Below are 57003 nucleotides of genomic sequence, written 5' to 3' on the forward strand. Positions count from 1 at the left end.
GCCAACAGCGGCAAGTGCCTCGACGTCAGCGGCAGTTCGACCGCCGACGGCGCGCAGGTCCTGCAGTGGACCTGCGGCAGCGGCAAGGCCAACCAGGAGTGGACGCTCGTTCCGCTGGCCGGCGGCGCAACGGTACGGCTGGTGTCCGCCAACAGCGGCAAGTGCCTCGACATCAGCGGCAGTTCGACCGCAGACGGGGCCCTCGCCGTCCAGTGGACCTGCACCACAGGCCGGACCAGCCAGCAGTGGACCACGACCCCGTAGTACGGCACCCGCCGTCCTGATGCCGGCCGGTCTCGTGGAGCCCTGAAGCCGCGAGACCGGCCACACCAACCCCAATCCCACCCCATTCCCACACCCCGTGCCGTCGCGGCGCAGGGCCCCAAGGAGCACTCCCATGTCCAGGATCCCCTCCGGCCGCCTGGCCGCCACCGCCGCACTGCTGGCCCTCGGCCTGGCGACCTCGGCCTGTTCCACCGGCCAGGAGTCCACCTCCGCCGAGGGGTCGGTCGCCCCGGTGTCCGGCAAGATCTCGATCACCTACCTGCAGAAGCAGGGCGACCAGGAGTACTTCGTCGGCGAGGCGGCCGGCGCCAAGGCCAAGGCCGCCGAACTCGGCATCGGCCTCAAGGTCGTGAACCTCGGCAACGACGCGAACAAGACCGTCAGCGAAGTGCAGTCCGCGATCGCCCAGAAGACCAACGGCATCATCGTCGTCGTCCCGGACCCGGCGGTCGGCCCGCAGGTCGTGCAGGCCGCCAAGGACGCCAAGATCGCCCTGCTCACCTCGGACGACCAGATCTGCGCGACCGGTCCTGACCCGGCCGCCTGCGACAAGGCCAAGCTCATCCCGCGGATCGGCTTCTCCGGCGCGCAGATGGGCGGCGAGGTCGGCAAGCGCGCCGCCGAGGACTTCAAGAAGGCGGGCTGGAACCCGGCCGACACCCGGATCATCTCCGCCTGGAAGCAGGACGTCACGGTCTGCGGAGACCGCGTCAAGGCCGCCAAGGAGACCTTCGGCGCCGCCGTTCCCGGTGTGCAGAACATCGACGTCGCCACCGACAACACCCCCACCGGTGCCCAGGACAAGATCGCCGCGACCGTCACCGCCAACCCGGGCGTGAAGCACTGGGTGGTCTGGGGCTGCAACGACGAGAACGTCCAGGGCGGCGTCACCGCCCTGGAGAACGCCGGCATCAGTGCGGACAACGTCATCGGCGTCGGCCTCGGCGCGTACCTCGCCTGCAAGGACTGGGGTGGCGACAAGCCGTCCGGCATGAAGGCCGCCCTGTTCATCAACGGCAAGGACGTCGGCGCGCTGGCCGTCCAGACCATGTACGACCGGCTGAAGAACGGCAAGGACTTCCCCGCCGAGGCCTTCGCCCCGACCAAGATGGTCGACGCCACCACGTGGAAGTCGGCCGGAGTCAGCTGCAACTGACCGTCAGCCAGCCGTAGGTCCCAGTGACACGACCCCACCCGAGGTGACCCCGCCATGAGCACAGCACGCCGCTCGACTCCCGACCCCCGCCCCCCAGGCGCCACCGACGAGGGCGCCGCCGTGCACGGCCTGACCAAGCGCTTCGGCCCGGTACAGGCCCTCGGCGGGGTCACCCTCGACTTCCCCGCCGGCCGGATCACCGCCCTGATGGGGGAGAACGGCGCCGGCAAGTCCACCCTGCTGAAGATCCTCACCGGCGACCACCAGCCGACCGAGGGCCAGGTGACCCTCGACGGCCGGCGGCTCGACCTCGCCTCGCCCGCCGACGCCCGGGCCGCCGGCATCCGGATCATCCCGCAGGAGCCGGAGATCATCCCGCACGTCTCGGTCGCCGAGAACGTCTACGCCGGCACCCTGCCCCGCCGGGCCGGCCGCCGCCTCGACCGCGCCGAACTGCGCCGCCGGATCACCGCAGACCTTGACCGGCTCGGCTTCGCCGACGTCCTCGACCCCGACCTGCTCGGCTCGGAACTGACGCCCGCGCAGCGGCAGTTGGTGGAGATCATGCGGGCGCTCACCGGCGAGGCCAAGGTGATCGCCTTCGACGAACCCACCTCCTCGCTGTCGGACCACGAGGTCGACGCCCTGTTCCGGCTGATCCGCCGTCTGCGCGACGACGGCGTCGCCGTCATCTACGTCTCCCACCGAATGCAGGAGATCTTCCAACTCGCCGACCGGATCGCGGTGCTCCGCGACGGCGAGCTGGCGGGCGTTCAGGACGCCTCGTCCACCACCGAGAGCGAAGTCGTCCGGCTGATGGTCGGCCGCGACCTGTCCGCGCTGTTCTCCCGCCGCCGCACCGCCACCGACCGGCTGGTCCTGGACGTGGACCGGGTGACCACCGACGACGTCCGCGACGTCAGCCTGCGGATCCACGCCGGGGAGGTGGTCGGGCTGGCCGGCCTGATCGGCGCCGGCCGCTCCGAACTCGCCCTCGCCCTCGCCGGCGACCTCCCCGTCCGCTCCGGCACCGTCACCCTGGACGGGCAGCCGCTGCCCTCCGGCAACCCCGGTGCGGTGATCAAGGCCGGCCTCGGCCTCGCCCCCGAGGAGCGCAAGGCCCAGGCGCTGTTCCTGCACCGCTCGATCCGCGACAACACCTCGCTGGTCAGCCTGGAACGGCTGCGCCGACTGCGCTTCGTCCGGCGCGCCGCCGAGCGCGAACTCGCCCAGGAGTACGCGGACCGGCTGCGGGTCCGCACCCCTTCGATCGAGCAGGAGGTCCGCAAGCTCTCCGGCGGCAACCAGCAGAAGGTCGTCCTCGCCCGCTGGCTCGCCCGCAAGCCCAAGGTCCTGATCCTCGACGAGCCCACCCGCGGCATCGACATCGGCGCCAAGGCCGAGATCTACCAGATCATCGCCGACCTCGCCGAACAGGGCGTCGCCCTGCTGGTCATCTCCTCCGAACTGCCCGAACTCCTCGGCCTGGCCGATCGGGTCGTGGTGATGCAGAACGGCCGGGTCACCGGCGAGCTGAGCCACCAGAACGCCACCGAGGAGGCCATCCTCGCCCTCGCCATGGCCGACGACATCGTCGGCGCGACTTCTGCTGGAGCACCGTCATGAGCACCACCACCAAGCCGCCGACGACCGCGCAGGAACCCGCCCGGCGCACCGTCGTGTCCCCCTCCACGGCCCTCGCCACCATCGGCGGCCAGAACCTCAGCCTGATCGGCGCACTCGTCCTGGTTCTCACGCTCTTCGGCGTGCTGAACGACAACTACCTCAGCCTGAACAACATGCAGGTCATCGCCGAGGCCGCCACCATCACCGGCCTGCTCGCCGTCGTCCAGACCGTCGTCATCATCTGCGGCGGCCTCGACATCTCCGTCGGCTCCCAGGCCGGCGTCGCCTCCGTGGTCTCCGCGATGGCCTTCACCTCGACCGGCTCCAACGCCTTCGCCGGCATGGCCGCCGCGATCGGCCTCGGCCTGCTGATCGGCCTGCTCAACGGCGCGATCATCGTCTACGGCCGGGTCAACCCCACCATCGCCACCCTGGCCGGGCTCGCCGCGTACAAGGGCCTCGCCCAGCTCATCTCCGACGGCCGCGCCCAGGGCTACGTCCTCAACAACGACGTGTTCGTCTTCCTCGGCCGCGGCAAGATCGCCGGACTGCCGGTCATGGTCTGGATCCTCATCGTCGTCGCGGTCGCCGTGCACGTGCTGCTCACCCGGACCGACATCGGCCGCAACGTCTACGCGATCGGCGGCAACGACACCGCCGCCCGACTCGCCGGCATCAACATCAACAAATACCTGGTCGCCGTCTACGGCCTGATCGGCATCGTCGCCGCCGTCGCCGGAATCCTGCTCACCGCCCGCACCGGCTCCGGCCAGCCCACCTCCGGCAGCGAAGGCCTCGAACTCAAGGCCATCACTGCCGCCGCCCTCGGCGGCTGCGCCCTCAAGGGCGGCAAGGGCACCATCGGCGGCACCCTCCTCGCCGTCGCCCTGCTCGGCTGCCTGGAGAACGGACTGACCGTCGAAGGCATCAACTCCTTCTGGCAGAACGTCGCCCAGGGCACCCTGCTGGTCGTCGCCGTCGTCGTCCAGCAGCGCCGCAGCGGCGAACGCGCCGTCGGCCTCCCCGCCTGACCCGCCGCCCTCGGGCCCCGAGCCGCGCCGCCCCGATGGCCCGCACCGCGCCGTACGAAAACGCGCCGGCTGCGACCGCACACACCCACGACCCTCGGACGGTCCGTCCGAGCCGCACGGATCCCCCACCCACGAGGAGCTGGAATGACCTGGCGATCACGCCCACCCACCACCCTGCTCGCCGCCCTCACCCTGACGGTCGCCACACTCACCGGCGCGGCGGCGACCACCCCCGCGCAGGCCGCCGCCTCGACGACGATCACCATCGACGGTACCAAGCCGGGGCGGGTCTTCGACGGCGTCGGAGCGATCTCCGGCGGCGGCGGCAACTCCCGACTGCTGGCGGACTACCCCGAACCGCAGCGCAGCCAGGTGCTGGACTACCTGTTCAAGCCGGGTTACGGCGCGTCACTCCAGATCCTCAAGGTGGAGATCGGCGGAGACACCAACTCCACCGACGGCGCCGAGGCCAGCCACATGCACACCGCCGACGCCGTGGACTGCAACCAGGGCTACGAGTGGACCATGATGGAGCAGGCCAAGGCCCGCAACCCCGACATCAAGCTGGCCGCACTGTCCTGGGGCGCACCCGGCTGGGTCAACGACAACAGCACCATCAGCAACACCGTCTACACCCCGAAGATGCACGACTACCTGCTCTCGTGGCTCGGCTGCGCCCGGCAGCACAACCTCACCATCGACTACCTCGGCGGCTGGAACGAGCACGACGCCGACCCCCAGTGGTACGTGGGCCTGAAGAACAAGCTCGTCGCCGGCGGCTACGGCTCGGTGAAGGTCGTCGCCCCCGACCAGTTCGGCTACCGGGTCGTCGACCAGATGACCAACGACGCCGCCTTCCGCAACGCCGTCGACGTCGTCGGGGTGCACTACCCCTGCGGCTACAACAGCGACTTCAGCAACTGCAAGCCTGCCGCGGACTCCGCCTCGATCGACAAGGCCCAAACCCTCGGCAAGCCCATCTGGGCGAGCGAGAACGGCTCCGAGGACTACCAGAACGGAGCGAGCTCGGTGGCCCGCGGCATCAACCGCGGGTACATCGACTCCCGGTTCACCGCCTTCGTCAACTGGCCGGTCGTCGCCGCGCTCTACGGCAACCTCGAGTTCTCCACCGACGGCATGGCGCTCGCCAACCAGCCGTGGTCCGGCAACTACACCATCGGCAAGACCGCCTGGGTCACCGCACAGACCACCCAGTTCACCAAGCCCGGCTGGCACTACATCGACACCGCCAGCAACTACCTCGGCAACAAGCGCACCAACGGCAGCTACGCGACCCTGAAGTCGGCCGACAACAAGGCGTACTCCACCGTCATCGAGACCATGGACGCCACCGCGGCGCAGACGGTGAACTTCAGCGTCACCGGCGGCCTGCCCACCGGCCGGGTCCACGTGTGGGCGACCAACGTGCGCTCCAACAGCAGCAGTGACTGGTTCGTCCAGCAGGCGGACCCGGCCGTCACCGGTGGCGGCCGCTACTCCCTGACGCTGCAACCCGGTTACGTCTACACCGTGACCACCACCACCGGGCAGGGCAAGGGCACCGCGGTCTCCCCGCCGGCCGGCTCGCTGTCGCTCCCGTACGCGGACACCTTCGAGACGCCCGCGGCGACCACCTCGCCGAAGTACTTCGCCGACATGAACGGCGCCTTCAAGACGGTGGCCTGCGGCGGCGGCCGGACCGGGACCTGCCTGCGGCAGATGGCCCCCACCGTGCCGATGCGCTGGACCGACGAGCCGTTCAACTCCCCGTACACGATCATGGGTGAGCGCGGCTGGCAGAACTACACCGTGGCCTCGGACGTCCTGTTCGAGCAGCCCGGGACGGTCGAACTGCTCGGCCGGATCGGCCAGCAGGGCCACAACAACAACGGCCTCAACGCCTACCACCTGCGGCTCTCCGACACCGGCACGTGGTCCATCCTCAAGAGCGACACCAGCTGGAACTTCACCACCCTTGCCACCGGGACCATCACGGCCCCCGGCCTGAACAACTGGACCGGCCTCTCCTTCACCCTGCAGGGCTCGACCCTGATCGCGAGCGTCGGCGGCCAGGAGGTCGGCCGGGCCACCGATGCCTCGTTCTCCACCGGCCTGGCGGGCCTCGGGCTGGGCACCGGAGGCTACCGGACCCAGCAGTTCGACAACTTCGCCCTCACCCCGGGCACCGCCACCCCCCTGCCCACCGGCCCCATCACCTCGGGGGCTGCCGCCGGCACGTGCGTGGACGTCGACCAGGACTCCAGCCTGAACGGCGCCCGGGTCCAGATGTGGGACTGCACCGGCGGCTCCTCCCAGGTCTGGACCCTCGACGGCGGCAACCTCACGCACAACGGCAAGTGCCTGGACGTCACCGGCCAGGCCACGGCCAACGGCTCACCCGTCGAGCTCTGGGACTGCAACGGCGGCGCCAACCAGCAGTGGTCGCCCCAGCCGGACGGCACCCTGAAGGGCCTCCAGTCCGGACGCTGCCTGGACGACCCGGCCCTCAACACCGCCAACGGCACCCAGCTCGACATCTGGGACTGCGACGGCGGCGCCAACCAGAAGTGGAACCTGCCCGCCTGACGCACCACCTCCAGCGGCCCCGGCCGGCCGCACCTCCCCGCGGTCGACCGGGGCCGGTCCTGCGCATCACCACTTCCGAGCAAGAGAAAGCGAGAACCTGCGGTGACGACGATACGAACCGTCCCGGCCCGCCGCCGACGGCCCCTGACTCGCGTGCTGGCGGCCCTTCCCCTGCTGCTCGCCGCGGTCACCGCGGCGCCGCCGGCCTTGGCCGCGACCCCGGCCGCGACCGCGGCGGCGGTTCCGGTCACTCCGGTGCTGACCCCGCCGATGGGCTGGAACAGCTGGAACAAGTTCGGCTGCAACATCAACGAGACCCTGATCCGCGAGACCGCCGACGCCTTGGTCGCCAACGGGCTGGACCGGGCCGGCTACCAGTACGTCAACCTCGACGACTGCTGGCTCGCCACCACCCGGGACGCCAACGGCGACCTCCAGGGCGACCCGGTGCGCTTCCCGTCCGGCATCAAGGCGCTCGCCGACTACGTCCACGCCAAGGGCCTGAAGATCGGCATCTACGAGTCGGCCGGCACCGCCACCTGCATGGGCGCCTACCCGGGCAGCCTCGACCACGAGGCGGCCGACGCACGGCAGTTCGCCGGCTGGGGCATCGACCTGCTGAAGTACGACAACTGCAACAGCGGCAACCGGCCCTACCTGGACCGCTTCAAGGCGATGGGCGACGCGCTGAAGGCGACCGGCCGACCGATCGTCTACATGCTGTGCAGCTGGGGCAAGGACGCCCCGTGGTCGACGTACGGCCCGGCCTCCGGCGGGACGTCCTGGCGCACCACCGAGGACATCGGCAACTTCTGGTCCAACGGCTCGCAGTCCACGCCGATGGGCGTCGTCGACATCCTGGACGCCCAGGCCGGGCTGGAGCCGTACTCCGGGCCGAACGCCTGGAACGACATGGACATGCTGGAGGTCGGCAACGGCGGTCTGACCGACACTGAGTCCCGGGCCCACTTCAGCCTCTGGTCACTGCTGAACAGCCCGCTGATCCTCGGCAACGACCTGCGCACCCTGGACCCGGCCAGCAAGGCGATCCTCAGCAACCCCGAGGTCCTCGCGGTCGACCAGGACTGGGGCGGCTCCCAGGGCCGCCGGATGCGCGACCTCGGCGGCGGCCTCCAGGTGTGGGCGAAGCCGATGTCCGACGGCTCGGTGACGGCCGTCCTGTTCAACCGTTCCACCGCCCCCGCGACCATCACCACCAGCGCCGCCGAACTCGGCCTCGGCGGCTCCGACACCTACACTCTGCGCGACCTGTGGGCCGGCACCGACTCGACCAGCACCGGCACCGTCTCGGCGAGCGTGCCCGGCCACGGTGTGGTGATGTACCGGATCCACCGGGCCGGCACGACCGCCGCCGTCCGCCCGGCCGGCACCTACCAGGTGAGCGACCTCGCCTGGCTCGCGTCCGGCAACGGCTGGGGTCCGGTCGAGCGCGACCGCTCCAACGGAGAACAGGCCGCCGGGGACGGGCGCGCCCTGAAGATCGGCTCCACCACGTACGCCAAGGGCCTCGGCACCCACGCCGACTCCGCCGTCCACCTGTGGCTCGGTGGCACCTGCAGCCAGTTCTCGGCCGATGTCGGCATCGACTCCGAGGTGCACGCCAACCATGGCAGCGTGCGGTTCGCCGTGTACGGCGACGGCCGGCTGCTCGGCTACAGCGCACTCAAGACCTACGGCACCGCGACCCGCCTGACGGTCGCGACCGGCGGCGCCCTGACACTCGAGCTGCGGGTCACCGACGGCCGCGACGGCAACGCCTACGACCACGCCGACTGGGCGAACGCCCAGCTCACCTGCTGAGCGACGGCCCCCGACAGTCCGTCACCACGCACGGACGCACGGCCCGCCCGGTGGCGGGTCTGTCGTGGCGACGTGCCCGTTGAGGACGACCGTGCCCACCAGCCCGACCGGCGTCACCGAGAACGCCTCGTCCAGCGCTCGCAGGGCCAACCTCGCCAGCAGCCGCCGGTACGTCTCCTGCAGGTCGGCCTCCTTGGCCAGCTGCGGGACGACCTCCCAGCGCTGGGCGACGAACCGATACCCGGACACGGCGGGCAACGGGATCGTGACGATCAGGACGCAGCAGATGATCCGCCCCCGGGGGCGCATCTGGGGGATCGCGCCGGGTGGGGGCGGGCCCGTGCCCCGGGCCGGACAGGGGTTGGTCCGGGGCACGGGAGTCGGGGGGTCAGGCCGGGCGGGGGAGGTACGCGAGGCCGTGGGCGCCGGGCTCGGCGAGCTTGGGGATGGTGAGGCGGGAGACCGGGGCGAGGGTGTCGAGGTCGACGATGTCGACGGTGGAGGAGACGACCGAGGAGACGTAGGCGAGGCGGCCGTCGGGGGACGAGGTGATGGTCAGGGGGAAGAGGCCGATCTCGACGGAGCCGAGGCACTGGTGGTCGTCGGCGGAGAAGGCGGTGAGGCGGCCGGGGAGTTGGCGGCCGAGCTTGGAGTCGGAGTCGGGGATCGAGCGGACCTCGCCGGCCAGGAGCTTGCCGGTGGAGGTCAGGTGGACCGGGAGTGCGGCGGATCCGGTCGGGAGGGTGGCGACGACCGAGGCCGACTGGGTGTCGATGACCCGGATGCCGGGGGTCGCCTCGGGCAGCTGGGCGTAGCCGAGGTAGGGCCCGGCGACGTAGGCCAGGGTGCCGTCGGGGGAGACGGCGAGGCCCTCGCTGCCGGGGATGTCGACCTTGGCGGTCAGGGTGCCCTTCTCCAGGCCCACGATCGAGACGAACGCGGCCTCCTTGTTGGTGGCGACGCCGGTGCGGCCGTCCGGGGAGATGGCGAACCAGTGCGGGCCGGGGGCGTCGGTGTCGATCCGGCCGATCGGGCGGCGGGTCTCGGTGTCGATGACCACGACGCCGCCGGGGCGGTCCGGGCCGCCCTCGACGCTGACGTAGAGGCGGTTGCGGTCGGTGTCCAACGCGAGCCCGTGCGGGCCGTGTTCGGGGGCCAGGTCGATCACCTCGACGATGCGGCGGGTGTCGGCGTCGATGACGGACAGTTCGGTGCGGCGGCCGCCGTTGGCGTGGTAGTAGCCGGAGTTGTAGGCGGTGGTGCACCAGAGCAGGCGACGGGTCGGGTCGAAGCACAACTCGTGGGGCTCGGCGAGGATTTCGAGGGTGTCCAGGAGCCGGTCGGTGGCGGCGTCGAAGAACGAGATGGTCGGGCCGCTCTGGCTGACGACGGCGAGGACGTCACCGGCGAGGTGGGCGCGGGAGGTGGTGGGCACTGCTGCTCCTTGGTGCGGGTTTCCGTGCTGACGGTTCCCACTCTGCGCACCCGGGGGCGGCTACACCATGCAAGGATTGGCACGCGATAGTTGACTCGGGTGCAAAACTGCAGCTCAGGAGCCACCGATGGACCTCAACCTGCTACGGGCCCTGGAGGCCCTGCTCCAGGAGAACAGTGTGACCCGGGCCGCCGAGCGGCTCGGCACCTCGCCGGCGGCGATGAGCCGGACGCTGTCCCGGCTGCGCCGTGCGGTGGGCGATCCACTGCTGGTGCGGGCCGGGCAGGGGATGGTGCCGACCCCGCGGGCGCTCGAACTCCGGGAGGAGGTGGGCGCGTTGCTGCGCGGCTGCGAGAACGTGCTGCGTCCCGGGGCGGGCTTCGCGCCGGTGCACCTGGAGCGGACCTTCACCGTGCAGACCAGTGACGTGGTGCTGGTCCGGGTGGCCGGTCCGCTGACCGAGCGGATCCGTGCGGAGGCGCCGAAGGTCGACGTGGTGTTCCTGCCGGAGGCGCTGGAGGGCGGGCCGGCGCTGCGGCAGGGGCTGGTGGACGTCGAGGTGGGCGTGCTCGGGCAGTTGGACCCGGAGATCCGCACCCGGCCGCTGGTCCGGGCGCCGCTGGTGGGCGTGGCCCGCAGCGGTCATCCGCTGTTCGAGGGACGGATCACCGCCCGGCGCTTCGCCGCCGTCGACCACATCGGCATCTCGCGGCGCGGCAAGCGGCTCGGACCGATCGACGCCGCGCTGGCCGAGCGCGGGCTGCGGCGCCGGGTGGCGGTGGTGGTACCCAGCCACACCAGCGCGATGCTGCTGGCCCGGGACAGCGACCTGGTCGCGCTCGGGCTGGCGGACTGGCTGCCGGAGACGGTCTCCGCGCTGGGGCTGCGCACCTTCCCGATCCCGCTCGAACTCGCCCAGCTGGAACTGGGGATGGCCTGGCACCCGCGCAACTCGGCCGACCCGGGCCATCGTTGGTTCCGCGACCACCTGGCGGCGGCCGTCGAGCAGGCCCGGAAGGACTGAGCCGGGCGCGGTGCGGATAGCACACGATCCGTACCGCGCCCGGCAGTCGGCCGGAACGGAGGGGTTACCGGCGCAGCGGCCCCTCGCAGGTGTAGTCGGCGGTGCCGGCCTTGCCGCCCGTCCAGACGTCGACCTTGCCGAAGCTGCAGTTCATGTCGTTGAGGTTGTTCGCGTCCTCGACCCCCTTGGTGCGGCTGAGGATGAAGTAGTCCACGGTGTCGGACATGTCCTTGAAGACCTTGTCCGGGTTGGTGGAGTCGGAGAGGTTGGCGGTGATGCGGCCGGTGCAGACGAAGCGCATCGGCTTGTTGGCCCAGTCGCCGTTGTCCTTGCAGTCGGGCGTGGAGCCGGTGGCGGCGGCGAACTCCTCCTGGACGTCGTCGGCCCAGGCGAGGTCGAGGGAGCCGTTGGGGACGAAGGAGGTGGACGGGACGTACAGCTTGTCGACGTTCTTGATCTGCGCGTCGAGGAAGGCGGAGTACTCCTTCTGCAGCGCGGCGTCGGCGCCCAGGCGGTTGCGCCAGGCGTCGAAGCCTGCCGGGTCGTCGGCGCGCTCGTAGCCGTACATCTCGCGCAGCAGCGAGGGGTGCTGCTGCCAGAGGAACTCGAAGAAGGTGCCGGCGTAGTTGTAGAAGTGGAAGGCCGGGGTGTCGTCGTAACTGGCGTGCAGGACCTGGGCGATGGTCATCCGGGGGATGCCGGCGGCCTCGTCGGCGGCGAGCTTGCGCACCAGCGACTTGCGGACCAGGATGCCCCGGTCGCGGGTGGAGCCGTCGAAGAACTCGGCCGTGCCCTCGTCCATCGCGGTCGTCTTGTCGCCCGCGTACCAGCGCGGGTCGCCGAAGTAACCCGGCACCGCCCAGCGGCCGTTGAGGTAGTGCGTGTACTCGTGGCGGAACAGCTCCTCGAGGGTGAGCTGGGAGTCCTGGGGGACGCGCCGCTGGTAGGTGTAGAAGGTGGCGCCGCGCTCGATGTAGATGCCGCCGTTCTTGGTGGTGTAGCCGGTGAGGATCGGGTGGTAGACCTCGTAGTCTGCGCGCGAGGCGTACAGGTGGATGTGCAGCGTGGAGTTGACGTCCCCGGCGAGCGGCTGGTCGGTGCCGAGGACGCGGAAGAACTGCGTCTTGACCTGCTTGCTCGCGTAGTACATCTGGTCGACGGTGGCCTTGTCGAGGGCGGTGCGGACCTCGATGGCGCCGTTGTCGTAGGTGTACGTCTTGGGGAAGAGCCTGGCCTCCAGGTCGGATATGCAGACCCCGTACTGCTGGCAGACGCCGTAGGTCGCGGCCCAGCCGATGGCCTTGGCCCACGGGTCGGACCACTCGCCGAAGGAGGCCTTGGTGGCGTTGATCAGCGCGCCGAGGTCGGCGACGGTGGCGTCGTGCAGGCCGGGGACCTGCCCGAAGCGGCCGGTCTCGGCGACGGCGTCGCGCGCCGTCCAGGCGTTCTTGGTGCCCTTGAGGTGGCCCCAGGAGGCGTACGCGCGGAACGCGGCGCGGTAGTCGGCGTTGGCGGCGACGGCGGCGAGGAAGGCCGGGTCCTGGTTGTAGATGCCCAGGTAGTTGAGGTTGAGCGCCTGGAGGACGGCTTTGCCCCAGGCGGTGCTGTCGGCCAGCGTGGTGCCGGGGGCGAGCATGCCGAGGATGCGCTGGGCGAGGGCCAGGTTGTTCTGGCGCAGGCCGTCGGCGCCGGCGGTGATGGCCGCCTCGCGCAGGACGTTGGCGGCGAGGTCGGTGCGGTCGAAGGCGTGCGCGCTGCCCGCGTACGCCGTGATCGCCTGCTGGATCGAAGCGAGCGTCGCCGGGTCGGAGACGTTCACCTCGTGGTGGGTGAAGGCGTGGTAGACGGTGGCGTGCAGGTACGTCCACAGCTCGTAGACGTGCGAGGAGCCGGTGCCGTCGTCGGTGGCGGACAGCTGGGTGATCCGCTTGGCGACCGCCCGGACGTGGGCGTTGTCCATGGTGGTGGTGAAGCGGGCGTCCCAGGTCCAGAGGACGGAGTTCAGACAGCCGTCGGCGGTGACCGCCGGATCGGTGAGGAAGGCGACCAGCTGGTCGGTGCCGAGGCCGGTGAGCCCGTCGACGGTGCAGGGCACGCCGGCGGCGGTAGTGGGCGCGGCGGTGGAGGCGGTGGCGCTGAACTGGTCGGCGGTGGGTGCGGGTGCGCCGACGTGGTCGGGCAGCAGGCCGGGGATGAGCGAGTTGCCGAGCGAGCCGCCGCCGGGGGCCGGGGCGGGGGCGCCGGGCTTGGCGGTGTCGGCGCCGAGGTGGTCGACGTCGTCGTAGGCGGTGCGCTGGTCGGTGGCGGTGGCGGTGGCGGTGGGGGTGGGGGTGGGGGTGGAGGCGGTGGGGGCGGGCTTGGCGGTGGAGGCGGCGGGAGCCGGGGGCGTCGGGGTGAGGGCCTGGGCGGTCTGCAGGGTGGGCAGCGTGAGGGTGACGGCCATCGCGGAGGCGAGCAGGACTCGCCTGGCAACGCGGGAAGTTGACACCGAATCTCCTGGAGGGGGAAGTGGCAGGGCGGTGCGAGGCGGCAGTGCCATGGGTTGCGGCCCGGGACTGCCGGGACTGCCGGGGGAGGCGGGGGCGGGCAGTGCGGGGTTGGGGCCGCCCTCGAGTGAGCCGTAACATAGCAATGTGAAATTGCACCTGCCAAGGGGGTGAACGAGGTTGACCCCGGCTCGGCTCGCCGTCGCAGTTCGGGATACCCTGCGGGGGTACGGGATGGGCGAGACCGGTGGGGAGGCGAACATGACGCAGCCGCCGCGACCGTTCGGGCCCCCCGTCCCGTGGGGGCTGCGCCTGCTGCTCCTCGCCGCGCTCCTGCTGGGTATCGTGACGATGCACACCCTCGGACACCCGACCGGGGCGCGCGGCGGGCAGGGAGGATCCGGGGCGCACGGAGGGCATGACCGGCACTCCGTGGCACAGCCCATGGCGGGAGCCGAGCACCAGCCGGAGCTTCGGTCCGAGCTTCAGCCCGAGCTTCAGCTGATGAACGACGAGCGGCACACGCCGGGCGTCGACCCCGCCTCCGCCGCCGGCATGGACCCGATGGCGGTCTGCCTCGCCGTCCTCGCCGGCTGGACCCTGGTGCTCCTCGTCGGCCCGCTGCTGCGCCGCAGCGGCGACGCCGCCGCCGAGGTGCGGGCCCGCCTGCTGCGTGCCGTCCGGGCGCTGCCCCCGCCCGGGGGCGGGCGGACACTCCTCACCCGGCTCTCGGTGCTGCGTCAGTAGGCGCGCGCCCGCCGTCCCGTGCCTGCGTGCCCCGACGGGCCTGCGCGCGGAACGGCCGACGCGACGTCCTGCACGCCCACACCACACCGCACGAGGTGCACTCCGCCATGCGCACACCCACCCGCCGTACCGTCCTCGGCGCCGCGCTCGCCGCCGCCGGGACCGGCCTGCTGGCCGCCTGCTCGTCCGACTCGATGAAGGGCATGGACCACTCCTCCATGAACCACGGCGCCACGGGCGCCACGGGCGGCGCGAGCAGCCCGGCCGCCGGACCCGCCGGCTTCGTCGCCCCGAACGGCCCCGAGGTCGCCGCCGCCGAGGCCGGGCGCAACCCCGGCCCGGAACGGAAGGTCGCGCTCACCGCGACCGAGACCACCCTGGACCTCGGCGGCCGCACCGTCCGTAGCTGGGCGTACGGCGACCGCCTGCCCGGCCAGGAGGTCCGCGCCACCGCCGGCGACACGCTCGCCCTCACCCTCGCCAACCACCTGCCGCAGCCCACCTCGCTGCACTGGCACGGACTCGCCCTGCGCAACGACATGGACGGCGTGCCGGGCGTGACCCAGGCCGCCGTCAAGGCCGGCGCCTCCTTCGACCACCGCTTCGCGCTCAGCCGCCCGGGCACCTACTGGTTCCACCCGCACTCCGGCGTGCAGCAGGACCGAGGCCTGTACGCGCCGCTGATCGTCGAGGACCCGAAGGAGCCGCTGCGCTACGACAAGGAGTGGGTCGTCGTCCTGGACGACTGGGTGGACGGCATCGACGGCAGCACCCCGGACGCCGTCCTCGCCGAACTCGCCAAGGGTATGGGCGGGATGGACCACTCCGGCCAGTCCGGCCAGTCCGGCCAAACCGGTCAGTCCGGCCACTCCGGACACGACATGTCGGGCATGCCGGGGATGCCCGGGACGGGCACGGGCGGCACGGCGAGTGCGGCCGCCGGCCCCTCCCGGATGCTGATGGGCGCGCGGAGCCCCCTGCTCGGCGGCGACGCGGGCGACGTCGCCCACCCCTGCCACCTGGTCAACGGCCGCCTCGCCGCCGCACCCGAGACCTTCACCGCCAAGCCCGGCGACCGGATCCGGATCCGGCTGATCAACGCGGGCGGCGACACCGCCTACCGGGTCGCCCTCGGCGGCCACGAGCTGACGATCACCCACACCGACGGCTTCCCGGTCGAGCCGGCCACCACCCAGGCGCTGCTGCTCGGCATGGGCGAGCGCTACGACGTGCTGGTCACCGCCAAGGACGGCGTCTTCCCGCTGACCGCGCTCGCCGAGGGCAAGAACGCCACCGCGCTGGCCGTGCTGCGCACCGGCGGCGGCGCGGCGCCCGACGCCTCGGTGCGCCCGGCCGAGCTGGACGGAAAGCTGGTCACCGCCGGGCAGCTCAAGGCCGACCCGAGTGTCCGCCTGCCCGCCAAGTCTCCTGACCGTACGGTGCAGTTGGAGCTCACCGGCGGCATGGCGAAGGCCGACTGGGCGTTCAACGGGCGCCCGTACGACCCGGCGCAGCGCTACCCGGTGGCGGCGGGCGAGCGGGTGCGACTGGAGTTCCGCAACAGCACGAGCATGTGGCACCCCGTCCACCTGCACGGGCACAGCTTCGCGCTGCCGGGCGACGGCCCGCGCAAGGACACCGCGATCGTGCTGCCGGGCGCGACCCTGGCCGTCGACTTCGACGCAGACAACCCAGGGCTGTGGATGGTGCACTGCCACAACGTGTACCACGCGGAGACGGGCATGATGACCGTCCTCGGTTACCGGGCGTAACCCCGGTCCACGGACCGAGACGCCGGGGCGGGGGACGCTCGCTCCCCGCCCCGGCACCCGGCACGGCGCGCCCCGGCACTCGACCCGCCGCACCGTGCCACCCATTCCGACCTGCGCGGTCATGACGTTTTCTTAACGCGGCCCGATGACACCTCCTTGATGCCCGTCGCATAGCCTGGCGCACTGCCGTCGCCCGACGGCGCTTTCACGGGGTCTTCAATCAAGAGGTGCAAGGTGGTTTCGTCGGGTTCGACGGATACGGCGACGGAGGGTTCGCCGTCGGTGCGAATACGGCTCCGCAGCTGGCTGCTGGAGGACGTGTCCGCTTCCAAGACCGCGCCGGACGCGGACACGCAGAGCGACCAGGGCGCGGTGCACGGGGGCACCGCGCACGGGGGCACGGCGCAGGAGGGCGCGGCGGCGGGGGACTCCGCCGCGCACGGTGCGCACGCCGGCCAGCGCTGGTGGCGGGTGATGTGCCTGACCGGCCTGGACTACTTCTCGACGCTCGGCTACCAGCCGGGCATCGCCGCCCTCGCGGCGGGCGTGCTGTCGCCGATCGCCACCATCGTGCTGGTGATCGTCACCCTGCTGGGCGCGCTGCCGGTCTACCGCCGCGTCGCCAAGGAGAGCCCGCGCGGTGAGGGCTCGATCGCGATGCTGGAGCGGCTGCTGTCGTTCTGGAAGGGCAAGCTGTTCGTCCTCGCCCTGCTCGGCTTCGCGGCGACGGACTTCCTGATCACCATCACGCTGTCCGCCGCCGACGCGAGCGCCCACCTGGTGGAGAACCCGCACCTGACCGGCATGCTCGGCGACAAGCAGGTGCTGATCACGCTGATCCTGGTGGCCCTGCTCGGCGCGGTCTTCCTCAAGGGCTTCAGCGAGGCGATCGGCCTGGCCGTCGTGCTGGTGGGCGTCTACCTGGCGCTGAACGTGGTCGTGGTGGCCGTCGGCCTCTGGAAGATCATCGAGGCGCCGCACGTCGTCACCGACTGGACGGACGCGCTGACCGCCCAGCACGGCAACCCGATCATCATGGTCGGCGTCGCCCTGGTGACCTTCCCGAAGCTGGCGCTCGGCCTGTCCGGCTTCGAGACCGGCGTCGCCGTGATGCCGCACATCCAGGGCGACCCGGGCGACACCGAGGCGAACCCGGCCGGCCGGATCCGCGGCACCCGCAAGCTGCTCACCACCTCCGCCGTGATCATGAGCTGCTTCCTGATCGCCACCAGCTTCATCACCACGCTGCTCATCCCGGCCGACCAGTTCAAGCCCGGCGGCGACGCCAACGGCCGCGCCCTGGCCTTCCTGGCGCACGAGTACCTGGGCGGTGCCTTCGGCAGCGTCTACGACCTCTCCACCATCGCGATCCTCTGGTTCGCCGGCGCCTCCGCGATGGCGGGCATGCTCAACCTGCTGCCCCGCTACCTGCCGCGCTACGGCATGGCTCCGCACTGGGCGCGCGCGGTGCGGCCGATGGTGATCGTGCTGACCCTGATCGGCTTCCTGGTCACCTGGATCTTCGACGCCGACGTGGACGCCCAGGGCGGCGCGTACGCGACCGGCGTGCTGGTGCTGATCAGCTCGGCGGCCATCGCGGTGACCATCGCCGCGTACCGCAAGCGCGAGCGGGGCTGGACCGTCGGGTTCGCGGTGATCTCGGCGATCTTCCTCTACACCACCGTGCTGAACTGCATGGAGCGGCCGGACGGCCTGAAGATCGGTGCCTGCTTCATCGCCGGCATCATCCTGGTCTCGCTGCTCTCCCGGCTGCGCCGGGCCTTCGAGCTGCGCGTCACGAACGTCGAGCTGGACGCTGTGGCGGAACGTTTCATCAGGGACTACGCGCACCGTCCGCTGCGGCTGATCGCCAACGAGCCCAGCAACCGCGACAACGCCGAGTACCGCGACAAGATCCGCCAGATCCGCGCCGACAACGACATCCCCGGCGAGGACGACCTGGTCTTCGTCGAGGTCACCGTCCGCGACGCCTCCGACTTCGAGGCCGAGCTGACCGTCCGTGGCGAGGTCCTGCACGGGCGCTACCGCGTCCTCACCCTGGAGAGCTCCAGCATCCCCAACGCGATCGCCGCGCTGGCGCTCACCGTCCGGGACCGCACCGGGCAGCGGCCGCACCTCTACTTCGAGTGGACCGAGGGCAACCCCTTCGCCCAGTTCCTGCGGTTCTTCCTGTTCGGGCAGGGAGAGGTCGCGCCGGTCACCCGTGAAGTGCTGCGCGAGGCCGAGCCGGACCGCTCGCGCCGCCCGCGCGTGCACGTCGGCTGAGCCCCGGCCGCCGATCCGCCGGCCGATGCCGTACGGCCCGTCCGCTCCTGGTGAGCGGGCGGGCCGTCGGCGTTACCGGAAGGCGGGTCGGGAGGGGGGTGGGTCAGGCGGGGAGGTCGAGGACGGTGCCGGGCTGGATGAGGTCCGGGTCCTCCCCGATGACGGTGCGGTTGAGGGCGTAGAGGGCGGGCCAGCCGCCGGGGACGCGCAGGCGCTCGGCGAGGTCGGTGAGGGTGTCGCCCTCGCGGACGGTCCAGGTGCCGTCCTGCGGGGCGGCGGGCTCCGGGGCGGCGGCCGGGGGCGGGAGGGCGCCGCCCCGGTCGTGGGTGTGGGTGTGGGCGCGGGCGCTGTCGCGGTCGTGGGCGCCGTCGTGGTCATGGGCGCGGGCACGGTTGGCGCGGGCGCCGCAGACCGGCCAGGGGGAGAGCCCGCGGCGGCCGGCGAGGTGCTGGGCGACGGCGATCTGCTGGTCGCGGGTGGCGAGGTCGGCGCGCGGGGCGTAGGCGAGGCCGCCGTTCTCCCGCCAGGTGGACTGGTCGAACTGGAGGCCGCCGTAGTAGCCGTTGCCGCTGTTGATGCGCCAGTTGCCGCTGCTCTCGCAGGCCGCCACGCTGTCCCAGTCGTACCGGTCGTCGTCGTGCCGGGCGCCGTCCGTCCGGCCGGGGTCGGAGCCGGTGTCGCGGCCCGGGGGCGCGGCATGGGCCGCGGGGGCGGCGAGGACCACGGCGAGGGCGCAGAGCGCCGTGGGGACGAGGCTGCGGAGACGGGCGGTGGAAGGCATCGGCGGCTCTCATGTTCGGGGACAGGACACGCGCCGTCCGGAGGCGGCGCCCTCCCACCGACGCACGACCGGTGGGGCGCGCCACCGCCGACACGACCGGCAAGTCACCCGCCCGGCCGCCCCGGTTCAGCCCGTCGGCCCGCGGCCATCCGGCCGTACCGTCTCCTACAGTGGCCGGGACGTTCCTCGAAGAAGGGTACGAACGATGACGATCGATCAGGGCACCGTGAGGGCCGAGTTGGGCGTGATCGGCGGCTCGGGGCTGTACGCGCTGCTGGACGAGGTGACCGAGGTGCGCGTCGACACGCCGTACGGGGCGCCGAGCGACGCGCTGTTCGTGGGGGAGGTGGCCGGGCGCCGGGTCGCGTTCCTGCCCCGGCACGGGCGAGGCCACGGGCTGCCGCCGCACCGGATCAACTACCGGGCGAACCTGTGGGCGCTGCACTCGCTGGGCGTGCGGCAGGTGCTCGGGCCGTGCGCGGTGGGCGGGCTGCGGCCGGAGTACGGGCCGGGCACGCTGCTGGTGCCGGACCAGTTCGTCGACCGGACCTCCGGGCGGGTGCAGACCTACTACGACGGGCTGCCGCTGCCCGACGGCTCCGTCCCCGAGGTGGTGCACGTGTCGATGGCCGACCCGTACTGCCCGGCGGGGCGGCGGGCGGCCCTGGACGGGGCGCGCGACGCGGCCTGGGAGCCGGTGGACGGCGGCACCCTGGTGGTGATCGAGGGGCCGCGCTTCTCCACCCGCGCCGAGTCCCGCTGGTACTCCGCCAACGGCTGGTCGGTGGTCGGCATGACCGGCCACCCGGAGGCCGTGCTGGCGCGTGAACTCGGTCTCTGCTACACGTCGTTCGCGCTGGTCACCGATCTCGACGCGGGGGTGGAGAGCGGTGAGGGCGTCACCCATGCCGAGGTGCTGAAGGTGTTCGCGGGGAACGTCGACCGGCTGCGCACGGTGCTGTTCAAGGCGCTGGAGAGCCTGCCCGCCGCGCGGGACTGCGTCTGCTCGCACGCCCTGGACGGGGTCGCCACCGGGCTGCCGGGCGTGGCCGCGGGCTGAGCCCTCCGAGGTGCCGGAGGGTGCCGGCGGCGGAAGCGGCGCGGCGGCCCGGTGGGCGCTCGGCGATCTCGTGCCGCAGGGCCGGCGGGCTGCCCGGGAATGTCCGAGGAATATCGTGGAGGGCAGGAGTCGCCGCGCCCGGGTGGGGCAAGGGTTGCCGCCCGGGTACCGGCCGCACCGTCGTCACAGGAGGGCCGCGATGGGCTTCGCCGACGAACACCTGACGCCGCTGGTCGACGAGGGTCTGGGCAACAGCGCCTACCTGCTCGACCTGGGAGACGGCCGCGCGCTCGCCGTCGACACCAGCCGGGACCTGCGCGCCCTGCGGGCCGCCGCCGGGCGGCGCGGCCTGACCGTCGCCTTCGCCGCCGACACCCACCTGCACGCCGACTTCCTCTCCGGCTCCGTCCAGCTCCGCCACGACGACGGGGCCACCGTCCTCGCCTCCGCCGCCGGGCGCCGCACCCACCCGCACACCCCGCTCGCCGACGGCGACGAGACGGACCTCGGCGGGCTGACCCTGCGCGCGCTGGCCACCCCCGGCCACACCGACGAGCACCTCTCCTTCCTGCTCCTGGACGGCGCCACCGAGCTGGGCGTCTTCACCGGCGGCTCGCTGATCGTGAACTCCGCCGCCCGCCCCGACCTGCTCGGCCCCGAGCGCACCGAGGAGCTGGCCCGCGCCCAGTACCGCTCGCTGCGCCGCCTCGCCACCCTGCCCGACCACCTCCCGGTCTGGCCCACCCACGGCGCCGGCTCGTTCTGCTCCGCCCCGTCCGGCGTCGACCGCACCACCACCGTCGGCGCGCAGAAGCAGGCGAACCGGCTGCTCGCCGCGCCCACCGAGGACGCCTTCGTCACCGAGCTGCTCGCGAGCCTCGGCAGCCACCCCGCGTACTTCGCCCGCCTCGCGGCCCGTAACCGCACCGGGCCGCGAGTGCTCGACGGCACCCCCGCGCTGCCGCCGCTGGACCCCGCCGAGGTCGGGCGGCTGCTCGCCGACGGCGCCCGGGCCGTGGACGTCCGCCCGACCGCCGAGTACGCCGCCGGGCACCTCCCCGGCGCGCTGTCCATCCCGCTGCGCGGCCAGTTCGCCACCTGGCTGGGCTGGCTCCTGCCCGACACCGTGCCGCTGGTCTTCGTCACCGGGCCCGGCCAGGACTTCGGCGAGCTGGTCTGGCAGGCGTACAAGATCGGCTACGAGCGGCTCGCGGGCCGGCTGGCCGGTGGCATGCGGGCCTGGCGGGAGGCCGAACGGCCGGTCACCACAACGGAGTTCATCACCGCGGAGCAGGCCTCCGGCGACCGCCCGTACCTCGACGTCCGCCAGCGCTCCGAGTACCTCGCCGGGCACGTCCCCGGCGCCACCCACATCGAGCTCGGCGAGCTGCCCGCGCTCGCCGCCGAAGCCCCGCGGGGCGCGCTGGTCGCCTGCGGGCGCGGCATGCGGGCGATGACCGCCGCCGGCGTCCTCGAACACGCCGGACACACCGGCCTGGCCGTCCTGGACGGCGGACCCGCCGACTACGCCGCCGCCCACGGTACGCGCCTGGTCCGCGGGCCGGGCACCGGCTGACCGGCACCGGCTGACCGGATCCGAGGTCCGTCACCCCGGCCGGAGCGGGTCGTACACCGAGGTCTTCCCGCCGACCGACGTTCAACTGCCGTTCGCCGTCAGCACGGTCGGGCGTGGCTCGATCGTGTGGTCGGGCTGGGACCCTCCTGGGCGTTCTCGGAGCCCAGGAGGCGGCAGTGGCGGTACACCCTTCGGCGAATCCCTCGGCGATTCCCTCGGCGAATCCCTCGCGTAGAACGGTCCTTCGGACGGGTACGGCGGTGGGCGCGCTCGCGGCGCTGCCCGCGTCCACCCTGCTGTGGACCCAGCCGGCGGTGGCCGGCACCCCCGGCCCGGAGCAGATCCACCTCCAGTGGGGCGACGAGCCGTCCCGCGAGATGACGGTCTCCTGGGCGACGGCCGCCCCGGTGAGCTGCCCCCGGGTGCGGATCGGCACCCCGCGCGAAGGCGCCGGACGCAGCGTGGACGCGCGCAGCCGCAGCTACGTGGACGGGCTCAACAAGGTCGAGACCTTCACCCACCACGCCCGCCTGACCGGCCTGCGGCCCCGACACCACCTACGTCTACGAGGTGCTGCACGACGGCGCCCAGCCGGTGCGCGGCACCTTCCGCACCGCGCCCGCGCGCGGCCGGGCCGCGTTCCGGTTCACCAGCTTCGGCGACCTCGGCACCGGCGACAACGTGTTCAAGAAGTCCTCGATCCACGGCGCGGCCGCCGTCCGGCAGGTGGAGCAGTTCGCCCCGCTGTTCCACCTGCTCAACGGCGACCTCGCGTACGCCAACAACAACCCGCAGCTCCAGCCGCAGGCCTGGAACGCGTTCATGAACAACCTGGGCACCTCGGCCGCCAACCGCCCGTGGATGCCCACGCCCGGCAACCACGAGGTCGAGGCCGGCGGCGGCGAGCTCGGCTACGCCTCCTACCTGACCCGCTTCGAGCTGCCGGACAACGGCACCCGCGACCACTGCGGCAACTGGTACGGCTTCCAGGTCGGTTCGGTGCTCTTCGTGAGCCTGGACGGCAACGAGATCGCCGTCGAGGACGACGCCAGCATCGACCCGGCCACCGGGCAGTCCATCTACATCAGCGACTACAGCGAGGGCGCCCAACTGCGCTGGCTCGAGCGGCTGTTGTCGCACGCCCGGGGCGGTCGCTCGGTGGACTGGATCGTGGTCTACCTGCACCAGTTCGCGATGTCCTCCTCGGCTGCCAGCCACGGCGGCGACATGGGCATCCGGGAGAAGCTGCTGCCGCTGCTCGACCGCTACTCCGTCGACCTCGTCCTGGCCGGCCACGACCACGACTACGAGCGCACCCACCCGGTGCGCGGCACCGAACCGGGCGGCCTGCTCACCCCGGCCGTCGCCGACGACGACCTGCGGCAGATCGACACCTCGCAGGGCACCGTCCACCTCATCCTCGGCGGCGGCGGCACCGCCGGGCACGACGACGTCTACCTGCCCGCCGACGCGGACGGCGTCCGCGAGGCGAGCGTCCGCACCCAGCGGCTCACCTTCAAGGCCGACCCGGACGCCAAGGAGAAGGCCCACTGGTCGGCGGTCATCGACCCGGACACCCGCTTCCCGTACGGCGTCGCGGTGTTCGACGTCGACCCGGGCCTGCTCCCGGGCGGCCGCACCACCATCACCGTCAGCTACTACCACTCCGTCCCGGCCACCGCCGCCGCCCCCTACCCGACGCCGGTCCTGTACGACCGCTTCACCCTCTACCGCGACCGCAGCGACGGCTGGGCCGACAACGCCCAGGACGAGGACCAGGACGAGGACGGCCGGGAGCGGGTGGCCGCCGGGTACCGGTGACGCGTCGGTTCCGAGGGTCCGTCGCGCCGGCAGGTGCGACGGACCCCCTCAGGTGCCGGTGGCCCGGACGTAGATGTCCGCCGCGCCCGGTGTGAACGTGCCGGAGGCCCGCTGCACCACGAAGATCTGGCGCCCGGCCCGCCCCTCCGGCAGCAGCACGCCCTCGGTCGGCTCATCGCCCGGCAGCGCGGCCCGGAGGTCCTCCGGCAGCGGCGCGCGGGAGCCGGCCTTCGGCAGGCTGTAGGTGTCGAGGAAGTCGTCGAGGTTGACGTAATCGCCGCCGGCGATCCCGTAGTGCAGATAGGCGACCGGCGCCCCGTCGGCGGTCCGGGACAGCACGGCGTCCGCCGGGATGTAGTACCGCCCGATTCCCGCGTCCTTCCTGACCTGCATGCCGGCCAGCCGCTCCGCTCGGAACGCCTCGGTCTCAGGCGGGTTGCGGGTCCGGAGGAACCCGGCTACGCCCCACCAGACGCATCCCACGGTGATCAGCACACAGAGCGCGAGAAAAGTGCCCAGGAGCCAACGTGCCCAAGGCCTGCCACCGGAATCCCCGACCGTCATCTCAGAGCTTCCTGGTCCTGGCATCGCTGGCGCCCCCCATGTCGAACTCCCGGGCCAGCCCGGTGCGGTGAAGCCGCTGGAGCTCCCCGTCCGACACGTACCCCAGGCCCGGCACGTTGGTTCCCTTCTGCTTATTGGGGTCGTCGTTCTTGAAGTCCCAGTTGTACCGGTCGCGGACGTGTGTCTTGTAGGTGACGGTCACCTCCGGCGGTGCGCCGGGCGAGACCGGCTTGACCTCGATCTTCGCTTCGGTGTTGTAGTGGAAGGAACCGACCGCGTAGAACCAGTCCTTGCTGCTCTCGGGCGTCGCGGACATGGGTTGCCAGCCGGTTTGCTGAACCAGTGCGACCGGTTTGCCGGTGCGCCGGTACTCCGCCAGGGCCTCGGCCTCCCAGCCGGGGATGTTGCCGTCCAGCGTGGTGGCCACACTCTCCTGGAAATCGGGGATGTCCTTCAGCATGTCCTCGACGTCCAGCTTCAGCGGCTCGCCGGTGCCGGAGAGGTAGTGCGCCATGTTGGCGCTGGCATGGGTGTCCCCGGCCGTGAACGGCAGTGCGGCGGCTCCGGCTCCCAGTGTGGCCGCCAGCCGGCGGTCCCGGTCGGTCGGGCTCTCCGTGTTGTAGTCGCCCGAGCCCCGGTCGTACGGATCGGGCGGCAGCAGCACCCCGCCCTCGCCACCGAAGACCTTCGGCAGATCGCGTGCGCCGGCCAGATCCTCACCCACGACCCGCTTCGTCCACCCGTCGAGGTGGCGGTACTCCACCGCGTCGTTGATGCGATCGAGCTCGTGCCCGGCAGTGTTGCTGACGTCGGAAGCGTACTTCGTGGCTGCTTTCAACAGGTTGCGGATGTCCCCGGCAACCGTGGCCAGCCGACGGGACTCACCCTCGCTCTCCGGATCGTTGCTGGTGCTCAGCCAGGCGGGGAAGTCGATGTCACCGTCGCTCTTGATGGCGAGGCCGTTCGCACGAGCAAGGTCGTCCGCTTCGGCGACCCAGCGGCGGGCGAGGGCCAGACCCGCAGCGGAATTCACCAGTGTGAGCCGTGCAGCCTCCATCTCCTGCTCGGCGATGGACATTTCGTCGAGCAGGGTCGAGAGCGCCCGGCGTCCCAGTTCCGCGGCGTCGCCACTCCAGCCTTCCTGGAGCGTGGAGAGGACGTCGACGGCGAGGTAGCGTGCAGAGCCCAGGGCGGTCCCGACCTTGTCCCATTCTTCCGCTGCCCGGTGAAAGGCCTCCGGATCGCAGGACCGGATCTGTTGCAGGGTGACCGGTTTCGCGAAGCGACGCTCGTGATCGGGTTCGGATACCTTGCGGCGGCCGTCCGGACTCTCGTCGTAGACGGACGGCATCAGCTGCTGCCATCCAATAGGGCGGCAGCGCTGCGGAGTTGCTCCGCGACGGCGGCTTCCTGCCGGTAGTAGTTGGCCGCGGTCACGCGAAGGCCCTCGGCGAGCTTGCGCATCGCATAGGTGACCTTGCCGGTCTCCTTGGACCAGCTGCCGGTGCACGTGCCAAGGGATGCGCCGATGGCCCATTCGCTGTGGCGGGTCGCGGCTGCTGCCGACTCGCCGAAGCCGGTGTCCGCCTGCGAGAGCTTGTCCGCTCCCTCATCCAACTTGCCCGCTGCCACCGGGAGCCGCTCCGGCTCCGAGATGTACCCGCTCACCTCATGCCCTCCCCATGCTCGAGTGCGGATCTGGTTCTCACGTTAACGAGTGGACGGGAGCGGGTGCAGGGGAACGCGACGACTGGCGACGGCGGGTGGGCTGCCAGCGGCCCGGAGGGCTTGTAGCGCACCCGGGATGGGGCAGGCAATCCGCAGTTCGTCGTAAGACAGGTCGTGGAGTTGCGGGCAAGATTAGGTTCTGCATGTCCATGCTGATCAATGGCAGTTCGGATCAACAGCACGCGCCATTCGCACTCCCACGCCATCAGAAGGTTGGAAGCGATGCACCTTCGTGCCACGACCCGCAAGCTCCTCCTCGCCGGCCTGGCGCTCGCGCTGGGAGCCGCCCCGTTGGCGGCGGTCCCGGCTGGGGCGGCCACGACGTCCGCCGTCGCACTCGCGCCGGTGGGCGCGGCTGCGTCCATCCCGCGGCCGGGCGTTCCGATCGCGGTTTCGACCATCCTGTTCGCGCTCTCCCCCGATCGCGGCGGCGTCTTCAACTGGAACGGTGCCACCTGGACCCAGGTCGGCGGCCCGGCCGCCACCATCGTCTCCGGCGGGGGCGGGCTGGTCGCCACCAACCCGACCACCGGGGACCTGTACGCCTACAACTGGAGCCCCGGCAACTGGTCGAGGATCGGCGGGCCGGGAAGGCAGTTCGCCGTGGACGGCGGCGGCCACGTCTTCGGGCTCAGTCCGGACGGCAGCGGTGTGTTCAAGTGGCAGGGCGGCACCGACTGGATCCAGATCGGCGGCCCGGCCGGCAGCATCGTCGCCGGGGGCGGCGGCACCCTGCTCGCCACCAACCCCGGGACCGGGGACGTGTGGCGCTACGGCGGTTCTCCTGGCAACTGGTCGAGGATCGGCGGCCCCGGCGCCCAGTTCGCCGTCGACGACGCGGGGCGGGTGTATGGCCTCAGCCCCGACCGTGGCGGCGTCTTCCAGTGGCAGGGCGGCACCGACTGGATCCAGATCGGCGGCCCGGCCGGCAGCATCGTCGCCGGGGGCGGTGGCACGCTGCTCGCCACCAATCCCGGGACTGGGGACGTGTGGCGCTACGGCGGTTCTCCCGGCAACTGGTCGAGGATCGGTGGCCCCGGCGCCGAGTTCACCGTCGACGGCGCCGGGCACGTCTTCGGCCTCAGCCCCGACCGTGGCGGCGTCTTCCAGTGGCAGGGCGGCACCGACTGGACCCAGGTCGGCGGCCCGGCCGCCTGGCTCGCCGCGTCCTGAGCCCGCCACACCCGCACCGACCCGGGCCCGCCGCGCACCCCGCGCGGCGGGCCCTCCGCATGCGGTCGTGCTCCGGGTGCGATCGGGCGGCTCCGGTCCGGTCGATCCGGGTGACGCCCGGCGGCGCGGTCAAGACCCGCCATCCGACGGGGCGGTTCGGCCCCGTCACCCGCGGCCGGGGAAGACGCGGCCGAGGTGGTAGCGCAGGACGGCGGTCGCCTCCTCGGGCGCGCGCTGGTCGAGCAGGACGCTCAGGCCGAGGCCCGCGGAGACGGCGAGGAGGACGACGGCTTCCTGGCGGGGGTCCAGGCGGGGGTCGGCGTGTCCGGCCTGCTGGGCGGCCTCCAGCTGGGCGACCAGGAAGGCCTCCATCTCGTCGGGGGCCGCGAGGAAGGACGGGTCGGCGAGGGCGGGGTCGGTGACGGCGAGTACGGCGTACTCGGTGTGGATGAGGTGGAAGGCGCGGCTCTCCTCGTCGGTGGGGACGGCTTCGAGCAGCACCGCCTCGATGATGCCGCGGGGGTCGGCGGTGGCGCCGGTCGCGCGTACGCGCTGCCGGACGCGCTCGCCCATGCGGGTGGTCAGGCGGGCCATGGCGGCGAGGAGCAGCTTCTCCTTGGTGTCGAAGTAGTACTGCACCAGCCGTACCGAGACGTCCGCCTCGATCGCCACGGACCGCATGGTGACGGAGTGCAGGCCGGTGCTCGCCGCCGAGCGGAGCAGGGCGTCGATGATGTGGGCCCGTCGCTCCTCGTGATCCACCAGCTTCGGCATCGGTTCCCTTCGAATGTTTTTGTGGTACAACCATACCATCAAACCGGGGAGGTATCGTGACCAGGACCAGCGTCGGACACTTCGTCAGCGAGTCGGCTCGGGCGAAGTTCCTTGAGGCGTACGACCGGGCGATGGAGCTGTGGCCGAGCCCGCGTCGGGAGCTCGACGTCGAGACGAGCTACGGCACCGTCCACGTCCACCGCTACGGACCGGACGGCGGAGAGCCGGTGGTGCTGCTGCACGGCCACGCCGGGCATCCGTCCAACTGGTACCCGCAGATCGCGGCGCTGGGCGAGCACCACCCGCTGTACGCGATCGACACCCTGGACGACCCCGGGCGCAGCGTGCAGCGCGCCGTCGCGGCGGGCTCGGCGGAGAACGCGGCCTGGCTGGGGGAGGTGCTCGCCGGGCTGGGGCTGGAGCGGGTGCACCTGGTCGGGGTCTCGTACGGGGGCTGGCTCGCGCTCAACCAGGCGATCCACCGGCCCGAGCGGCTCGCCTCGGTCGCGCCGCTGGACCCGGGCGGGATCGAGAAGGTGCCCGCGCGGTTCTACGCGCACATGGTCGGCGGCCTGTTCGGGATGCTCGCCCCGAGGCGGCTGCGTCCGGCGGTCGGGCGGCTGCTGGCGAATCCGGCGCTCGGCGCGCCGCGCGAGATGATCGCGCCGCTGATGCTCGCCGTGCGCAGCTACAAGCCGGGCTCCCGGCCGCCGGCTCGGCCGTTCACGGACGAGGAGTTGGGGTCGATCGCACTGCCGGTGCTGGTGTTGGTGGGCAGGCGCAGCGCGTTGCTCCGGCCGGGGAAGGTGGTCGAGCGGGTGACGGCGCTGATTCCGGGGGTGCGGGCGGAGATCCTCGAACGGGCGGGGCACGGGCTGAACTTGGAGCAGCCCGGGCTGGTCAATGAGCGGCTGCTGGCGTTCATCGGGGGCGGGTCAGGCGGCGACGGGCAGGGCTGAGGCCGTGCGTGCCTCGTCGTAGCGGCGGAGGATCAGGCGCGCCACGGCGGGGTGGGCGCCCAGTGGGGCGGTGGTCCAGTGGGCGGCGGTGGTGGCGGCGCGGCGGGCGAAGAAGCCGGGGGAGAGGAGGTGGGCGGCGAGGGCGACCCGGGGGTGGCCGGCGGCCTGGAGGGCGGCCACCGCCTCGTGGGGGGTGGGGGTGGCAGCGGAGAGGTGGGCGGGGGTGACGGGGCGGCCGAGGCGGGTGGCGAGGAGGTGGGCCATGCGCTCGGTGTCGGCGAGGGCCGTGGGATCCGAGGAGCCGGCTCCGGCGAGGACCACGGGGGCGTGGGCCGGGGCGCCGCTTTCGGCGAGGCGGTCGGCGAGGGCTTCGGCGAGCAGGGGGTGCGGGCCGAGCGCGGGGGCGAGGCGGGCGTGGGGGAGGCCGGCGGCGGTGAGGGCGGCGGGGATGTCGACCCGTACGTGGTAGCCGGTGCCGAGGAGGAGGGGGACCAGGACCGGTTGCCGGTCGGCGAGTCGGGCGAGGGCCTGGGGCAGGGAGGGCTCGGCGAGGTCCAGGAAGCAGCACCGGACGGTCAGTTCGGGCCGGAGGGAGCGAACCAGGCGCAGGAGCTTGCGGGTCGAGGTGAGGGCGGCCGGGTCTCGGCTGCCGTGGGCCACGGCGAGCAGCATCAGAGTGCCGCCAGTCGGTAGCCGCGCTTGGGGACGGTGCGGATCAGCGTGGCGTGCGGCCCGAGGGCGGCGCGCAGTCGGGCGACGGCGGCCTCGACGGCGTGTTCGTCGGCGGCGGCGTCCGGCCAGGCGGTGCGCAGGAGTTCGGCGCGGCTGAGGACCCGGCCGGGGTGTTCGGCGAGGGCGCGCAGGACGGCGGCGCCGCGCGGGCTGAGCCAGTGGCTCTCGCCGTCGACCATCGCGGCGTTCCCCTGGAGGGTCAACACCTGCCCGGCGAGCGGGACTTCACGCCGGGCGCGGCCGGGCAGGACGTCCGCGAGCAGCCGGACCAGCGAGCCGAGCCGGCCGCGTTCGGGGTGGACCGCGGGCAGGCCGAGGTCGGTGAGCGGGCGGGCGCACAGCGTCCCCACGCACACCGGCAGGACGTCCTCGCGCAGGGCGTCGACCAGCGCCTCGTACAGCCCCTCGGCCTCGGCGGCGGCGAGCAGCGCGGTGATCGCGGGGGCGCTGGTGAAGGTGAGGGCGTGCAGCTGGCGCCGGACGGTCTGGTCGAGGAGTCTTCGCACCGCGCCCGGGTCCTCCGGGGGCGCCCAGCGGTAGACCGGGACGGAGATCACCTCGGCGCCGCGCTCGCGCAGTGCCGCCGCGAAGGCGTCCAGCCGCACCCCGTGCTCCTGGACGGCGATCCGGCACCCGGCCAGGGGGCGGGCGAGCAGCCAGGTGAGCAGCTCGTCGGTGGCTTCGGTGCCGGGGGAGTAGCCCTCGTTCAGCCCGCTGGCCCGGACCGCGCCGGTGGCCTTGGGGCCGCGGCTGAGCACCACCGCGCCGCGGCAGGCCTCGGCGAGCGCGGCGCCCCGGCCCCAGCCCTCGGCGGCGCTCATCCAGCCGCGCCAGCCGACCCCGGTGGTGGCGACCACGTAGTCGAGCGGGGCGGACAGGCAGCGGTCGGTGGCCTCGCGCAGGGCGAGGTCGTCGGCGAGCGGCAGGATGCGCAGCACCGGCGCCTCGACCACCTGGGCACCGCGCCGGCTCAGCAGGGCGGTGAGTTCCTCGCGGCGGCGGGCGGCGGTGACCCCGACGGTGAAGCCGGTGAGCGGTCCGGGCTGGGTGAGGGTTGCCATGCGCGCCAGCCTGGGGCGCGCGTGTTACGGGGGCATTGCCCGACCGTCACCTGGCGGTAAGCGCAAGTGCCCTTCCGGTTACGGCAGATGTCCGGCCGTGCACCCCGGCCCCCGGGCGCCGTGAGGGAGGCGTACCGCGCCCGCAACATTCACGACCCGGTCGCGAAACAGCGGACGGCCACCTTTCTCGGCATGACGTTGACCAGCCCGAACGCCGCCGCCCCCGCCACCGCGGCCGCCACCGACACGCACTGCCCGTACTGCTCGCTGCAGTGCGGCATGCGGCTGTCGGTCGGTACGGCGGCCGGCACCGGCACGGTTTCCGGCTCCGGCTCCGGTACGGCTTCCGGCTCCGGTACGGTTTCCGGCTCCGGGACGGCCGGCGGCACCGGGACGGCCCCAGGCACCGGCGCGGACCGAGTGGGTACGGCGCTGCCGGTCGAGGTCCTGGAGCGTCCGGACTTCCCGGTGAACCGCGGCGCGCTGTGCGGCAAGGGCCGCTCGGCGCCCGCGCTGCTGGCCCGGGACGTCCGGCTGACCGGCCCGCTGCTGCGGGACCGGCCGGGCGGGCCGCTGCGCGCGGCCGGCTGGCCGGAGGCGCTGGACCGGGTGGCCGCCGGGCTGGCCCGGACGCGGGCCGAGCACGGCCCGGACGCGGTGGGCGTGTTCGGCGGCGGCGGGCTGACCAACGAGAAGGCCTACCTGCTGGGCAAGTTCGCGCGGGTGGTGCTGGGCACCGCCCACATCGACTACAACGGCCGGTTCTGCATGTCCTCGGCGGCGGCCGCGCACCGTCGGGCCTTCGGCCTGGACCGCGGGCTGCCGTTCCCGCTGGAGGACATCCCGCACACCGGCTGCCTGATCCTGGTCGGCGGCAACCCGGCCGAGACCATGCCGCCCGCCGTCCGCTACTTCCGCGAACTGCGGGAGAACGGCGGCAGGTTGATCGTGGTCGACCCGCGCCGCACCCGCACCGCCGAACTGGCCGACCTGCACCTGCAGCCCCGACCCGGTGGGGACCTGGCACTGGCCCTCGGCCTGCTCCACCTGGTCATCGCGGACGGCCTGGTGGACGAGGAGTTCGTCGCCGAGCGCACCACCGGCTTCGAGCGGGCCCGGGAGTCGGCGATGGCCCACTGGCCGGACCGGGTGGAGCGGATCGCGGGCGTCCCGGCCCATCGACTCCGCGAGGCAGCGCGGATGTTCGGCGAGGCGGAGACCGGCATGGTGCTCACCGCACGCGGCCCGGAGCAGCAGAGCAAGGGCACCGACACCGTCGGCGCCTGGATCGACCTCTGCCTGGCCACCGGCAAGGCCGGCCGCCGCCACAGCGGCTACGGCTGCCTGACCGGCCAGGGCAACGGCCAGGGCGGGCGCGAGCACGGGCAGAAGGCCGACCAGCTGCCCGGCTACCGATCGATCGAGGACCAGACGGCACGTCAGCACGTCGCCGCCGTCTGGGGCGTGCCGGCCGAGAGCATCCCGGGCCCGGGCAAGTCCGCCTACGAGCTGCTGGACGACCTCGGCCGCCCCGACGGCATCCGGGCGCTGCTGTTGGCCGGCTCCAACCCGGCGGTGTCCGCGCCGAACGCCGGGCACGTCACCGAGCGGCTGCGCGCACTGGACCTGCTGGTCGTCGCCGACCTGGTGCTCTCCGAGACGGCCCGGCTCGCGGACGTGGTGCTGCCGGTCACCCAGTGGGCCGAGGAGGACGGCACCACCACCAACCTGGAGGGCCGGGTGATCCTGCGCCGCCGCGCCCTCGACCCTCCGGAGGGCGTCCGCAGCGAGCTGTGGGTGCTGCGCGAACTGGCCGCCCGGCTCGGGGTGCCGGAGGGCTTCCCGGCCGACGGCTTCCCGGTCGAGCCCGAGCGGGCCTTCGACGAGCTGCGGCGCGCCTCGGCCGGCGGCGACGCCGACTACGCGGGCGTCAGCTACGCCCGGATCGCCGCCGAGGACGGGGTGTTCTGGCCCTGCCCGTCCGAGGACCACCCCGGCACGCCCCGGCTGTTCCTGGACCGCTTCGCCACCCCGGACGGCCGGGCCCGCTTCGCCGCCGTCACCCATCGCCCGGGCGGCGAGGAGCCGGACGAGGCGTACCCGCTGTACCTGACCACCGGCCGGGTGCTCTCCCAGTACCAGAGCGGCGCGCAGACCCGCCGGGTCGCCGAGCTCAACGCGGCCGCGCCCGGCCCGTACGTCGAACTGCACCCGCGGCTCGCCGAACGGCTGGGGATCGCGGACGGCGAGCCGGTGGCGGTCACCAGTCGGCGCGGTCGGGCCGTCGCCCCGGCGCGGATCACCGGGGCGATCCGGCCGGACACCGTCTTCATGCCCTTCCACTGGGCCGGCGCCGGCCGGGCCAACAGCCTCACCAACCCGGCGCTCGACCCGGTGTCGCGGATGCCGGAGTTCAAACTCTGCGCCGTCCGGGTGGAGCGCGCCCAGCAGGAGGTGGCGTCATGACCCCCAGAATCGCCGTGGTCGGGGGCGGCATGGCGGCCGCCCGCTTCGCCGAACGGTACGGGGCGCTCGGCGGGCCCGGCACGGTCACCGTGTACGGCGCCGAGCCCCGCGCGCCGTACAACCGGGTGCTGCTCGCCGAGGTGCTCACCGGGCGCTACGACGCGGAGTCGATCGCGCTGCCGCTCGGCGGGGCGAGCGCCCGGCCCGGCTGCGAGGTCGTCGCACTCGATCCGCGGGACCGGACGCTGCGGCTCGCGGACGGCAGCGTCGAGGCGTGGGACGAACTCGTCCTCGCCACCGGCGCCAACCCGGTGCTGCCGCCCGTCCGCGGACTGCGCCGCGCCGACGGCCACGGGCTGGCCGAGGGCGTGCACACCCTGCGCACCCTGGAGGACTGCGCCCGGCTCGCCGAGGAGGCCGTCGGCGCCAAGCGGGCCGTGGTGATCGGCGGCGGGGTGCTCGGCGTGAGTGCCGCCCGGGCGCTGGCCGCGCTCGGGGTGCGCACCGAAATCGTCCACCAGGCACCGCATCTGATCGAGCGTCAGCTCGATCCGGAGGCGGCCTCGGTGCTGCGTGAGCAGCTCCAGGCGCTCGGCGTCGACTGCTACACCGGCAACCGCGCCCGGGCCGTGCACGGCGGCGAGAAGGTCGGCGCCGTGGAGCTGGCCAACGGCCACCGGCTGGACTGCGACCTGGTGGTCCTCGCCTGCGGCACCCGTCCGCGCACCGCGCTCGCCCACACCGCCGGCCTGCCGGTCGACACCGGGATCCTGGTGGACGACCGGCTGGCCGTCGCCCCGCACGTGTCCGCGATCGGTGACTGCGCCGAACACCGCGGCACCGTCCACGGACTGGCCGGCCCCGCCTGGGAGCAGGCCGACGTCCTCGCCCGTCGGCTCTCCGGCGCCGAGCCGGACGCCCGCTACCCCGGCACCAGCCCGCGGGCCCGGCTCAGCACCGGCGGCCTGGAGTACGCGGCCTTCGGCACCGTGGACGAGAGCCTCGACCCGGGCCTCGACGTCCTGCGGCTCACCGACGCCACCCGCGGCAGCTACAAGAAGCTCGTCCTGCGCGGCGACCGCCTGGTCGGCGCCATCCTGCTCGGCGACCTGGCCACCGTGGACGCGCTGGCCGGCGCCTTCGCCGACGGCGGCGAACTCGCCGGCCACCCCCTGCACCTGCTCACCCAAGAAACTGCGATGACTGGAGACATGCGTTGACCACTGACCACCGCAGCACGCGGGACCTCGTCCTGGTCGGCCACGGCATGGTCGGCCAGCGCTTCCTGGAGGCCTGGACCGAGCAGCCGGCCGCGCGCGGCTGGCGGGTCACCGTGCTCGCCGAGGAGCCCCGGCCCGCCTACGACCGGGTGCACCTGAGCGCGCTGTTCTCCGGGAGCACCGCCGAGGACCTCGGGCTCTGCCCGTCCGGCTTCCTCGCCGAGCACGGCATCGACCTGCGCCTGGGCGACCCGGCCACCGCGATCGACCGGTCCGGGCGGACCGTCACCACCCGGTCCGGCTCCCGAGTCCGCTACGACGTGCTGGTGTTGGCCACCGGATCGGTGCCCTTCGTGCCGCCGGTGCCCGGGACGGACGCGCCCGGCTGCCACGTCTACCGGACCATCGAGGACGTCGACGCGATCCGCGCCGGGGCCGTGGCGGCCCGGACGGGCGTGGTCGTCGGCGGCGGCCTGCTCGGCCTGGAGGCGGCCGGTGCGCTGCGGGCCGGCGGACTGGACACCCACGTCGTGGAGTTCGCGCCCCGGCTGATGGCCGTCCAGGTCGACGACGGCGGCGGCGCGGCGCTTCGCCGCAAGATCGAGGACCTCGGTGTCACCGTCCACACCAGCGCCGGCGCCAGCGGCGTCCTCACCGGACCGGACGGCACGGTCCGCGGCCTCGCCCTCTCCGACGGACGCGAACTGCCCGCCGACCTCGTGGTGTTCTCGGCCGGCGTGCGCGCCCGCGACCAGCTCGCCCGGGACTGCGGACTGCCGGTCGGACAGCGCGGCGGCGTGGTGGTCGACGCCCACTGCCGTACGGAGGACCCGGCGATCCTCGCCATCGGCGAGTGCGCCCAGGCCGTCGACGGCCGGGTCTACGGCCTGGTCGCCCCCGGCTACCAGATGGCCGAGACGGCGGCGCGCACGGTGGCCGTCCTGACCGCCGAAGGCCCCACCGGCGAGGGCACCGGTCCCACCGGCGAGGGCACCGGTCCCACCGGCGAGGGCACCGGTCCCACCGGCGAGGGCACCGGTCCCACCGGCGAGGGCTTCGTCGGCGCCGACACCTCCACCAAGCTCAAGCTGCTCGGCGTGGACGTCGCCAGCTTCGGCGACCCGCACGGCACCGCCGAGGGAGCGCTCGACGTGCTCTACAGCGACAGCCGCAGCGGCGTCTACCGCAAGCTCGTCATCGGCGCCGACGGCGCGCTGCTCGGTGGCGTCCTGGTCGGCGACACCGAGGGCTACGGCACCCTGCGCCCGCTCGCCGTCGCCGGCAAGCCGCTCACCGTCGCCCCCGAACAGCTCGTCCTGCCCGCCGGGTTCGCCTCCGCCGGACCGGTCGCGCTGCCCGACGACGCGGTGCTCTGCTCCTGCCACAACGTCACCCAGGGCGCGGTGCGCGCCGCCGTCCGCGACCAGGGAGCCGACAGCGTCGCCGCGGTCAAGAAGTGCACCCGGGCCGGCACCGGCTGCGGCAGCTGCCTCAAGCAGCTCGGCACCGTCGTCACCGAGGAGCTGGAGGCCGCCGGGGTCAGCACCGGCACGGGCCTGTGCGAGCACTTCGCCCACACCCGCGCCGAGCTGTACGAGATCGTCCGGGTCACCGGGCTGGCGAGCTTCTCCGAACTGCTCGCCAGGCACGGCAGCGGCGGCGAGGGCTGCGAGGTCTGCAAGCCGACCGTCGCCTCCATCCTCGCCAGCCTCGGCAACGGCCACATCCTGGACGGCGAGCAGGGCGCATTGCAGGACTCCAACGACCACTTCCTCGCCAACCTGCAGCGCAACGGCTCCTACTCGGTCGTGCCCCGGGTGCCCGGCGGCGAGATCACCCCCGAGGGCCTGATCACGATCGGCGAGATCGCCCGCGACCACGGCCTCTACACCAAGATCACCGGCGGTCAGCGGATCGACATGTTCGGCGCCACCGTCGACCAACTGCCCGTCATCTGGCGCAGGTTGGTGGACGCCGGCTTCGAGTCCGGACACGCCTACGGCAAGTCGCTGCGCACCGTGAAGTCCTGCGTCGGCGAGACCTGGTGCCGCTTCGGCGTCCAGGACTCCACCACCCTGGCCATCGAACTCGAGCTGCGCTACCGCGGGTTGCGCTCCCCGCACAAGCTCAAGGCCGCCGTCTCCGGCTGCGCCCGCGAATGCGCGGAGGCGCAGAGCAAGGACTTCGGCATCATCGCCACCTCGGCCGGCTGGAACCTCTACGTCGGCGGCAACGGCGGCATGACACCGCGACACGCCGACCTGCTGGTGGCGGACGTGGACCGGGAGACGCTCATCCGCACCATCGACCGCTACCTGATGTTCTACATCCGCACCGCCGACCGGCTGGAGCGCACCTCGGTCTGGCTGGAGCGGCTGGAGGGCGGCCTGGACCACCTGCGGGCCGTCGTCCTGGACGACTCGCTCGGCATCGCGGCCGAGCTGGACGAACTGATGGAGCGTCACATCAGCGGCTACCGGGACGAATGGGCCGAGACCCTGGCCGACCCCGACCGGATGCGGCGCTTCGCCTCCTTCGTCAACGCCCCCGGCACCCCCGACCCCGCCGTGACCTTCGTCCCCGAACGCGGCCAGATCCGCCCCGCCCGCCCCGGCGAGGCCGGCCACACCCTCGACTCCCCGGTGCTCGTCGCCGGGGCCCGACTGGAGGTGCTCACCCCGTGACCGTACAGATCCACGACGGGACGCGCTGGCAGACCGTCTGCGCCCTCACCGACCTGCAGCCCGGCCGCGGCGTCGCGGTACTGCTCCCCGGCACCGAACAGGTCGCGCTCTTCCGCGACCGCGCCGGGACGCTCTACGCCGTCGACAACCTGGACCCGTTCAGCGGCGCCCCGGTCCTCTCCCGGGGCCTGCTCGGCAGCCGCGGCGACCGGCCGACCCTCATCTCGCCGATGTACAAGCAGGTCTACGACCTCACCGACGGGCGCTGCCTGGACGAGGACACCGCCCCCGACGGCGCCCCCGCCGTGCTGCGGCGCTGGCCGGTGCGGGTGGCCGCCCCGGGAGGTGCGGAGTGACCACCCTCCTCGACGCGAGAAAGCCCGCCCCGCTCGCCGGATGGGACCCGGAGGACGAGGAGTTCTGGGAGCGCACCGGCGCCCGGATCGCCCGCCGCAACCTGGTGTTCTCCGTGCTCTCCGAGCACATCGGCTTCTCGGTGTGGAGCCTGTGGTCGGTGCTCGTCCTCTTCCTCGGGCCCCAGTACCACATCGACACCGCGGGCAAGTTCACCCTCACCGCCCTCCCGACCGCGCTCGGCGCCCTGCTGCGACTGCCGTACACCTTCGCCGTCGCCCGCTTCGGCGGGCGCAACTGGACCGTGATCAGCGCCCTGTTGCTGCTCCTGCCCACCACGCTCGCCGCCCTCGTGCTCGAACCCGGGGTCTCGTACGGGACGCTGCTGGCGGTCGCCTGCGTGGCGGGCGTCGGCGGCGGCAACTTCGCCTCCTCGATGGCCAACATCAACGCCTTCTACCCCCACCGGCTCAAGGGCTGGGCGCTCGGGATCAACGCGGGCGGCGGCAACCTCGGCGTCCCCGCCGTCCAGCTGCTCGGGCTGCTCGTGCTGGCCACCGCCGGTGCGGCCCACCCCCGGCTGCTGCCGCTGCTCTACCTGCCGCTGATCGTGCTCGCGGCGGCCGGGGCGTGGTGGCGGATGGACAACCTGGCGGTGTCCGCGTCCGGGCCTTCCGGCGAGGGGGTCGGGTCCTCCGGTGAGGGGCGGTCGCTGCGCGAAGTCGCCCGCGATCCGTACGGCTGGGCCGTCTCGACGCTGTACATCGGGACGTTCGGCTCCTTCATCGGCTTCGGCTTCGCCTTCGGACAGGTGCTGCAGGTGCAGTTCCACGAGCGCTTCGACACCCCGGTCAAGGCGGCCGCGCTGACCTTCCTCGGACCGCTCCTCGGCTCGCTGCTGCGACCGGTCGGAGGGCGGCTCGCGGACCGGTACGGCGGGGCGGTCGTCACGCTGTGCACCTTCCTCGCGATGGGCGCCGGGACGGCGGTCGTGCTGGCCGCCTCGCGGGCGGGTTCGCTGCCACTGTTCCTGTCCGGATTCATCGCGCTGTTCGTCCTCAGCGGCATCGGCAACGGCTCGACGTACAAGATGATCCCGGCGCACTACCAGGGCGTCGCCCGCAAGGCGGTCGCGGCCGGCGCCGACCCGGCGGCCGCCGAGGCCGACTCCCGCCGCCGCTCCGCCGCGCTGATCGGGCTCGCCGGGGCGATCGGGGCCTTCGGCGGGGTGCTGGTGAACCTGGCGTTCCGGCAGTCCTTCCTCGCCAGCCACAACGGGGACGCGGCGTACCTGGGGTTCCTGGGGGCGTATGTGCTCTGCTCGGTGCTGACCTGGGCGGTCTGGCTCCGACGGCGGTGAGCTGCCCGCGGGGCGCTGGGCTGTTGGTATGACGGTCGGACCGCCTCGGCGCGCGGCGGTCCGGCCGGGCGGTTAGCGTCGGCCGCAACACGTCCTCGGTTCACGGAGGTTGCAGTGCAACGGTGGATCATCCTGACGGCCGTCACCGCGGCCCTCACCGGCCTCGCCGCGCCCGCCGCGTCCGCAATGGCCACCGACCCGGCCCCAGCGCCGACCACCGCCGTCACCCTCGGTGACGCCGAGATCGACTCGAAACTGCCGGGGAGGGTCAAGGTCGACGTCGGCTACCTCTGCCCGATCGCGGCCGAGGCCCGCTCACTCAACGTCTCGGTCGAACAGAAGGACCCGCAGGACTCCTCCTCGATCGCCTTCGGCTCCAGCCGGACGGCGGAGGCCGACGTCATCTGCGACGGCACGCAGCAGCAACGGCAGATCGTCGTCCAGTCCAAGACCTTCAACTGGATCCCCGACGCCGACGCCGTCCTCACCGCCACCGTCTCCAACATCGGCGCCACCCCGCCCGCGGCGGCGGACGCCAGGCGCGTCACCCTCGTCACCGCGACACCCCCCGCACCCGCGAGCTGAAGCAGCCGGGCCCGGCTCGCCAGCCGGGCCCTCGTGCGCGTGGATCCGCCCGTGAACAGGGCTGCTACGATGCGCCCCCGTGTTCTACAGTGCTGTAGAACTGCACCACCGGCGAACGGGGACGCACCATGGACAAGCCGCTTCGGCTGCCGCAGCAGGATCGGGCGGTCTTCGAGACGGAGCTCGGGCGCGCGCTCGCCGCGCCCCGGGTGCGGGAGGCGCTCCGGGAGAGCGGGGCCGACGCGCGCGGGGTGGAGCGGCTGCGGCGGGTGGCGCGGGAGAACGCGGAGTACGTGCTGGCCGCGGCGGCGCCGGAGTACGAGCGCTACGCCGCGCTGCGGGCGGATGCGGACGCGGTGGCGCGGCTTCCGGTGGCCCTTCCGGCGCGGGATCGGGCCTCGGGCTGGTGGGGCGTGCTGGGCGTGGTGGTGCCGGTCATCGCCGGGGCGGCGGCGGTGATCTTCCTGTTGACGGGCTGTCTGCTGGCCCTTTCCGGGGGCCCGGACGTCCTGGCGCACGCGCTGGTGGGTGCCGGGTGGGTGGCCGCCGGGGTGGCGGCCGCGAGCCTGCTGGTCGGAGGGTTGGGGCTGCTGGGCGCGGCGGCCCGGTCGTCGGAGCCGGTCGATGTGGAGGCGGACGGCTCGGGCGAGTTGGTGCGGGCACGGGACGCCTGGCGGTCGGCCTTGGCGGAGCGCGGGCTGGTGCCGTACCTGGTGGCGCAGGCGAACTCGGCGCCCGATCAGCGGTGTTGACGCAGCTTCGGGGCGCGCGCCGCGTCGACCAGGAGGTGGGCGGCGTGGCGGGGGATGCCGAGGCGGCGGGCGATCCACGGGGCCGGGCGGCCGGCCTGGGCGAGCATCCAGGCGGAGTACAACTGGCCCAGCTGGGGAGCCCTTTCGCCGAGTAGTAGCGGGCGGACGGCCTCCATCGGGAAGTCCTCGAGGGCGCGGGCGCTGTACTCGCGCCCGTTGGGCCCGGCAGGGGGCAGGGGGAGCGGGCGGCGGGAGTCCAGCCAGCGGGTGAGGAGTACGGCGCCGACGACCAGCAGGCCGGTGCCCGAGGCGCCGATCAGGATGCCGCCGATGACGGGGCGGTCGTCCTCCTCGGCCATGCTCAGGGCGATCTCCTCCAGGACGAGCAGGCTCAGCACGGTGAGCAGCACCGCGGCTTCGCCGGGGCGGGGGCGGGGCCGGGACGTCGTCATGCGAAACCTCTTCCTCGGCAGAGTGCCCGGGGCTTTCGGGCGGGTGCGGCGATTCACCTTCCGTACAACGGTGGCGGGCAGCCCTGGGCACGCCTTGACGGGCCTGGCGGTGAAACGCGGGATCCGAGTTGACGTCCCGTCAGAGTGCCTTCGGGGCCCGCCGGTTGGCCGACGGTTCGGGCACGGTCGGCCGGCATGGCTCCGGCATGTCAACTTCGACAGCGTTGTCGACGTTGTGGAATCCGGGCCTACGGCAGGCCCCCGCCCGTAGGGGAAGCCGAGAGGTCCTAGCGTCAGCGGGCCAGGAGCGGCAGGGGTGCGCCGGTGCGGGCGGGGAGTTCCAGGCGGGTGAGGAGCGCGGAGGGCGAGACCTCGACCACGCGGCACCCGGCCCGGTGGCGGCAGTGTCGGGCGACCGAGCCGTGTCGGAGGCGGTCGAGGCCGCGGCGGGCGGACGTGCCGAGGACGAGCAGGTCCTCCGGGCCGGTGACGGCGCCGACCAGGGCGGGCCCGGGGTCGGCGTGGACCACCAGCGGGCGGATGACCAGCCCGGACGGGTAGCCGCCGTAGGCCTGCTCGAAGGCGATGTCGAGGCGGCGGCGGGCGGCGTGCTCCAGTTCGGAGAGCGGGCGCGGGGCGTCTCGGTCGTCGGCGGTCCAGGCGGCGACGGGCACCAGCACCGCCGCGTGCCGGGCCGCCTCGCCGACGGCGTGGTAGAGGGCGGCCAGACTGCTCAGTGAACCGCTCAGGCCGACGATCACGCGGGGGGTGGTCCCGGTCGAGGGGCCGGTCATGGCCGTTCGCCTCCGTCTCTCCGGCTTCACGCTCTCCGGACTCGCGCCGGGGTTCTCCGGTTCGGTGCTCCCGGCTTCCGATGACTCCGATGGCTCGATGACTCCAGTGAACCCCGGAACCGCCCCCTCTGTACGGGCGCTGACACCTCCATGACGCCGCTCGTACGCATCTTGACGCCCTCCTGGCAGGCGCGCCCGGCTCCGGTTCTCAGCCCAGTCCCGGCACGAACCGGATGAGCAGGTCGATCGCCTTGATGCCGAGGAACGGCAGCACCAGCCCGCCCAGCCCGTAGACCCGCAGGTTGCGGCGGAGCAGGTCGGTCGCGGAGGCGGGCTGGTAGCGGACGCCGCGCAGGGCGAGCGGGATCAGCGCGACGATGATCAGCGCGTTGAAGATGATCGCGGAGGCGATCGCCGAGGTGGGGCTGTGCAGGCCCATGATGTTGAGGTGGTGCAGCCCGGGGTAGGCGTTCGCGAACATCGCGGGGATGATCGCGAAGAACTTGGCGACGTCGTTGGTGATCGAGAACGTGGTCAACGCGCCGCGGGTGATGAGGAGTTGTTTGCCGACCCGGATGATGTCGATCAGCTTGGTCGGGTTGGAGTCGAGGTCGACCATGTTGCCGGCTTCCTTGGCGGCCGGGGTGCCGGAGTTCATGGCGACGCCGACGTCGGCCTGGGCGAGGGCGGGGGCGTCGTTGGTGCCGTCGCCGGTCATGGCGACCATGTTCCCGGCGGCCTGCTCGCGCCGCAGGTGGGCGAGCTTGTCCTCCGGGGTGGCCTCGGCGAGGAAGTCGTCCACCCCGGCCTCCTCGGCGATGGCCTTGGCGGTCAGCGGGTTGTCGCCGGTGACCATGACCGTGCGGATGCCCATCCGGCGCAGTTCGGCGAAGCGCTCGGCGATGCCCTCCTTCACCACGTCCTTGAGCTCGACGACGCCGAGCGCGCGGGCGCCGTGTCGGTCGTGGACGGCGACCAGCAGGGGGGTGCCGCCGGCCTCGGCGATGCGGTCGACGAGCGGCTTGGCCTCGATCGGGAGCCGTCCGCCGGAGTCGACGACCCAGCGGGCGACGGCGTTCGCGGCGCCCTTGCGGATGAGGCATGTGGTGCCGTCGGGCCAGCGCAGGTCGACGCCGCTCATCCGGCTGTGCGCGGTGAACGGGACGGGCCGCTGCTCGCCGAGTTCGCCGGGGGAGCGCGGCGGCACCCAGTACTGACGGTTCGTCAGATCGACCAGTGAGCGTCCCTCCGGTGTGCCGTCGGCGACGGAGGCCAACTGAGCCGCCTCGGCGAGCTGTTCGGTGGTCGCGCCGGGCAGTGGGTGCAGGGCGACGGCGCGGCGGCTGCCGTGGGTGATGGTGCCGGTCTTGTCGAGCAGCAGCACGTCGACGTTCCCGGCGGCCTCCACCGCGCGACCGGACAGGGCGACCACGTTGCGCTGCACGAGGCGGTCCATCCCGGCGATGCCGATCGCGGAGAGCAGGGCGCCGATCGTGGTCGGGATCAGCGCGACCATCAACGCGACCAGCACGATGGTGGTCTGGGGCGCGTTGGCGTAGATCGCCATCGGCTGGAGGGAGACGACGGAGAGCAGGAAGACGATGGTCAGCGAGGCGAGCAGGATGGTGAGCGCGATCTCGTTCGGCGTCTTCTGCCGGTTGGCGCCCTCGACCAGGGCGATCATCCGGTCGACGAAGCTCTGCCCGGGCCGGGAGGTGACCCGGACGACGAGGTGGTCGGAGAGGACCTTCGTGCCGCCGGTGACGCCGGTGCGGTCGCCGCCGGACTCGCGGATGACGGGCGCGGACTCCCCGGTGATCGCCGACTCGTCCACGGTGGCGACGCCCTCGACCACCTCGCCGTCCTGCGGGATCACTTCACCGGCCGACACCAGCACGATGTCGTGCAGCAGCAACTGCTCGGCGGGGATGACCTCGTGGCGCAGGTCGCGGGTGCCGACCCGCCAGTGCAGCAGCCGCCGGGCGGTGGTGCCCGCCTGCGCGCGGCGCAGCGAGTCGGCCTGCGCCTTGCCGCGGCTTTCGGCGACGGCCTCGGCGAGGTTGGCGAACAGCACGGTCAGCCACAGCCAGAAGGAGATCACCCAGGCGAAGACCCCGGGGTGGATCACCGCGCTGATGGTGGTGAGCGCCGAGCCGGTCTCGACCACCAGCATCACCGGGTTGCGCATCATCATGCGCGGGTGCAGCTTGCGGACGGCGGCGGGCAGCGCCTCGGCGAGCTGCCGGCGGGTGATGAGCCGGCGGCGGCCGGTTCCCGGGCCGGTCGGGCGATGGCTCGTCGGTGGTTCGGGTGCGTGGGTGGGCGTCGGTTCCGGGCGGCGGAACCGGTTCCGCCGGTTGCGGGCGGTGCCGGTGTTGTCCGGGGTGGTGAGGGCCGAACGGCGCATCGTCTCGGGGGACCTTCCGGGCCGCCCGGTCGGATGGGGCGGCGGTTCGGGGAACGACGGGGAACGCCGGACAGCGAAGCACCGGATCTTCACACGGCATGCGCGCCTTGACGGCGGCTTGGCGTGCGGCGCCGCTTCCTTGACGGCTCCCTGACGCCGCGCTCGGAGGCCCGTCAGGGGAGCGTCAAGGTCGGTGGCGGGGGCGTAGGCCCTGCGTCAAGGACGGGTGCGGTCGGTGTGCGGAGGGTCTCCACTGGAGGTGCGACCGACCACCGAAGGGACTTCCGCCATGACCGACACCGCTCTTGCCGCCGAGCCGCCACTACGTCGGGTGGTGCGCCTGCCCGATCGTCCGGTCGACCCGCAACCGCCCGCCCGGGCCTCCGAGCCCGCGCCCGTGCACGACCGCAGCCGCCCCACCCACTGCCGCGTCGCGATGCAGTTCGAAGACTGATCCGAGGAGCATTCCCATGACCCGGCTCACCGCCCCACCCACCGCCGACGCCCCGGCCGCCGACGCCCCGACCGCCGACACCCTCGCCGACGCGCTCGGCGGCCCCTGGCCGGCCTCGGCCCGGCCGGGCCGGGGAGCCGACCTGCTGGTCGGCGGGGTCGGGCTGGCCGAGACCGCCGAGCGGTTCGGCACCCCGCTGTACGTGCTGGACGAGGGCGAGGTGCGGGCCCGCGCACAGGAGTACCGGCGGGCGCTGCCGCACGCCGAGGTGCTGTACGCGGCCAAGGCCTTCCTGTGCAGCGCGATGGCCGACTGGGTGGCCGACGAGGGCCTGGGCCTGGACGTGTGCTCCTCCGGCGAGCTGTGGCTGGCGGTCTCGGCGGGCTTCCCGGCGCGGCGGATCCTGCTGCACGGCAACGCCAAGTCCCCGGAGGAGCTGCGGCTGGCCCGTCGGCTGCGGGTGGGACGGATCGTCATCGACGGTCCGGCGGAGATCGCCCGGCTGGCCGCGCTGGTGGCCGCCGACACCCCGCAGAGGGTGCTGGTCCGGGTCGTGCCGGGGATCGCGGCCGGGCACCACAAGGCGGTGCGCACCGGCGTCGGCGGGCAGAAATTCGGCTTTCCGGTCGAGGGCGGCGACGCGGCCGACGCGATCGCCCGGGTGCTCGACCAGCCCGGTCTCGAACTCGGCGGTCTGCACTGTCACTTGGGATCGCAGATCACCGAGGTGGAGCCCTACCTGCAGGCGGTGGACGCGCTGGTGCGGCTGCTCGCCGAGGTGCGCGAGCGGCACGGCGTGGAGCTGCCCGAGTTGGACCTCGGCGGCGGCCACGGCATCCGCTACCTGCCCGGGGACGGGGAGTTGGACGTCGCCGAGTTCGCCGTCCGGGTGACCGACCGGCTGGCGGTGCGCTGCGCCGAGGCGGGGCTGGAGGTGCCGCGGCTGCTGGTGGAGCCCGGTCGCGCGATCGCCGGACCGGCCGCGGTGGCGGTCTACCGGGTGCTGTCGGTCAAGCACGGCGCGGACGGCCGCTGCTTCGTCGCGGTGGACGGCGGCATGAGCGACAACCCGCGCCCGGCGCTGTACGGATCGCCGTACGCGGTGCGGCTGGTGGGCCGCCGCTCGGAGGCGGGCGCGGCCCGGGTGGACGTGGTCGGCCGCCACTGCGAGGCCGGCGACGTGCTGGTGCGCGATGCCGTCCTGCCCGCCGACGTGCGGCCGGGGGACCTGCTGGCGGTCCCGGCGGCGGGGGCGTACCAGCTGTCGATGGCCTCGGGATACAACCTGGTCGGCCGTCCGGCGGTGGTGGCGGTGCGGGAGGGCCGGGCGCGGCTGCTGATCCGCCGCGAGACGGTGGAGGACTTCCGGCTGCGGGAGGTCGGCCGCTGAGGGAGCGGCGGCGGTCGCGTGAGAAGTCGGGCCGGCCGACTTCTCACGCAACGCGGCAACCGACGTCCGGTCAGGCGCTCTTGAGCGTGCCGCCGTCGATGACGTAGTCGGCACCGTGGACGTTGGCGGCGCGGTCGGACAGCAGGAAGGCGACCAGGTCCGCCACCTCCTCGGGTGCGGAGAGGCGGCCCGAGGCGATGCCGAACTCTCCGGGCAGGGCCGCGAGCAGATCGCCGTGGGCCACCCCGGAGGCGGCGGCCACCTTGCCGCCGAAGCCGGCCGGGTCGGTCCAGAGCGGACTGGCGGTGACGCCCGGAGTGACGGTGTTCACGCGGACACCGCGCGGCGCCAGCTCCTCGCTGAGCCGCTTCCCGAACTGGGTCAGCGCCGCCTTGGCCTCCCCGTAGCCGACCGGCGAGCCCTGCGGCATACGGGCGTTGATCGAGGAGATGTTCACGATCGCGCCCGCGCGTTCCAGGATGCTCGGCAGCGCCGCCTTGGTCGTCCACACCGCGCTGAACAGGTTGAGGTCGAACATCCGCTGCCACTGTTCGTCGTCGGTGTCCAGGAACCCGCCGAGGGAGAGCGAATCGGCGTCGCCCGCACCGACGTTGTTGACGAGGAAGTCGATCCCGCCGACCGCGGCGAGCGCCGTGTCGACGACCGACCGCGCCCCCTCGCGGGTGCTCAGGTCGACGGCCACCGTCGCGGCGGCCACCTCCGCCAGCTCGGGGGTGACGGTGCGGGCGGCACCCACCACCCGGACCCCCTCCGCAGCCAGGTTCCGGGCGATCGCGAGGCCGATGCCGCGACTCGCTCCGGTGACCAGAGCGGTCCTGCCGTTGATGCCGAGCTCCATGGTTCTCCCCATTCCTGGATGACGGGTTCTTGAACTGCAGGTCAAAAATCAGGGCGCACGAAGCGGCGCACCGCGGGGCGGCGCCTCAGAGGCCCGCCAGGGCCGTGTCGATGATCCGGTACAGCACCGGCCGGTCGAAGGTCTTGGCCATGACGCGCAGGCCGGCGAGGGCGGTCTGGAGGAACAGCGCCTGCTCCCCGGCGTCGAGCGTCCGGTCGATGTCGCCGTCCCGCTGCCCCTGCCGGAGGCGGGCGGTGAACAGCTCGATCATGCGCTCCTCCATGCGCAGCACCGCGCGGGTGGCCTCCTCGTCCCGCCCGCCGAGTTCTGAGACCGTGTTCTGGGCCAGGCACCCGCGACGGGCCGGACCGTCCAGGTCCATGTCGACGAGCAGCACGAAGTACGCGCGGATGCGCTCCTTGGCGGTGCCGGGCCGGGAGAGGAACTCCTCGGTCACCTCGGCCGCGGTCCGGTCGTAGAGGTCCAGCGCCCTGGAGAACAGCTCGCGCTTGGAACCGAAGGAGTGGTACAGGCTGCCCTTGGCGATGCCGGTCGCCTCGGCGAGGTCGGCAGGGGACGTACCGGCGTAGCCCTTGGTCCAGAACGTCTCCATCGCCCGCGCGACCACCGCGTCGGGTTCGAAGCTCTTCGGTCTGCCCATGGTCCCACCGTAGGGAGTATTTGACTCGCAGGTCAAATACTCGAGGAAGAAGCACGTGAACCGGCCTGTCGGCCGCCGGCGGGGTCCCGCCCGTGACGGTCCGCGGCTGAGGCCGCGGCCTGCCTCGGTGGATAACGGAACGGTTGCGGAGCCCGCGCTTCCCGTGCCCGGGTCTTGACGGCGTGGGGAGGGCGGACGTTTGCTGTGTCCCGCTCGTTGGAACCTGTTCGGTTCTGCTTTGTTTTGTGTGTTTGAACGTTCAAAACGTGCCCGCTCTCCTGAGGGGCCGCTCCACCGAGAGGAATGCAATGTCACACCTTTCCCGTCGCGCCCTGCTCCGCGCCTCCGGAGGCGGTCTGCTGGCCCTCGCCGCCGGGGGCGCCCTCGCGGCCTGCGGCTCCGGCTCGGGGAGCGCATCCGGCGGGGACGCCGACAGCGGCACGGTCACCGTCTGGTCCTGGGCCACCGCCGCCGAGGCGCTGCGCGGCGTCGTCCCGGCCTTCGAGAAGGACAACCCCGGGATCAAGGTCGACGTCCAGGACATCGGCGAACCCGCCATCTGGGACAAGATCACCGTCGGCATGGCGGCCGGAGGCCAAGGGCTCGGCGACGTCCTGCACATCGGCTGCGACTACCTGCCCGGCTACCTGGAGAAGTTCCCCGGCGGCCTCGCCAACCTCTCCGAGTTCGGCGCCGACGCCCACAGGGACAAGTTCGCCAAGGGCCTGTGGCCGGTCGTCACCGGCAAGGACGGCCACGCCTACGCGCTGCCCTGGGAGGTCAACCCGCTCGGCTTCTACTACCGGAAGGACTACTTCGACAAGGCGGGCATCGATCCCGAGTCCTTCGCCACCTGGGACGACGTGATAGCCGCCGCCGACCGCTTCAAGGCCGCCAACCCCGGCATCGCCCTGATCGGCCTCAACAAGGCCGCCAACCCCAGCCCCGACCTGGACTTCCTCCAGGGCCTGATGCAGCTCCAGGGAGCCTTCTACTTCGACCTCCAGGGGCGGATCACCGTCGGCGCGGAGCCGGCCGTGCGCGCCCTGACCATCGTCAAGCGGCTGGAGGACGCCGGGCTGATCGGCGACACCCCCGGCGCGCAGAGCTGGGTGCCCGTGATGAAGGCCGGCAAGCTCGCGGTGGCCGCGATGCCCGCCTGGGTCGCGCACTACCTGGAGAAGAAGTTCGCCGACCAGAGCGGCAACTGGCGCCTCACCAAGCCCCCTGCGGTCACCCCCGGCGGCAAGCGCACCGCGCTGGTCAACTCCACCCACCTGGCCGTCTCCGCCTCCAGCCCGCGCCGCCGGGCCGCCTGGAAGTTCGTCGAGTACGCGCTCACCCGCGCCGCCTCGGTCAACTCCATGTTCAACGCGGGCGGCGTCTTCCCGGCCCTGACCGAGGCCTACACCGACCCGCTGTACTCCGCGCCGAGCGCCTACTACGGCGGACAGCCGGTGCTCAAGACCTTCGCCGACCTCGCCACCGACGGCGGCGACCCCACCAACTACTCCGGCGACTACGCCCGCGCCCTCAAGCTCGTCAGCGACGCCCAGACCAAGGTCCTGCTCAAGGGGGCCGACCCGGCCGCCGTCCTCCAGGACGCCGCCAAGCAGCTCGCCCAGCAGACCGGACGCCCGATCGCATGACCGCCACCGCCCCGTCCGTCACGCTCGCGAAGGACGCCGCGCGGGCCCACCGCACCGCCCGCCGGCGCCGCACCGCGCTGCCGTACCTGCTGCTCGCCCCCGCCCTGCTCACCTTCGGGGTGTTCAAGGCCTACCCGGTGGTCGACTCGCTGCTGCTGTCCTTCACCACCGGCTCCGGCTCCGCCACCCGCAACGCCGGCCTCGCCAACTACCGCCGCCTGCTGGACGATCCGCTGTTCTGGACGGCGCTGCGCAACACCGCCGAGATCCTCGTGCTCCAGGTCCCGCTGATGCTGGGACTGGCCCTGCTGACGGCCGTCGGCATCAACTCCGCGCTGGTGCGCTGGCGCCCGGTGTGGCGGCTCGGCGTCTTCATGCCCTCGGTCACCGGCCTGGTCGCCACCGGCGTGATGTTCGCCTACCTGCTCAAAGCCGACGACGGCGCGGTGAACTGGCTGCTGGACGCCGTCGGCCTGCCCGCCGTCGACTGGCTGGGCCAGTCCTTCTGGGCCCGGATCGCCGTCGTCCTGGTGCTCACCTGGCACTACACCGGCTACAACGCGGTCATCTACCTCGCCGGGCTGCAGTCCATCCCACGGGAGTTGTACGAGGCGGCGATGGTGGACGGCGCCGGACCGATCCGCCGGTTCACCGCGATCACCGTCCCCGGCCTGCGCCCGGTGCTGCTCTTCACGGTCGTGCTCTCCACCATCGGCACGCTCCAACTCTTCGACGAGCCGTACGTGCTGACCGGCGGCGGGCCGGACAACGCCACCCTGACCGTCGCCATGTACCTGTACCAGAACGGCTTCCGGTTCTTCGACTTCGGCTACGCCTCCGCCATCGCCTACGCGCTGACCCTGCTCGTCTCGGTGCTCGGGGCGGTGCAGATGCGCCTGATGGGAGAACGCGACCGATGAACCTCAAGAAGCTGCGCGGCTGGCCGCTGACCTTCCTGCTCGCCGGCGTCACCGGGCTGTCGATCGGACCCTTCTACTGGCTGGTGGTGTCCTCCACCCGCAAGGACACCGAGGTCTTCGACTGGCCGCCGAAGCTGCTGCCCGGCGGGAGCCTCGGCGAGAACCTGGGCCACCTCCAGCAGAAGATCGGCCTGCTCCGGGTGCTCGGCAACTCCCTGCTGGTGGCGGGAGTCCAGACACTCGGTGCGCTCGTCGTCGCGCTGCTCGCGGGCTACGCCTTCGCCAAGTTCCGCTTCCGCGGCCGCACCCTGCTCTTCGGGCTGCTGCTCTCCACCCTCGTGGTGCCCGAACAGGTCATGCTGGTACCGCTGTTCAAGATGATGATGAACTTCGGACTGCTGGACACCTACCAGGCGCTCATCCTGCCCGGCCTCTGCGTGCCCTTCGCGATCTTCCTGATGCGGCAGTCGCTGAGCGGCCTGCCGGACGAACTGCTGGACGCCGCCCGGGTCGACGGCGCGGGCGAGCTGCGGGTGCTGTGGAGCGTCGTCGTGCCGGTGATGCGGCCGGTGCTGGCGGCGCTCGCGATCTTCCTCTTCCTGGGCTCCTGGAACCAGTTCGTCTGGCCGCTGATCGCCCTGCGCAGCCCCGAGATGCACACCCTGCCGGTCGCCCTGGCGACGCTGCACGGCAACAAGGCCAATACCGACTACGGCGCGATCCTCTCCGGCACCGCGCTCTCCACCCTGCCGATGATGGTCCTCTTCCTGGTCCTCCAGCGGCAGTTCATCTCCGGCCTGCTGGCCGGCGCCACGAAGGGATGACGACCGTGACCGACATCTGGGAGCCGCACGCCCCCGCTGCCGCCGGCGGTCTGCGCCCGCTCCACGCCCAGGGACTGGACCTGCGGGTGAGCGGCGCGGCCACCGCCCGGGAGCTCGCCGGCGGGGTGGTGGAAGTCAGCGCCGAGGGCTCGGGCGAGGTGCGGATCGAGTGGCGGGTGCCCTGCGTCGACGCCACCGCCCTCTGGACGCCCGAGCCGCGCGGCACCGGTTGGCTGCCCGCGGCCTGGAGCGCCCCGCGCCGTACCGGCCTGACGAACGGCGCGCCGATCGCCGCGCTGGTCGGTACCGGGGACGTCGCGCTCTGCGCCTTCGCCGCCGGGCGCCCGGACGTCCTGGTCGGGGCCGGAGTGGTCGAGGAGACCGGTGAGTTCCGCTTCTGGGCCCAGGCCGCGGACCGGCTCACGGTACGGATCGACACCTCGCGCCGGCACTACGCCCGCTGCCTCGCCGGCCTCGCCGCCTGGTGGGGAGCCGACCACGCCGCCGACATCCCTGAGGCCGCCCGCCGACCCGCCTACTCCACCTGGTACTCGATGCACCAGGACGTCTCGCCCAAGGGGGTCGAGACCCAGGCCGCGCTCGGCAGGGAGCTCGGCATGGACGTGATCATCGTGGACGACGGCTGGATGACCGCCGACCGCACCCGCGGCTACGCCCACTGCGGCGACTGGGAGCCGGTCTCACTGCCCGACACCGCCGCCCACGTGCGGCGCGTCCACGAGCTCGGCGTGCGCTACCTGCTCTGGTACGCACTGCCGTTCATCGGCAAGGACAGTGCCGCGTACCAGCGGATCGGCCACTACGCGCTCGCCGACGCCGCCCACCTGGGCGCGATCGTCGCCGACCCGCGCTACCCCGAGGTCCGCGCCTTCCTCACCGACCGGCTCGCCCGCGCCGTCGAGGAGTGGGGCATGGACGGCCTCAAGGTCGACTTCGTCGACTGGTTCGCCCGTGCCGACGCGCCGCACCCGTCCCCGGAGGCGGACTGCGCGAGCGTGGACGAGGGCGTGCGGCGGCTGCTCGCCGGGATCCGCCGCCGGATCACCGCCGCGAACCCGGAGGCGATGATCGAGCACCGCCAGCCGTACGTCAGCCCGGGCCTGTGGCCGTACGCCACCATGGTCCGCGCCACCGACTGTCCCCTCAGCCCGCAGGAGAACCGGCAGCGGACCATCGACGTGCGGCTCGCCGCCGGGCCCGTCCCGGTCCACGCCGACATGCTGATGTGGCACCCGGCCGAGCCTCCGGAGCAGATCGCCTGCCACCTGATCAACGTGCTGTTCTCCGTCCCGCAGATCTCCGTCGACCTCACCGCGCAGAGCGACGCCCAGCGTGAGGCGATCGCCTTCTGGCTCGGCGTCTTCCGGGAGCACACCGCGACCCTGCAACTCGGCGAACTGCTGCCCGCCCGGCCGGACCTCGGCTACCCGATGGTCACCGCGCGCGGAGCCGACACCCTCGTGGTGGCCCGCTACGCCGCGCTGCCGGTGGACGCCTCCGGCGACGGCTGGCGCACCCTGCTGGTGGCCAACGCCGACGCCGACCCGGAGGTCCGGCTCACCGGTGGCAGCGGAACGGCGGCGATGACCGTACAGGACGCCCGGGGGCGTATCGTCCGGCAGGGCGAGGTCGAGTTGGACCGGGCGGCGGCGATCCCCGTGCCGCGCGGTGGACTGCTGACCCTGCGCCGCGACTGACCAGGCGAGAAGCCGCAGCCGACCAGGTGGCAAGGAGACCGGATGTCCGAGGGACCGCACCGACCGCGCCGCGGCGCCAGCACGATCGAGGAGGTCGCCCGCGCGGCCGGGGTCTCGCGGCAGACCGTCTCCAACGCGCTCAACGCCCCGCACCGGGTGCGGCCCGAGACCCTGGCACGGGTGACCACCGCGATCCGCGAACTCGGCTACCAGCCCGACCAGTCGGCCCGCTCGCTGCGCAGCGGCGCCCGGCGCACCCTCGGCTACCTCGCCCCGGTGGACGACCCGCTCGACCCCAACCCGCTGATGGCCGGCTTCCTGGAGGCCCTGGTCGACGCGGCCGGGGCCGAGGGGCAGCGGGTGCTGCTGTTCCGGCCCGCCCCGCCGGCGGGGGACCCGGCGGCCGCGATCGACGAACTGGTCGCGGCCCGGCAGGTGGACGGGCTGGTGCTGGCGGACGTCCTGGCCCGGGACACCCGGATCGCGCACGTCGCCCGGCTCGGTGTCCCGTTCGTCAGCTTCGGCCGCACCGGCCCGGGGGAGCCGCAGCACTGGGTGGACATCGCGAACGACGCGGCGATGGCGGAGGTGGTGCGGCACCTCGCGGCGCTGGGCCACCGCCGGATCGGCTACCTCGGCGCCGCCGAGGAGCTGCCCTGGATGGCGGCGCGGCGGGCGGGCTTCCTCGCCGAGGCCCGCCGGCTGGGGCTGTCCGCGGTGACGACGACCGGCACGGGGGTGGCCGACACGGGGGTGTCCGGCACGGGGACGACCTCGGGCACGGCGGTGGCCGCCGTCCGGGCGCTGCTGACCGGGCCCGACCGACCGACCGCCTTCGCGGCGGGCAGCGACCTGCTGGCGCTGGACGTGTACGAGGCGGTCCGGGCGGAAGGGCTGGTGGTCGGTCCCGGTGGGGTGGCCGTCACCGGCTTCCACGACACCCCGCTCTGCCGGCACCTGTACCCGGCGCTGACCTCCGTCCGGCTGCCGCTGCGGGCGATCGCCGCCGCGCTGGTCGGGCGGCTGCTGGGCCAGGTGCGCGGGGAGGCGGCGCCGACGGTGGGGGAGGAGCTGCCGACGGAGCTGGTGGTGCGGGGGAGCAGCGGATGAGCACCCGCGAGTGTCCGCACATGGCGATGATGGATAATGTTTGAGATTGTAGCTTTCTGTTGATTCCACTGGCGTCACTCGGAGGAAGAAGGCCATGCCCGGGACGACCCTGGACCAGCCCACCGTCAGGACCGTGACCACCCTCGCGGACGGTCGGCAGCTGATCTACTACGACCGCGGCGCTGCCGCCCCCCGCAACGCCGTCGACGCACGGCCGCTCGACCCGCAGGCCCCCGGCTCCGGGGTCCGGCTCGACCCCGTCACCGGCGACTGGGTCACCGTCGCCGCCCACCGCCAGGCCCGCACCTACCAGCCGCCGGCCGAGGAGTGCCCGCTCTGCCCGTCCCGGGACGGGCGCCTCAGCGAGATCCCGGCCGAGGACTACCAGGTCGCCGTCTTCGAGAACCGCTTCCCCTCGCTCGCCGGCCCGCCCGCGGAGCCCGTCCGGGAGGCCGACGGCCTGTGGACCGGCGGCCCCGGCGCCGGCCGTTGCGAGGTGGTCTGCTTCACCGCCGACCACGACGCCTCCTTCGCCGACCTCACCCCCGAGCGGGCCCGGCTGGTCCTGGACGCCTGGACCGACCGCACCGCCGAACTCTCCGCCCTGCCGGGCGTCGAGCAGGTCTACTGCTTCGAGAACCGCGGCGCCGAGATCGGCGTCACCCTCGCCCACCCGCACGGCCAGATCTACGCCTTCCCTTTCACCACCCCGCGCACCGCCCGGACCGCCGCCCGCGCCGCCGAACACCGCGCCGCTACCGGCCGCAACCTCTTCGAGGACCTCCTCGCCGCCGAACGCGCCCACGGCGACCGGGTGGTGCTCGCCGGCGAGCACTGGACGGCCTTCGTCCCGTACGCCGCCCGCTGGCCGTACGAGGTGCACCTGTACCCGCACCGCCGGGTGCCCGACCTGACGGCCCTGGACGAACCGCAGCGCGCCGAATTCCCGCTCCTCTACCTGGAGTTGCTGCGCCGCTTCGACCGCCTCTTCGGCGCCGGCCGCACCCCGTACATCTCCGCCTGGCACCAGGCGCCCGCCGGGGAGCGGCGCGAACTCGCCCTGCACCTGGAGCTGTTCACCATCCGGCGCACCGCCGACAAGCTCAAGTACCTGGCCGGCGTGGAATCCGGCATGGACGCCTTCGTCAACGACGTCACCCCCGAGGACGCGGCCCGCCGGCTGCGGGAGGTCGCCCCGTGACAAGCTTCGCGGAACTGTACGGCCGCCCCGTCGAGGGGGAGTGGGCCGCCCCCGGCCGGGTGAACCTGATCGGCGAACACACCGACTACAACCTCGGGTTCGTGCTGCCGATCGCCCTCCCGCAGACCGTCCGCGCCCAGGCGGCGCGCCGCGACGACGGACTGCTGCGGCTCTGGTCCGCCCAGGGCCGCGAGCTCGTGGAGCTCCGGCTCGCCGACCTCGTCCCGGGCGCGGTGCCCGGCTGGGCGGGCTACCCCGCCGGTGTGGTCTGGGCGCTGCGCGAGGCCGGGCACCGGGTCGGCGGCGCGGACATCCGGCTGGACAGCGACGTCCCCGGAGGCGCCGGGCTCTCCTCCTCGGCGGCCCTGGAGTGCGCCGTCGCCGTCGCGTACGACGATCTGTACGGGCTGGGCCTCTCCGCGCCCGAACTCGCCCGGCTCGCACAGCGGGCCGAGAACGCCTTCGTCGGCGTGCCGTGCGGGATCATGGACCAGATGGCCTCGATGTGCTGCCGCCCGGGCGCAGCCCTGTTCCTGGACACCCGGGACCTGACGGTACGTCAGGTCCCGGTCGACCTCGCCGGCGCGGGTCTCGCCCTGCTGGTGCTGGACACCCGGGTGAAGCACGACCTCGGGGACGGTGCGTACGCCGCCCTGCGGGCCGGCTGCGAACGGGCCGCGGAGCTGCTCGGACTGCCCGCGCTGCGCTCGCTGCAGCCCTCGGGGCTTCCCGACGCTGTCGCGCAACTCCCCACGGAGCTGCGGCCGTTGGTGCGGCACGTGGTCACCGAGAACGCGCGGGTGGAGGACGCCGTCGCGCACCTGGACGCCGGCCGCCTCGCCGCGCTCGGCCCGATCCTCACCGCCGGGCACGCCTCGCTGCGCGACGACTACCGGGTCTCCTGCCCGGAGACCGACCTCGCCGTCGAGGCCGCGGTGGCCGCCGGCGCCCACGGCGCGCGGATGACCGGCGGCGGCTTCGGCGGCTCGGTCATCGCCCTGGTGGACGCGGCCGAGACCGAGCGCATCGCCGCCGAGGTCACCGCCGCCTTCCGCACCGCCGGGTACGCCGAGCCGCGCACCCTCACCGCCGTCCCGGCCGAGGGGGCGCGCCGGATCCGCTGATCAGGCCCGACGGGTCTCCGGGCGCGCTCCGGGGCGCAACCACGCGGTGACCGCCGGGACCCCCCGCAAGGGTGGTTCCGGCGGACCCAGGGTGGAAGCGGGCCTGGTACCGCCCGGGGCGCGCCGGGAGGGTGGTGCGCATGACCACGAACCACACCTCCCCCTCCTCCGACTCCACCGTCCTGGTCACCGGCGGCACCAGCGGGATGGGCCTCGCCACCGCCCGTCGGCTCCTCGCCGCTGGCTCCCGGGTCGTCATCACCGGCCGCGACGACGCCCGCCTCGACCGCGCCGCCCGGCAGCTAGGCGCGGACGGCGACCGGCTGCTCGCCGTCCGCGCCGACGCAGCCGTCCCGGCGGACCTCGCCCGCCTCGCCGACACCGTCCGCGAGCGGTACGGCCGGCTCGACGGTGTCTTCGCCAACGCGGGCGTGGCGGGCTTCCAGCCGGTGGAGGAGTTCACCGAGACCGAGTTCGACCGGATCGTGGGCACCAACCTCAAGGGCGTCTTCTTCACCGTCCGGTACGCCCTGCCCCTGCTGGAGGCGGCCGGCGGCGGGTCGGTCGTGCTCAACGCCTCCTGGACCGCGCACCGCGGCCTTCCCGGCGCGGCCGTCTACGCCGCCACCAAGGCCGGCGTCCTCAGCCTCGCCCGTACCCTCGGCAGCGAGCTGGCGGGGCGCGGGATCCGGGTCAACTCGGTCAGCCCCGGCTACATCGTCACCGAGATGTTCCACCAGGCCGTCCCGGACCCGGCCGACCACGAGCCGATCCGCGCCCACGTCCCGCTGGGCCGGCTCGGGACGGCGGAGGACGTCGCCGAGACGGTGGCCTTCCTGCTCTCCGAGCGCTCCTCGTACATCACCGCGCAGGACTTCGTGATCGACGGCGGCCTCGTCCCCGCCTTCCCCGGCGTGACGGGCTGAACCCGGCCTCCCCGGTGCCTGGTCCTGCCAGGACCAGGCACCGGGGTGCCCGTTCGGGTGAGAATCCCTTCCGTGAACCAGAGCAGCGCCCTGAGCGAATTCCTCCGCACCCGCCGCGCCCGGCTGAGGCCCGAGGACGTCGACCTCCCCGACTACGGCGGCCGCCGCCGCGTTGCCGGACTGCGCCGCGAGGAACTCGCCCACCTGGCGGGCGTCAGCGTCGACTACTACACCCGCCTCGAACAGGGCCGCGTCGGCAACCCGTCCCAGACCGTCCTCGACGCCGTCGCCCGTGCCCTGCGCCTCGCCCCCGCGGAGTCCGGCCACCTCCACCGCCTCGCCCGCCCCGCCGCCCGCCCGCGCCCGACCGTCGCCCGCCAGCAGCCCCGCCCCTCGCTGCTGCGCCTGCTGGAGCAACTCGACCACACCCCGGCGGTGGTGATGGGCCACCGGATGGACATCCTGGCCTGGAACCGGGCCGCCGCCGCCCTGTTCGGCGACTTCGGCGCCCTGCCGGTCGAGGAGCGCAACATCGCCCGCATCACCTACCTGGACCCGGCCTCCCGCGAGCTCTACGGCGACTGGGCGGAGTGCGCGCGGGAGAACGCC

Annotated in this window: 48 protein-coding genes and 1 pseudogene (1 of these 49 only partly in view); 34 read left to right on the forward strand and 15 right to left on the reverse strand. The window is 73.2% G+C overall.

Going from position 1 to position 57003, the window contains the following annotated elements:
* The 6 genes from ACZ3TI_RS12165 to ACZ3TI_RS12190 all read left to right on the forward strand — a co-directional run.
* A partial coding sequence (locus tag ACZ3TI_RS12165) for an RICIN domain-containing protein (protein WP_465726106.1) occupies positions 1–264 on the forward strand: 264 nt, incomplete at its 5' end.
* 133 nt (positions 265–397) lie between these two features.
* Positions 398–1441 carry a substrate-binding domain-containing protein gene (locus ACZ3TI_RS12170; protein WP_465726107.1) on the forward strand — a complete coding sequence of 348 codons (1044 nt, stop codon included), beginning with the start codon at positions 398–400 and terminating at the stop codon, positions 1439–1441.
* Positions 1442–1495: 54 nt separating this feature from the next.
* Entirely contained in the window at positions 1496–3067 is a 1572-nt protein-coding gene (locus ACZ3TI_RS12175; RefSeq protein WP_465726108.1) for a sugar ABC transporter ATP-binding protein, read from the forward strand.
* Positions 3064–4098 (forward strand): ABC transporter permease, encoded by a 1035-nt coding sequence (locus ACZ3TI_RS12180; protein WP_465726109.1) that lies wholly within the window; start codon positions 3064–3066, stop codon positions 4096–4098. Before ACZ3TI_RS12175 ends, ACZ3TI_RS12180 begins: the two co-directional genes overlap by 4 nt.
* Positions 4099–4242: 144 nt before the next feature.
* Entirely contained in the window at positions 4243–6684 is a 2442-nt protein-coding gene (locus tag ACZ3TI_RS12185; protein ID WP_465726110.1) for a ricin-type beta-trefoil lectin domain protein, read from the forward strand.
* A 153-nt stretch (positions 6685–6837) separates the two neighbouring features.
* Complete coding sequence (locus tag ACZ3TI_RS12190) at positions 6838–8505, forward strand: NPCBM/NEW2 domain-containing protein (RefSeq protein ID WP_465726111.1); 1668 nt, start codon at positions 6838–6840, stop codon at positions 8503–8505.
* Between the two features lie 21 nt (positions 8506–8526).
* Here ACZ3TI_RS12190 and ACZ3TI_RS12195 read toward each other — a convergent pair whose 3' ends face one another.
* Positions 8527–8814: a hypothetical protein gene (locus ACZ3TI_RS12195; protein WP_465726112.1), complete on the reverse strand. Its 288-nt coding sequence runs from the start codon at positions 8812–8814 to the stop codon at positions 8527–8529.
* A gap of 79 nt (positions 8815–8893) precedes the next feature.
* Positions 8894–9940: a YncE family protein gene (locus tag ACZ3TI_RS12200; RefSeq protein WP_465726113.1), complete on the reverse strand. Its 1047-nt coding sequence runs from the start codon at positions 9938–9940 to the stop codon at positions 8894–8896.
* A gap of 127 nt (positions 9941–10067) precedes the next feature.
* Here ACZ3TI_RS12200 and ACZ3TI_RS12205 point away from each other — a divergent pair, with 127 nt between their 5' ends.
* A complete protein-coding gene (locus ACZ3TI_RS12205) occupies positions 10068–10964 on the forward strand; it encodes a LysR family transcriptional regulator (protein ID WP_465726114.1) in 897 nt (298 codons plus the stop codon).
* A gap of 64 nt (positions 10965–11028) precedes the next feature.
* Here the strand turns inward: ACZ3TI_RS12205 and ACZ3TI_RS12210 are convergent, their stop codons facing one another.
* Entirely contained in the window at positions 11029–13452 is a 2424-nt protein-coding gene (locus tag ACZ3TI_RS12210) for a collagenase (protein ID WP_465726115.1), read from the reverse strand.
* Between the two features lie 259 nt (positions 13453–13711).
* Here ACZ3TI_RS12210 and ACZ3TI_RS12215 point away from each other — a divergent pair, with 259 nt between their 5' ends.
* The 3 genes from ACZ3TI_RS12215 (at position 13712) to ACZ3TI_RS12225 (ending at position 18255) form a co-directional block, all read left to right on the forward strand.
* A complete protein-coding gene (locus ACZ3TI_RS12215) occupies positions 13712–14197 on the forward strand; it encodes a hypothetical protein (protein ID WP_465726116.1) in 486 nt (161 codons plus the stop codon).
* A 107-nt stretch (positions 14198–14304) separates the two neighbouring features.
* Positions 14305–15969 (forward strand): multicopper oxidase family protein, encoded by a 1665-nt coding sequence (locus tag ACZ3TI_RS12220; protein WP_465726117.1) that lies wholly within the window; start codon positions 14305–14307, stop codon positions 15967–15969.
* Positions 15970–16251: 282 nt separating this feature from the next.
* Positions 16252–18255, forward strand: a complete 2004-nt coding sequence (locus ACZ3TI_RS12225) for an APC family permease (RefSeq protein ID WP_465726118.1) — start codon at positions 16252–16254, stop codon at positions 18253–18255.
* A gap of 103 nt (positions 18256–18358) precedes the next feature.
* On the opposite strand, the gene ACZ3TI_RS12230 is transcribed toward ACZ3TI_RS12225, so the two are convergent.
* A complete protein-coding gene (locus ACZ3TI_RS12230; RefSeq protein ID WP_465726119.1) occupies positions 18359–19036 on the reverse strand; it encodes a transglycosylase family protein in 678 nt (225 codons plus the stop codon).
* A 205-nt stretch (positions 19037–19241) separates the two neighbouring features.
* Here ACZ3TI_RS12230 and ACZ3TI_RS12235 point away from each other — a divergent pair, with 205 nt between their 5' ends.
* The 4 genes and pseudogenes from ACZ3TI_RS12235 (at position 19242) to ACZ3TI_RS12250 (ending at position 23493) form a co-directional block, all read left to right on the forward strand.
* Entirely contained in the window at positions 19242–20096 is an 855-nt protein-coding gene (locus ACZ3TI_RS12235; RefSeq protein WP_465726120.1) for an S-methyl-5'-thioadenosine phosphorylase, read from the forward strand.
* Positions 20097–20295: 199 nt separating this feature from the next.
* Positions 20296–21672 (forward strand): MBL fold metallo-hydrolase, encoded by a 1377-nt coding sequence (locus ACZ3TI_RS12240; RefSeq protein WP_465726121.1) that lies wholly within the window; start codon positions 20296–20298, stop codon positions 21670–21672.
* Positions 21673–21986: 314 nt separating this feature from the next.
* Positions 21987–22211, forward strand: a pseudogene (locus tag ACZ3TI_RS12245) (fibronectin type III domain-containing protein); the annotation flags it as partial.
* A gap of 31 nt (positions 22212–22242) precedes the next feature.
* A complete protein-coding gene (locus ACZ3TI_RS12250; RefSeq protein WP_465726122.1) occupies positions 22243–23493 on the forward strand; it encodes a metallophosphoesterase in 1251 nt (416 codons plus the stop codon).
* A 48-nt stretch (positions 23494–23541) separates the two neighbouring features.
* On the opposite strand, the gene ACZ3TI_RS12255 is transcribed toward ACZ3TI_RS12250, so the two are convergent.
* The 3 genes from ACZ3TI_RS12255 to ACZ3TI_RS12265 all read right to left on the reverse strand — a co-directional run bounded on the left by ACZ3TI_RS12255 (position 23542) and on the right by ACZ3TI_RS12265 (position 25725).
* Positions 23542–23886, reverse strand: coding sequence for a hypothetical protein (locus tag ACZ3TI_RS12255; protein ID WP_465726123.1), 345 nt, complete (start codon positions 23884–23886; stop codon positions 23542–23544).
* Positions 23887–24058: 172 nt separating this feature from the next.
* Positions 24059–25408 carry a hypothetical protein gene (locus tag ACZ3TI_RS12260; RefSeq protein WP_465726124.1) on the reverse strand — a complete coding sequence of 450 codons (1350 nt, stop codon included), beginning with the start codon at positions 25406–25408 and terminating at the stop codon, positions 24059–24061.
* Complete coding sequence (locus tag ACZ3TI_RS12265; RefSeq protein ID WP_465726125.1) at positions 25408–25725, reverse strand: hypothetical protein; 318 nt, start codon at positions 25723–25725, stop codon at positions 25408–25410. The genes ACZ3TI_RS12260 and ACZ3TI_RS12265 overlap by 1 nt, the downstream gene beginning before the upstream one ends.
* A gap of 282 nt (positions 25726–26007) precedes the next feature.
* Here ACZ3TI_RS12265 and ACZ3TI_RS12270 point away from each other — a divergent pair, with 282 nt between their 5' ends.
* Positions 26008–26958 (forward strand): hypothetical protein, encoded by a 951-nt coding sequence (locus tag ACZ3TI_RS12270; protein ID WP_465726126.1) that lies wholly within the window; start codon positions 26008–26010, stop codon positions 26956–26958.
* 165 nt (positions 26959–27123) lie between these two features.
* On the opposite strand, the gene ACZ3TI_RS12275 is transcribed toward ACZ3TI_RS12270, so the two are convergent.
* On the reverse strand, positions 27124–27732 hold the full coding sequence (locus ACZ3TI_RS12275; protein WP_465726127.1) for a TetR/AcrR family transcriptional regulator: 609 nt from the start codon (positions 27730–27732) through the stop codon (positions 27124–27126).
* A 56-nt stretch (positions 27733–27788) separates the two neighbouring features.
* On the opposite strand from ACZ3TI_RS12275, the gene ACZ3TI_RS12280 reads away from it, so the two are divergent.
* Positions 27789–28691 (forward strand): alpha/beta fold hydrolase, encoded by a 903-nt coding sequence (locus ACZ3TI_RS12280; protein ID WP_465726128.1) that lies wholly within the window; start codon positions 27789–27791, stop codon positions 28689–28691.
* Here the strand turns inward: ACZ3TI_RS12280 and ACZ3TI_RS12285 are convergent.
* Positions 28668–29363 (reverse strand): sirohydrochlorin chelatase, encoded by a 696-nt coding sequence (locus ACZ3TI_RS12285; RefSeq protein WP_465726129.1) that lies wholly within the window; start codon positions 29361–29363, stop codon positions 28668–28670. The two genes, ACZ3TI_RS12280 and ACZ3TI_RS12285, sit on opposite strands and share 24 nt — an antisense overlap.
* On the reverse strand, positions 29363–30484 hold the full coding sequence (locus ACZ3TI_RS12290; RefSeq protein WP_465726130.1) for a uroporphyrinogen-III synthase: 1122 nt from the start codon (positions 30482–30484) through the stop codon (positions 29363–29365). Before ACZ3TI_RS12290 ends, ACZ3TI_RS12285 begins: the two co-directional genes overlap by 1 nt.
* A gap of 192 nt (positions 30485–30676) precedes the next feature.
* Between ACZ3TI_RS12290 and ACZ3TI_RS12295 the strand changes: the two genes are divergently transcribed.
* The 7 genes from ACZ3TI_RS12295 to ACZ3TI_RS12325 all read left to right on the forward strand — a co-directional run bounded on the left by ACZ3TI_RS12295 (position 30677) and on the right by ACZ3TI_RS12325 (position 39905).
* The gene (locus ACZ3TI_RS12295; RefSeq protein WP_465726131.1) at positions 30677–32950 is read left to right on the forward strand and encodes a molybdopterin oxidoreductase family protein; all 2274 of its coding nucleotides are present in this window, start codon (positions 30677–30679) and stop codon (positions 32948–32950) included.
* Positions 32947–34170, forward strand: a complete 1224-nt coding sequence (locus ACZ3TI_RS12300) for an NAD(P)/FAD-dependent oxidoreductase (protein ID WP_465726132.1) — start codon at positions 32947–32949, stop codon at positions 34168–34170. The genes ACZ3TI_RS12295 and ACZ3TI_RS12300 overlap by 4 nt, the downstream gene beginning before the upstream one ends.
* A 47-nt stretch (positions 34171–34217) precedes the next feature.
* Positions 34218–36854, forward strand: coding sequence for a nitrite reductase large subunit NirB (gene nirB / locus ACZ3TI_RS12305; RefSeq protein WP_465726343.1), 2637 nt, complete (start codon positions 34218–34220; stop codon positions 36852–36854).
* Complete coding sequence (gene nirD / locus ACZ3TI_RS12310; protein ID WP_465726133.1) at positions 36851–37210, forward strand: nitrite reductase small subunit NirD; 360 nt, start codon at positions 36851–36853, stop codon at positions 37208–37210. The genes nirB and nirD overlap by 4 nt, the downstream gene beginning before the upstream one ends.
* The gene (locus ACZ3TI_RS12315; protein ID WP_465726134.1) at positions 37207–38568 is read left to right on the forward strand and encodes a nitrate/nitrite transporter; all 1362 of its coding nucleotides are present in this window, start codon (positions 37207–37209) and stop codon (positions 38566–38568) included. Before nirD ends, ACZ3TI_RS12315 begins: the two co-directional genes overlap by 4 nt.
* A 114-nt stretch (positions 38569–38682) precedes the next feature.
* Entirely contained in the window at positions 38683–39153 is a 471-nt protein-coding gene (locus ACZ3TI_RS12320) for a hypothetical protein (RefSeq protein ID WP_465726135.1), read from the forward strand.
* A 128-nt stretch (positions 39154–39281) separates the two neighbouring features.
* Positions 39282–39905 carry a hypothetical protein gene (locus tag ACZ3TI_RS12325; RefSeq protein ID WP_465726136.1) on the forward strand — a complete coding sequence of 208 codons (624 nt, stop codon included), beginning with the start codon at positions 39282–39284 and terminating at the stop codon, positions 39903–39905.
* Here the strand turns inward: ACZ3TI_RS12325 and ACZ3TI_RS12330 are convergent.
* From ACZ3TI_RS12330 to kdpB, 3 genes are all read right to left on the reverse strand, one after another.
* Positions 39893–40357 (reverse strand): hypothetical protein, encoded by a 465-nt coding sequence (locus ACZ3TI_RS12330; RefSeq protein WP_465726137.1) that lies wholly within the window; start codon positions 40355–40357, stop codon positions 39893–39895. The genes ACZ3TI_RS12325 and ACZ3TI_RS12330 overlap by 13 nt on opposite strands.
* A 293-nt stretch (positions 40358–40650) precedes the next feature.
* Positions 40651–41151 (reverse strand): universal stress protein, encoded by a 501-nt coding sequence (locus ACZ3TI_RS12335; RefSeq protein ID WP_465726138.1) that lies wholly within the window; start codon positions 41149–41151, stop codon positions 40651–40653.
* 208 nt (positions 41152–41359) lie between these two features.
* Positions 41360–43558, reverse strand: coding sequence for a potassium-transporting ATPase subunit KdpB (gene kdpB / locus ACZ3TI_RS12340; protein ID WP_465726139.1), 2199 nt, complete (start codon positions 43556–43558; stop codon positions 41360–41362).
* A gap of 289 nt (positions 43559–43847) precedes the next feature.
* Here kdpB and ACZ3TI_RS12345 point away from each other — a divergent pair, with 289 nt between their 5' ends.
* Positions 43848–44012, forward strand: a complete 165-nt coding sequence (locus ACZ3TI_RS12345) for a hypothetical protein (RefSeq protein ID WP_465726140.1) — start codon at positions 43848–43850, stop codon at positions 44010–44012.
* Between the two features lie 16 nt (positions 44013–44028).
* A complete protein-coding gene (lysA, locus tag ACZ3TI_RS12350; protein ID WP_465726141.1) occupies positions 44029–45402 on the forward strand; it encodes a diaminopimelate decarboxylase in 1374 nt (457 codons plus the stop codon).
* Between the two features lie 70 nt (positions 45403–45472).
* On the opposite strand, the gene ACZ3TI_RS12355 is transcribed toward lysA, so the two are convergent.
* Together ACZ3TI_RS12355 and ACZ3TI_RS12360 are read right to left on the reverse strand one after the other, a co-directional pair.
* Positions 45473–46261: an SDR family oxidoreductase gene (locus ACZ3TI_RS12355; RefSeq protein ID WP_465726142.1), complete on the reverse strand. Its 789-nt coding sequence runs from the start codon at positions 46259–46261 to the stop codon at positions 45473–45475.
* An 85-nt stretch (positions 46262–46346) separates the two neighbouring features.
* The gene (locus tag ACZ3TI_RS12360) at positions 46347–46922 is read right to left on the reverse strand and encodes a TetR/AcrR family transcriptional regulator (RefSeq protein ID WP_465726143.1); all 576 of its coding nucleotides are present in this window, start codon (positions 46920–46922) and stop codon (positions 46347–46349) included.
* A 308-nt stretch (positions 46923–47230) separates the two neighbouring features.
* Here ACZ3TI_RS12360 and ACZ3TI_RS12365 point away from each other — a divergent pair, with 308 nt between their 5' ends.
* The 9 genes from ACZ3TI_RS12365 to ACZ3TI_RS12405 form a co-directional block, all read left to right on the forward strand.
* A complete protein-coding gene (locus ACZ3TI_RS12365; RefSeq protein ID WP_465726144.1) occupies positions 47231–48571 on the forward strand; it encodes an extracellular solute-binding protein in 1341 nt (446 codons plus the stop codon).
* Positions 48568–49491, forward strand: a complete 924-nt coding sequence (locus tag ACZ3TI_RS12370; protein WP_465726145.1) for a carbohydrate ABC transporter permease — start codon at positions 48568–48570, stop codon at positions 49489–49491. Before ACZ3TI_RS12365 ends, ACZ3TI_RS12370 begins: the two co-directional genes overlap by 4 nt.
* Entirely contained in the window at positions 49488–50315 is an 828-nt protein-coding gene (locus tag ACZ3TI_RS12375) for a carbohydrate ABC transporter permease (RefSeq protein ID WP_465726146.1), read from the forward strand. Before ACZ3TI_RS12370 ends, ACZ3TI_RS12375 begins: the two co-directional genes overlap by 4 nt.
* A complete protein-coding gene (locus ACZ3TI_RS12380) occupies positions 50312–52033 on the forward strand; it encodes a glycoside hydrolase family 36 protein (RefSeq protein ID WP_465726147.1) in 1722 nt (573 codons plus the stop codon). Before ACZ3TI_RS12375 ends, ACZ3TI_RS12380 begins: the two co-directional genes overlap by 4 nt.
* A 42-nt stretch (positions 52034–52075) precedes the next feature.
* Positions 52076–53143, forward strand: a complete 1068-nt coding sequence (locus ACZ3TI_RS12385) for a LacI family DNA-binding transcriptional regulator (protein ID WP_465726148.1) — start codon at positions 52076–52078, stop codon at positions 53141–53143.
* Positions 53144–53237: 94 nt separating this feature from the next.
* Positions 53238–54344, forward strand: a complete 1107-nt coding sequence (galT, locus tag ACZ3TI_RS12390; protein WP_465726149.1) for a galactose-1-phosphate uridylyltransferase — start codon at positions 53238–53240, stop codon at positions 54342–54344.
* A complete protein-coding gene (gene galK, locus ACZ3TI_RS12395) occupies positions 54341–55468 on the forward strand; it encodes a galactokinase (RefSeq protein ID WP_465726150.1) in 1128 nt (375 codons plus the stop codon). The genes galT and galK overlap by 4 nt, the downstream gene beginning before the upstream one ends.
* Positions 55469–55608: 140 nt before the next feature.
* Complete coding sequence (locus ACZ3TI_RS12400; protein WP_465726151.1) at positions 55609–56394, forward strand: SDR family NAD(P)-dependent oxidoreductase; 786 nt, start codon at positions 55609–55611, stop codon at positions 56392–56394.
* 72 nt (positions 56395–56466) lie between these two features.
* Positions 56467–57003 carry the 5' portion of a helix-turn-helix domain-containing protein gene (locus ACZ3TI_RS12405; protein WP_465726152.1) on the forward strand. The gene runs 300 nt beyond the window's last position, so 537 of the gene's 837 nt are visible here — the first part of the coding sequence; its start codon is at positions 56467–56469; its stop codon lies beyond the right edge, outside the window.

This window comes from Kitasatospora sp. NPDC023120 (assembly GCF_055560835.1).

Coding starts and splice junctions, on each gene's coding strand:
- ACZ3TI_RS12170 (WP_465726107.1), top strand. CDS start 398: ATGTCCAGGATCCCCTCCGGCCGCCTGGCCGCCACCGCCGCACTGCTG.
- ACZ3TI_RS12175 (WP_465726108.1), top strand. CDS start 1,496: ATGAGCACAGCACGCCGCTCGACTCCCGACCCCCGCCCCCCAGGCGCC.
- ACZ3TI_RS12180 (WP_465726109.1), top strand. CDS start 3,064: ATGAGCACCACCACCAAGCCGCCGACGACCGCGCAGGAACCCGCCCGG.
- ACZ3TI_RS12185 (WP_465726110.1), top strand. CDS start 4,243: ATGACCTGGCGATCACGCCCACCCACCACCCTGCTCGCCGCCCTCACC.
- ACZ3TI_RS12195 (WP_465726112.1), bottom strand. CDS start 8,814: ATGCGCCCCCGGGGGCGGATCATCTGCTGCGTCCTGATCGTCACGATC.
- ACZ3TI_RS12205 (WP_465726114.1), top strand. CDS start 10,068: ATGGACCTCAACCTGCTACGGGCCCTGGAGGCCCTGCTCCAGGAGAAC.
- ACZ3TI_RS12215 (WP_465726116.1), top strand. CDS start 13,712: ATGACGCAGCCGCCGCGACCGTTCGGGCCCCCCGTCCCGTGGGGGCTG.
- ACZ3TI_RS12220 (WP_465726117.1), top strand. CDS start 14,305: ATGCGCACACCCACCCGCCGTACCGTCCTCGGCGCCGCGCTCGCCGCC.
- ACZ3TI_RS12230 (WP_465726119.1), bottom strand. CDS start 19,036: ATGCCTTCCACCGCCCGTCTCCGCAGCCTCGTCCCCACGGCGCTCTGC.
- ACZ3TI_RS12235 (WP_465726120.1), top strand. CDS start 19,242: ATGACGATCGATCAGGGCACCGTGAGGGCCGAGTTGGGCGTGATCGGC.
- ACZ3TI_RS12240 (WP_465726121.1), top strand. CDS start 20,296: ATGGGCTTCGCCGACGAACACCTGACGCCGCTGGTCGACGAGGGTCTG.
- ACZ3TI_RS12255 (WP_465726123.1), bottom strand. CDS start 23,886: ATGCAGGTCAGGAAGGACGCGGGAATCGGGCGGTACTACATCCCGGCG.
- ACZ3TI_RS12260 (WP_465726124.1), bottom strand. CDS start 25,408: ATGCCGTCCGTCTACGACGAGAGTCCGGACGGCCGCCGCAAGGTATCC.
- ACZ3TI_RS12270 (WP_465726126.1), top strand. CDS start 26,008: ATGCACCTTCGTGCCACGACCCGCAAGCTCCTCCTCGCCGGCCTGGCG.
- ACZ3TI_RS12275 (WP_465726127.1), bottom strand. CDS start 27,732: ATGCCGAAGCTGGTGGATCACGAGGAGCGACGGGCCCACATCATCGAC.
- ACZ3TI_RS12285 (WP_465726129.1), bottom strand. CDS start 29,363: ATGCTGCTCGCCGTGGCCCACGGCAGCCGAGACCCGGCCGCCCTCACC.
- ACZ3TI_RS12290 (WP_465726130.1), bottom strand. CDS start 30,484: ATGGCAACCCTCACCCAGCCCGGACCGCTCACCGGCTTCACCGTCGGG.
- ACZ3TI_RS12295 (WP_465726131.1), top strand. CDS start 30,677: ATGACGTTGACCAGCCCGAACGCCGCCGCCCCCGCCACCGCGGCCGCC.
- ACZ3TI_RS12300 (WP_465726132.1), top strand. CDS start 32,947: ATGACCCCCAGAATCGCCGTGGTCGGGGGCGGCATGGCGGCCGCCCGC.
- nirB (WP_465726343.1), top strand. CDS start 34,218: ATGGTCGGCCAGCGCTTCCTGGAGGCCTGGACCGAGCAGCCGGCCGCG.
- ACZ3TI_RS12325 (WP_465726136.1), top strand. CDS start 39,282: ATGGACAAGCCGCTTCGGCTGCCGCAGCAGGATCGGGCGGTCTTCGAG.
- ACZ3TI_RS12330 (WP_465726137.1), bottom strand. CDS start 40,357: ATGACGACGTCCCGGCCCCGCCCCCGCCCCGGCGAAGCCGCGGTGCTG.
- ACZ3TI_RS12335 (WP_465726138.1), bottom strand. CDS start 41,151: ATGACCGGCCCCTCGACCGGGACCACCCCCCGCGTGATCGTCGGCCTG.
- kdpB (WP_465726139.1), bottom strand. CDS start 43,558: ATGCGCCGTTCGGCCCTCACCACCCCGGACAACACCGGCACCGCCCGC.
- ACZ3TI_RS12345 (WP_465726140.1), top strand. CDS start 43,848: ATGACCGACACCGCTCTTGCCGCCGAGCCGCCACTACGTCGGGTGGTG.
- lysA (WP_465726141.1), top strand. CDS start 44,029: ATGACCCGGCTCACCGCCCCACCCACCGCCGACGCCCCGGCCGCCGAC.
- ACZ3TI_RS12355 (WP_465726142.1), bottom strand. CDS start 46,261: ATGGAGCTCGGCATCAACGGCAGGACCGCTCTGGTCACCGGAGCGAGT.
- ACZ3TI_RS12360 (WP_465726143.1), bottom strand. CDS start 46,922: ATGGGCAGACCGAAGAGCTTCGAACCCGACGCGGTGGTCGCGCGGGCG.
- ACZ3TI_RS12365 (WP_465726144.1), top strand. CDS start 47,231: ATGTCACACCTTTCCCGTCGCGCCCTGCTCCGCGCCTCCGGAGGCGGT.
- ACZ3TI_RS12370 (WP_465726145.1), top strand. CDS start 48,568: ATGACCGCCACCGCCCCGTCCGTCACGCTCGCGAAGGACGCCGCGCGG.
- ACZ3TI_RS12375 (WP_465726146.1), top strand. CDS start 49,488: ATGAACCTCAAGAAGCTGCGCGGCTGGCCGCTGACCTTCCTGCTCGCC.
- ACZ3TI_RS12380 (WP_465726147.1), top strand. CDS start 50,312: ATGACGACCGTGACCGACATCTGGGAGCCGCACGCCCCCGCTGCCGCC.
- ACZ3TI_RS12385 (WP_465726148.1), top strand. CDS start 52,076: ATGTCCGAGGGACCGCACCGACCGCGCCGCGGCGCCAGCACGATCGAG.
- galT (WP_465726149.1), top strand. CDS start 53,238: ATGCCCGGGACGACCCTGGACCAGCCCACCGTCAGGACCGTGACCACC.
- ACZ3TI_RS12400 (WP_465726151.1), top strand. CDS start 55,609: ATGACCACGAACCACACCTCCCCCTCCTCCGACTCCACCGTCCTGGTC.